The sequence below is a fragment of the Mesorhizobium sp. M1273 genome (assembly GCF_040318195.1).
Classification (GTDB): domain Bacteria; phylum Pseudomonadota; class Alphaproteobacteria; order Rhizobiales; family Rhizobiaceae; genus Mesorhizobium.
On record NZ_JAMYLV010000003.1, the window covers coordinates 221,582 to 277,550 of the forward strand.

Below are 55,969 nucleotides of genomic sequence, written 5' to 3' on the forward strand. Positions count from 1 at the left end.
CCGACCCGAACAGAAGTGATGGCCAAAGCCGAAGGCAGCGTGGTTGCCTTCATCACGAAGGATGTCGAAACGGTCGGGATCGGAGAACCGGATTTCGTCGCGGCTGGCCGAGGAGACGAGCGCGGCGACTGGCGCGCCCGCCGGGATCGTCACGCCGCCGAGCTCGACCGCGCGCGTCGTCTGGCGCGTCTGCGTGCCGATCGGCGCGACCCATCGCAGACCCTCGTCGACCGCCTTCGGCACCAAGGTTTCCAGATCGTCCAGCACCTGCCGCATCTGCTCGGGATGCGAAAGCAGGCCGGCAAGTATGGAGCCGGCGCCATGGCCGGGCTCCTGCATGCCACCGAGCAGGATGACCTTGATGCTCGGCATCACGAAGTCGATGGCGCGGGTCGCACCCTGCGGCATGCCGTCATGCAGTATGTGCGACAGGGCGGAGTCGTCAGGCGCGTGGACAAGCCTCTCCAGCGTCGGCAGGATGGCGGCGCCAACCTCGGCGCTGATCGCATCGGCGATTTCCTGGCGCTTCGGATCGTTCTCGAAATTGATGGCGCCCTGGGCAAGGCCATAGAACCAGCGCCGCAAGGTCGGCATGTCGATGTCGGCCAGCCCGAGCGAGCGCGCCAGGCTGAGCGTCGACACCGGCTCGAAATACTCGGCCATCAGTTCCGCCGCACCCTGCTCGGCGATCCGGTCGAGATAGGGTCCGGCGATCGAGCGCACGAGATCCCCGGCATAGGAAGCGACGGTGCGCGGCCGGTATTTCGGGTCGACGCCCTGGCGCAGATCCTTGTGGACGTCTCCGTCGGTGGTCAGGATGGTCGGCTTGCCGAAGGAGCGTTCGACCGGGGATGTCCCGACAACCGCGGAGAAGATGTCGGGCGACTTCGCGACCGTTTCGACATCCTTCCAGCGGATGACGAACCAGAGGTTGACCGCCGGCACGAAAGCGACCGGCGCGTTGCGCCTCAGTTCAGCATAGATCGGATACGGATCGGCTTCCAGCGCCTCAACGGTGATGCTCTCGGCAAAGCTCAACGCCGCTACTCCCCTAGGGTGAAGAAGGGGGCGGCGTCATGCGCCGCCCCTCTTGATCTCAGTCCTTCAAAGGCTGTCCAAGCTCGGCGAAGGCCACCGGATCCCGGCTCTTCAACGCGCTCGCCAGCACAAGGCCAACCACGGCCGCGATCAGCACCAGCGCCGGCAGGAACACGCCGAGGAACCCGCCAGCACCGGACAGGCCGCCGAAATTGATGACGATCAGGTAGATGATGATGACGAAGGCGATGAAGGTCAGCCCCGGCAGGATTGTGGTCTTCACCGCGTTCTCCTGACTGGACGGGTTGGCACGGAAGAACATCACGACGGCGAGCGAGGCCACCGCCATCATCACGATGACGCCGAGAGTGGCAACGTTGGTCAGCCACGAAAACAGCGCCAGCACCGGGTCAAGGCCAAGCACGGCGAAGAGCCCGACGACGACAGCGGCAAGCACGCTCTGGATGACCGAGGCGACATGCGGGCTCTGGTGCGTCGAATGGGTCACGCCGATGGTCCGCGGCAGGAGCTTCTCGCGGCCGGAAACATAGATGTAGCGGGCGACCGCATTGTGGAACGCCAGTACGCCGGCAAACAGGCTCGACACGAACAGGATGCTCATGGCGTGCGAGAGCATCGTTCCGGCGTAGCGGTCGGACAGGCCGAACAGGAACGTGGTCGGATCCTGAAGCCCCTGCAGCGCCGGCAGCAGCTTGTCAACGCCGGCACCGACCGCCATCAGCCATGCGGTGACCATGTAGAAGACGCCGATCAGGATGACGGAGAAATATGTCGCCCGCGGAATGGTGACCTTGGGGTCGCGCGCCTCCTCGGCATAGATCGTCGTTGCCTCGAAGCCGATGAACGCGGCAAAGCAGAACAGGATGGCGATCGCCGGCGCGCCGCTGGTGATCTGGCTCCAACTGAACGGCGCCGCTGACAGTCCACTATCGCCTCCGGTCTTGACGATCGCCATGTCGAGGATCAGCACCACGACGTATTCGGCAAGCACCAGAACGGTCAGGATCTTGGCCGACAGGTCGACCTGCCTGTAGCCGAGCACGGCGACGATGGCGATGGCGACGAAACTCCACGCCCACCAGGGCAAGTTGATGCCCCAGCCGGCGAACAGCCCGGCGGTCGCGGCACCGAGAAGGCCCATGACGCCGATCTGCATGGCATTGTAGGACAGGATTGCGATCAGCGCCGTGGCGCCGCCGGCGAGACCGCCGAGCCCGCGCGCCGCATACGCATAGAAGGCGCCTGCATTGCCGACATGGCGCGACATGGCGACATAGCCGACCGCGAACAACAGCAGCAGCAGCGTCACGATCAGATAGGTGCCGGCAAAGCCCGCGCCATTGCCCATCAGCATGCCGAGCGGCGTGCCGCCAGCCACAGCCGTCAGAGGCGCCGCTGCCGAGATCACCATGAAGGTGATGGCGCCAACGCCAAGGCTGTTCTTCCTCAGCCGGTTCGCTTCGCCGGCTTCAATTGTCGTCATCTTTCCCTCCAATTCCGCGCTGCGGAAGCCAAGTGTCCCTGAAATGTCGAGGCCCTGTTTCGGGCCGCCTTGTCGTTTCATTATTTGCAACGACATTTCGAATATAGACTTGCAAAGGAACCGGCTTCCTGTCAAGTTAATTCGCACGTTAAGTATCAGATGGAGGATCAGATACGCATGGGTACGGTGAGCAAGGCCATCACGCTGCTGGAAATGCTCGGTCGCGGCGAGCCCGAGACGGCGTTGGCTGACCTCGCCCGGCGCGCCGGCCATGACAAGGCAACAACGCGCCGGCTGCTGGTCTCCCTGATAGCGCATGGGCTGGTCGAGCAGGATGAAGCCACGCGTCTTTACCGGCTGGGCGCCGGTGTCGCGCGGCTGGCGCTGATGCGCGAAGCCCAGTTCCCCTTCCTGCGCATGGCGGTGCCGGTGGTCGAGGCGCTGGCGGCGGAAACCAATGAGACGGTGCACCTGTCGGAATATTCGAAGCGCGGCCTGATCACAGTCCATGTCGTCGAATCGACCAGGGCCAATCGCGTCAGCGTGCAACTCGGCGAGGTGCTGCCGATGCATGCGACGGCTTCTGGCATTGCGTTCCTGGCGTTCACGGAAGAGCGTATCCGAGACGCTGTTCTGGCCGGACCGCTGCCGGCCTTCACGCCCCACACAATAGGCGACGCGAAAACACTTGCCGAGCATGTCGCCGCCGCCCGCGCGCGCGGGCACTCGACCGGCTCGCAAGGCTTCGAGGAGGGCGTGCTCAGCGTCGCGGCGCCGACCCTCGGCGCCGACGGTTTTGCCATTGGCATCATCGCCGTCGCGGCGCCTAAGGTGCGGGTCCAGAAGGGCGAGATCGAGCGCTATGGCGCCAGTGTGGCGGCGGCTGCGCGCGTTATCAGCGAGCGGCTTTTCGGACGGCAGGGCCAGCCGGGCCTCAAGCGAGCATGACAACAAATACCCCTGCAAGGAGATTGACTGTGGAGGAGACACGCCGAATCCTGGTTATAGGCACCGGTGACACTAAGGCCGACGAATTGCTCTTCATGCGCGAGCGCATCGAGGCGGTCGGCGGTGTCGCCGTGATGATGGATGTGAGCGTGCTCGGCGATCCGCCCTACCAGCCGGCGCATGACAAGCATGCGGTGGGTCAAGCTGCCGACACGACCATCGAGGCGATCATCGCCAGCGGCGACGAGAATTCGGCGATGACGCTGATGGCGCTCGGCGCCTCGCGGCTTGCCCGCGCGCTCTGCGACAAGGGCGAAATCGACGGCTTCATCGCGCTCGGCGGCTCGATGGGCACAGACCTTGCCCTCGATGTCGCGCTGGCGCTGCCGCTCGGCGTGCCGAAATTCGTCATCTCGACCATTGCCTATTCACATCTGCTGCCACCAGAACGGATCGCCACAGACCTGATGATGATCCTGTGGGCGGGCGGTCTCTATGGCCTCAACAGTGCCTGCAAGGCGGTGCTGTCGCAGGCCTGCGGAGCGGTGGTGGGTGCCGCGCGCGCCGTCGTTAAGCCGGACGCGACGCGGCCCAGGATAGGCATGAGTTCGCTGGGAAAAAGCTGCCTGCACTATATGGTGACGCTGAAGCCGGAGCTGGAGAAGCGCGGCTATGAAGTCATCGTCTTCCACACCACCGGCATGGGCGGCCGGGCGCTTGAGGCGATCGCCGCGCAACGCGGCTTCGTCGCGGTGATGGATTTCAGCCTTCAGGAACTCGCCAACCAGCTGACCGGCTCGGTGGTGAATTCGGGCTCCGACCGGCTGGAAAATGCTGGTCGGCAAGGCATCCCTCAGATCGTGGCACCTGGCGCCGTCGACATGGTGGATTTTCCGACCTGGCAAGCAGTGCCTGCCCGTTTCTTCGAACGGCCGTACCATGCGCACAACCGCCTGCTCGCCTCGGTGACATCAGACGGCGAAACCCGCCAGGAGATCGCGCGCGCCATCGGCGAGAAGCTCGCCGCCGCAACCGGGCCGACCGCCTTCATCCTGCCGGCAGGCGGCATCCAGCAATGGGACCAGGAGGGCGAGCCGCTGCACGAACCGGAGGCGCTGTCGGCCTTTGTCAAGGAGATGCGCTCGAGCGTGCCCGGCAATGCCGAGTTGCACGAGATATCAGGGCACATCAACGACGCCGCCTTCAGCGCCAAGGCACTGGAGATCTTCGACCGCTGGGTCGCCGAAGGCATTGTGCCGCTGGGCGCGCCGGAAGGAACTCAAGCTGCATGAGCGGGCCATCGCCAAAGGCGCTGGTGCTTGATTTCGGCGGCGTCGTCACCCGCACGCTGTTCGAAACGCACGCGTTGACCGAACGCGCATTGGACTTGACGCCCGGCATGCTCGGCTGGCGCGGGCCGTTCGATCCGGCATCCGACCCGCTGTGGCGTTCCATGCAAGCCGACGAGATCAGCGAGCGCGACTACTGGAAGACGCGCACGCGTGAAGTCGGCCGTCTCGTCGGCGAGGACTGGGACGACATGTCGACTTTCGTGCAGCGGGCGCGCGGCGCCGACCCGCAAGCGGTGGTGCGGCCAGAGGCGGAACGAGCGATCCGTGCGGCGCATGAAGCTGGCATCCGGCTCGCCATCCTCTCCAACGAGCTCGACTTGTTCTACGGCAACAGCTTTCGCGAGCGCCTGCCGCTGCTGTCGCTGTTCGAGACCATCATCGACGCCACCTACACGCACATCCTGAAACCCGATCCGCGCGCTTATGCGATGGTGAGCGAAGCACTGCACTTGCCGCCCGCGGCTTGCGTCTTCGTCGACGACCAGAAGCGTAACGTCGACGGCGCGGTCGCCGCCGGCATGCTGGCCGTGCATTTCGACGTCGCCCAACCGGGGCAAGGCTATGCAGCGGCGCTCGGCCATTTCGGCGTTGCGGCCTAAGAATTCAAGAAACGGAGTTCCCACCGATGCGCGACATCAACTTCCTCACCGAGAACAACGCCAAGCCGATCTGGCATCCGATGGCGCATCCGGCCGAGATGCGCGCGACGCCGCCAAAGATCATCATGAAGGGCGAAGGCGTCTCGGTCACCGATGCCGAAGGCCGCACCGTCCTCGATGCAGTCGGGGGCCTGTGGAACGTCAACCTCGGCTACAGCTGCGATCCGATCAAGAAGGCGATCGCAGCACAACTCGACGCCTTGCCCTATTATTCCGGCTTTCGCGGCACCTCGACCGGACCGTCGATCGAGCTTGCCTATGAGCTGTGCGACTGGTTCGCTCCCGAGGGCATGGTACGGACCTTCTTCACCTCCGGCGGCTCGGACTCGGTCGAGACGGCACTGCGGCTGTCGCGGCAATACTGGAAGATCAGGGGCCAGGGCGACCGGACGAAGTTCCTGGCGCTGAAGAAGGGCTATCACGGAACGCATTTCGGCGGCGCCTCGGTCAACGGCAATGCCAATTTCCGGCGCAACTACGAGCCGCTTTTGCCCGGCGTCTTCCACACACCGGCGCCATGGACCTACCGCAATCCGTTCGACGAGACCGATCCGGCGAAGCTGGCGAAACTCTGCGCGCGGGCGATCGAAGACGAGATCGCCTTCCAGGGCGCCGACACGATCGCCGCCTTCATCATGGAGCCAGTGCTCGGCGCCGGCGGTGTGATCGTTCCGCATGAGAGCTTCATGCCGATGGTGCGGGCGATCTGCGACCGTCACGACATCCTGCTCATCGCCGACGAGGTGGTGACCGGCTTCGGTCGCACCGGCGCCTGGTCGGGCTCGCGGCTCTCCGGAGTGAAGCCGGATTTCATGACCATCGCCAAGGCGATCACCTCAGGCTACTTCCCGCTCGGCGCCACGCTGATCAGCGCCAAGGTTGCCGACGTCTTCGAGGCCGACAAGACCAGCTTCGGCTCGATCGGGCACGGCTACACCTATTCCGGCCATCCGGTCGGCTGCGCGGCGGGGCTGGCCACACTCGCCGAGACCAAGCGGCTTGCCGTCAACGAGAATGCGGCGGCGCGCGGTGTCGAGCTCGGCAAGGCGCTGGAGGCGCTGAAGGCGAAGCACGCTTTGGTTGGCGATGTGCGCTACCAAGGGCTGATGGCGGCGCTCGAACTGGTTTCCGACCGTGCCGCCAAGAAGCCGGCCGACAAGAAGACGATGAATGCCGCCGCAGAGGCCGCCTACAAGGCCGGCGTCATGCTGCGCGTCTCCGGCAACACCATCATCCTGTCGCCGCCGCTGGTGATCTCGTCCGCCGATGTGGCAAAGATCGCCGAGGCTCTCGACGCCGGACTGACGGCAGCCGCCTGAGCGACGGTGACGCTCAGTCCTGACCGAGCCGCAGGCGTCGCCACGCCGCCGGCGAGAGGCCGACGGCGGCGCGGAAGAAGCGCGAGAAATAAGCCGGGTCGTTGAACCCGGTCTCATAGGCGATGTCCTCGACCGGGCGCACGGTGAACAGCAGCAGGCGCTTGGCCTCGACCAGCCGCCGCTCACCAACCGCCTGGCGTACGCCCGCGCCGAGCACCTGCCGCGCTGCCTTGTCGAGCAGATGGCGCGTGGTGCCGAGCGCGGCGGCATAGCGCTCGACCGGCCAGTCGTCGCGAAAGTGTCGGTCGATCAGACGCCGCAGCCGGCCGCCCAGCGCCACCGTCGCCGGCACCGCGACAGCATGCGACTGCGCATCAAGGCGGGCGATGCCCGACAATGCCACGGCGATCAGCGGCGGCAGGATTTTCTCCATACCGGGCAACCTGTCGGCATATTCCGCTTGGATCATCGTAACCGTATCACCCAACCTTTCCCAGAGGGCCGTTTCACCGCGTCCGGTGACGAAGACCGGCTGGTCGAGCGGCAGCGCGGACTGCTCAGCGATCGCCGCAAGGGCAGCATCGGCGACCGAGACAACGATGGCGTCGGCGCCCGTCTCGATGCTGAATCCGTGGACCACGCCGCTCGGCATGAAGCTCACCGTCGGCGCCGAAAAACTCCAGGTCTCGTCTTCGATCCGATAAATGCCGCTGCTGCCGGTCCAGAAGGTGATCTGCGCCATTTGCGGGTGCTTGTGCGCGAGAACCTGGCCGCGATGCACGGAGGCACGCGCAAGAACAGTCTCGACATGCAGGAATCCGACGTCGAGCGCACGCGCCGGTTCGCCGTAGACGAAGAATTCGAGAATGGCAGTCTGGCTCATCACGGCGAAAAAATCCAAGTGGTTCTATACTTTCGTCCATAAACCTTTGTCACGACGATCGCTACAGTTGACGCGTTAAAGGAGGATCATGATGCGATCGGAAGATTTCCGGGCCGACACGAAACGGCCGTTTACCGGTGCCGAATATTTGCAGAGCCTGCGCGACGGGCGCGAGGTCTATATCAATGGCGAGCGGATTGCCGACGTCACCACCCATCCGGCGATGCGCAACTCGGCGCGCTCGCTGGCCCGCCTCTACAATGCCTTGCACGATCCGGCGCGGCAGGCGGTGCTGACCTCGCCGACCGACACCGGTTCTGGCGGCTACACGCACAAATATTTCCGCGTCGCCCATTCCGCCGCGGATCTCGCCGCACAGCAGACCGCCATCGCCGACTGGTCGCGCATGTCCTACGGCTGGATGGGGCGCACGCCCGATTACAAGGCAGCACTTATGAACACGCTCGGCGCCAATGCCGAGTGGTACGGCCCGTTCAGGGGAAATGCACTCGCCTGGCACAAACGCGCCCAGGAAGCGGCCCTGTTCATGAACCATGCCATCGTCAACCCGCCGATCGACCGCCACAAGCCGGCCGAGCAGGTGAAGGACGTGTTCGTGCACATCACGAAGGAGAACGACGCCGGCATCTGGGTGTCCGGCGCCAAGGTGGTGGCGACGTCGTCAGCGCTCACCCATTACAATTTCCTGGCGCAGAGCTCGGCGACGGTCACCGAGGACCCGTCATTGTCGGTGATGTTCATCGTGCCTATGAACGCGCCGGGGATAAAGATGTTCTGCCGCGTCTCTTACGAGCAGACGGCCAACACGGTCGGCCATCCCTTCGACTATCCGCTGTCGTCTCGTTTCGACGAGAACGATGCGATCCTGGTGCTGGACAATGTCTTCATCCCCTGGGAGGACGTGCTGGTGCTGCGCGATGCGCAGAAGATCCTCTCCTTCCACCCGGCGTCGGGCTTCATGCACGGCTATTGTTTTCAGGGCTGCACGCGCTTCGCCGTCAAGCTCGACTTCCTCGCAGGCCTGCTGGCGAAGGCGCTGCGCGCGACGGGCGGGGATGCCTTCCGCGGCAACCAGGCGGCCCTCGGCGAAGTAATTGCGCTGCGCCACATGTTCTGGAGCTTTTCCAACGCCATGGCGCACAACCCGATCCCATGGGCGAACGGCGCCGTGCTGCCCAATCTCGAAGCGGCGCTCGCCTATCGCACTTTCATGTCGGAGGCCTATCCGCGCGTTATCGATACGGTGCGCCGAGTCATCGCTTCGGGGCTGATCTACCTGCCGTCCTCGGCAAAGGATTTCGACAATCCGGAGATCGACAAGTACCTTGCCCAGTACGTGCGCGGCTCCAATGACATGGGCCATGTCGAACGCATCAAGATCATGAAGCTGCTGTGGGATGCGACCGGCACCGAGTTCGGCGGCCGCCACGCGCTCTATGAGCTCAACTATGCCGGTGCGCCGGAAGAGGTGCGGCTGCAGGTGCTGAAGGGCGCTGAGCGCGGCGGGCGCCTGAGGGCGATGGAGGAACTGGTCGACACCTGCATGGCCGACTACGACGAAAAGGGCTGGACTGGCGACACCTGGCTGCCGCCGCTGCCGGCTGGCGCAAGCTGAGGTCCCGGCCATGGAGCCACAAGTTGCAAGGCTGGAGTTCCGTGAGGCGATGGCGCGGGTCTGTGCGCCGGTCAACATCGTCACGACTGATGGTCCGGCCGGCCGCGGCGGCTTCACTGCGACCGCCATGTGCAGCGTTTCCGACGATCCGCCGACGCTGCTTGTGTGCATGAACGAGCGCTCGGCGCAGACCGGTCTGTTCCTCGCCAACCAGCGTTTCTGCGTCAACGTGCTGACGCAGTTACACACCCATCTGGCGGCAAAGTTCGCCGGTACGATCCGCGACATGGGCGAGCGCTACAATGCGGCAAGATGGCAGACCATGCCGTCCGGCATGCCGGCGCTGCTCGACGCCATCGTCAGCTTCGATTGCGAGATCGGCGACGTGAACAAGGTTGGCACGCACAATGTGATGTTCGGCCGCGTCGTCGACATCCGCCACGGCAGCGACGAGGCGGCGCTGCTCTATGTCGGCCGCAACTACATGCAGCCGAGCGCACTCGGCAGTTTTGGCGGGTAGAGGCTGTCAAGTCTGGTTTTCGGAAGATTCCGACTGGATCAGGCTTTCGAGCAGGTCGAGCAGGTGCTCATGCTGTTCGGCGCCGTAGCGCTGCTCGATCGCATCGTAGATGGCGATGCGCTCGGGCGACAAATCCTCGATCAGCGCCAGCCCGGCCGGGCTGATTGCGAGCAGCGCCCGGCGACCGTCATCCTTGACCTTGTTGCGGGTGATGAACTGCCGTTCCTCCATCGCCTTGATGATGCGGGTCAGGCTGGGCGGAAGGATCGAGGCGCGATGGGCAAGTTCGGTTGCCTCGAGCGGCCCGGCTTCGGCAAGCACACGCAGCACGCGCCACTGCTGCTCAGTGATGTCGTGGCGGGCAAGCATCGGCCGGAAATGCGCCATGATCACTTCGCGGGCGCGAAGCAGAGCCATGGGCAGGGAGCGGCGGGTGCTGGGCGGTAGCAAGGTCAGGTCTCCAAAAAATTCCAATTCCGGTACGACTCGCACCACACAATGAGACTCGGATCGCAGCTATATCCGCGATTTCGCCGGGGGCGGCAATCCCACCATCGAGAGCTGTATCTGCATAGAGAACGACACTTGACATTCCGCCGTCAAGATGTAATTCACATGTTAATTACAAGGTGGAGGAAACCTTGCCACATATGGCGATCGAATATTCGGCGAATCTCGACGCCAAGGTCGACATCAGCGCGCTTTGCACGCTGGTCGCTCGCACCATCCTCGAAACCGGCCTGTTCGAACATGGCGCGGTGAGGGTACGCGCTTTTCGCGCCGAGGCATACGCGATCGCCGATCGCCTCCCGGAGAACGGGTTCATCGACATGAACTTCCGCATCGGCAAGGGCCGCAGCGCCGAGGAAAAGAAACGCACCGGCGAGGCGATCTTCACTACTGTTTCGGATCATCTCGCATCTCTGTTCACGACGCCGCATTTCGCGCTGTCGCTGGAGATCCGCGAGATCGATGCCGAACTAAGCTGGAAGAAGAATGCCATCCACCCGCGCCTGCGCGGCAAGTGACAGGAACCCATATCATGGCGGCATTGGACGACAATCTGAGAAAGGCCGAGGCCTATCTCGAGCGCTTCAGAAGCGCTGGCGTGCTCAACCAGATCGGCGGCGAAACCGTGCCGGCCGCCGACGGCTCGACATACGAGACGCTGTCGCCAATCGACCTGAAGCCGATCGCCAAGGTGGCACGCGGCAAGGCCGCCGACATCGACCGCGCCGCCAAGGCGGCGAAGGCTGCCTTCCGCGACTGGGCGGCGATATCAGGCGACGCCCGCAAGAAGCAGTTGCACAAAATAGCCGACGCCATCGTCGCGCGGGCCGAGGAAATCGCTTTCGTCGAATGCATGGACACCGGCCAGTCATTGAAGTTCATGGCCAAGGCAGCGCTGCGCGGCGCGGAGAACTTCCGCTTCTACGCCGACCGCGCGCCGGAGGCCCGCGACGGCCACACGATCCGCGCACCGAACCAGGTCAACATGACGACGCGCGTGCCGGTCGGCCCGGTCGGCGTGATCACGCCGTGGAACACACCTTTCATGCTCTCGACCTGGAAGATCGCGCCGGCGCTCGCCGCCGGCTGTACGATCGTCCACAAGCCAGCCGAGTTCTCGCCGCTGACCGCGCGGCTTTTGGTCGAGATCGCCGAGGAGGCCGGCCTGCCGAAGGGCGTGTGGAACCTCGTCAACGGCTTTGGCGAGGACGCCGGCAGAGCGCTGACCGAACACCCCGACATCAAGGCGATCGGCTTCGTCGGCGAAAGCCGCACCGGCTCGATGATCATGAAGCAGGGTGCCGACACGCTGAAGCGCGTGCATTTCGAACTCGGCGGCAAGAACCCGGTCATCGTCTTTGCCGATGCCGATCTGGAGCGGGCGGCCGACGCTGCCGTCTTCATGATCTATTCGCTGAACGGCGAGCGCTGCACCTCGTCCTCACGCCTGCTGGTCGAGGAAAGCATCTACGACAAGTTCACCGCGCTGGTGGCGGAGAAGGCCAAGCGCATCAGGATAGGCCATCCGCTCGACCCCGAAACCGTGGTTGGCCCACTGATCCATCCGGTGCATGAGGAAAAGGTGCTGTCCTATATCGAGATCGGCAAGTCGGAAGGCGCTGTCGTCGCCGCCGGCGGCGGCAAGTTCGCCGGTCCGGGCGGCGGCTGCTATGTCAGCCCGACGCTGTTCGTCGGCGCCACCAACAAGATGCGCATCGCCCAGGAAGAGATATTCGGACCCGTGCTGACCGCCATCTCGTTCAAGGACGAGGCCGAGGCGCTGGCGCTGGCCAACGACACGCAATACGGCCTGACCGGCTATCTCTGGACCTCGGACGTCACCCGCGCCTTCCGCTTCACCGACGCGCTCGACGCCGGCATGATCTGGGTCAATTCGGAGAATGTGCGCCACCTGCCGACGCCGTTCGGCGGCGCCAAGAACTCAGGCATCGGCCGCGACGGCGGCGACTGGTCGTTCGATTTCTACATGGAAACCAAGAACATCGCGTTCGCCACGGCGCCGCATTCCATCCAGAAGCTCGGCGGCTGACCGGAGACCCCAACGATGCCCTTGCCCACACCCAATCTCTACCCGGCATTCAACATCGTGCGGCTCAGCCACGTCGAGCTGGCTGTTACGGACCTCGGTAAGTCGCGCGCGTTCTATGTCGACACGCTCGGCCTGCAGGTGACCGACGAGACCAAGGACGCCATCTATCTGCGCGCCATGGAAGAGCGCGGCCACCATTGCATCGTGCTCAGGAAAGGTGCCGCGCCGGAAGCCCGCGACCTCGGCTTCAAGCTGTTTTCCGACGACGATCTCGACAAGGCCGAGCACTTCTTCAAAGCCAGGGGCCTGCCTGTGAAATGGGTCGAGCGGCCCTACCAGTCGCGTACCTTCCGCACCCGCGACCCGCACGGCATTCCGCTCGAATTCTATTCCAGAATGGAGCGGCTGCCGCCGATCCATCAGAAGTATGCGCTGTATAAGGGCGTCAAGCCGCTGCGCATCGACCACTTCAACTGCTTCTCGCCCAATGTCGATGAATCGGTGGCGTTCTACAACGAGCTCGGCTTCCGCGTGACCGAGTACACGGAGGATGCCGCGACCGGAAGACTTTGGGCGGCATGGACGCACCGCAAGGGCGGTGTCCACGACATCGCCTTCACCAACGGCATTGGCCCACGCCTGCACCACGTCGCCTTCTGGGTGCCGACACCGCTCAACATCATCGATCTGCTCGACCTGATGGCCACCACCGGCTGGCTGCCGAACATCGAGCGCGGCCCCGGCCGGCACGGCATCTCCAACGCCTTCTTCCTCTATATCCGTGATCCCGACAATCACCGCATCGAGATCTATTGCTCGGACTACCAGACGGTAGATCCCGACCTAGAGCCGATCAAATGGGACCTCAAGGACCCGCAGCGCCAGACGCTGTGGGGCGCACCGGCGCCGAAGAGCTGGTTCGAGGAAGGCAGCACCTTTGCCGGCGTCGAGCCGCGCAAGTCCGATCTGGCGGCCTCGCCGATCGTCGCGCCGTGACGTCGGCTAACTGCAGGGGAAACAAATGAGCGCGGCACGTCTCGCCACCTTCACCGTTGGCGGCAAAACGCGCTACGGCGCAATCACCGACAAGGGCGGCGTCGACCTGTCGGCGCGACACGCACAGTGGCCGAGTTTGCGCGAGGTGATAGAGGCCGGCGCACTGCGACGGCTGGCGGAAGAGGCGGACGCTTTCGCCGCCGATTTCCCGCTCGATGCCATCGCCTACGAGATACCCGTCCCCTCGCCCGAAAAGATCATCTGCGTCGGCGTCAACTATCCGGACCGCAACGAGGAGTACAAGGACGGACAGGCCGCACCCTCGAACCCGTCGCTGTTCATCCGCTTCCCGCGCTCCTTCGTCGGCCATGGCACGCCCCTGGTGCGGCCGTCGGAATCGCCGCAGCTCGATTATGAGGGCGAGATCGTCATCGTCATCGGCAAGGGCGGCCGCAGGATCGCCGAGGCGGATGCGCTGGGCCATATCGCAGCACTTTCGCTCTGCAACGAAGGGACCATCCGCGACTGGGTGCGGCATGCCAAGTTCAACGTCACGCAGGGCAAGAACTTCGACCGGACCGGCTCTATCGGCCCCTGGCTTGTGCCGTTCACCGACGAGGCACAGATCGCTGACATCGCGCTGACCACGCGCGTCAATGGCGAGGTTCGCCAGCAGGACCGCACCGGCCGCATGATCTTTTCCTTCCGCAAGATCATCAACTACATCTCGACCTTCACCACGCTGGCGCCGGGCGACGTCATCGTCACCGGCACGCCGACCGGCGCTGGCGCCCGGTTCGACCCGCCAATCTGGCTGAAGCCGGGCGACGTGATCGAGGTCGAGGCCGACGGCATTGGCTTGCTCAGCAACGGCGTCGTCGACGAAGGGACCGGCCGATGATGACGCCAGAACAGGTCGAAGACGCGGCCGCGAGGCTGTTCGAGGCCGAGCGCGACCGCCGCCAGATCAGGCTGCTCAGCCTTGATTTCCCCGGGGCGACGATGGATGACGCCTATCTCGTCCAGGCGGCGCTGGTGAAACGAAAAGTGGCCTCGGGCCTGACGATCAAAGGCTGGAAGATCGGCCTGACCTCCAAGGCGATGCAGTCGGCGCTCGCCATCGACATTCCGGATTCCGGTGTGCTGTTCGACGACATGTTCTTCGATGACGGCGGCACCGTTCCAGCCGGCCGCTTCATCCAGCCGCGCATCGAGGCCGAGATCGCCTTCGTCATGAAGGCGTCGCTGGCCGGTCCGGACGTGTCGATCGACGACGTGCTCGACGCCACCGACTACATCACGCCGGCGCTGGAGATCCTCGACACCCGTATCGAGCGCGTCAACAAGGAGAGCGGCAGGATACGGACCTTCTTCGACACCATCTCCGACAATGCCGCCAATGCCGGCGTCGTCGTCGGCGGCCGTCGTGCCGGACCGCGCGAGGCCGACCTGCGCTGGATCGGCGCCATCCTGTCGCGCAATGGCGAGGTCGAAGAGACCGGGCTCGGCGCCGGGGTGCTCGATCATCCGGCGAAGGGCATCGCCTGGCTGGCCAACCGGCTGCATCAGTACGGCATGCAGATATCCGCCGGACAGGCCGTGCTGTCGGGCTCGTTCATCCGGCCCGTGGAGTGTCGCCACAGTGACACTATCGCTGCCGATTTCGGACCCTATGGAGCGATCCGCATCACCTTTGCCCGCTAGCGGCAATTCCTCCATAGCCCGCTGACCCGACTTGCCGGCGGCGTGCTGAAACAGAACCCGGAAGAGCCCGAAAGGGTGTCGGCACTCCTTGCCAGCCTTCAAAGTATCGGCGCCGAAATCCGGGTGCCGCGCGAACAACCGTTCGATGCCATCGCTTTGCTGGACGATCAGGATTAACTCGACTTCCATCGCTAGCCGCGTTCCTGAAAGGCTTTATTACGCGATAGACCACGATCCGCTGACGCGCTTTTGTGCTCCTGTTTCAATCCGAGCCGCTGTCCCGAGCCGCTGTGCAGTTTTGGGCAACATGCGTTTGATCGACAAACCCGTGGCCAGAAGCCGAGGGGTTCCTTGTCGGGACGGCCGGCGCTATCGATTCGAGCGGCCGAGCGCTGTGGACGCAATCATGGTCACCACGACGAAGGGAACGGCGAGCGAGGTATGGCCGAGGATGAGGCCGGGAAGGGTCGCGGTCAGGCCGGCCATCGAGAAGACGAAATACATGCCGACGCCGACGATGACCACCGGCGCGATCATCGGCACCAGCAGCAAGGCGGAGATCGTGCGCCGACCTGGCAGATTAGGCGCCGCGAGGCCGAGCGCGGCCATGGTGCCTAGCGGCGTCGCCAAAAGTGTCGTCGAGACAGCCAGAACCAGGCTGTTGCGCAGGGCATCCATCCAGGTCTGCATCGAGAAGAACTCGCGGTACCATTTCAGCGACCAGCCGGTGATGGGAAAGGTGAAATCGCCGCTGCTCTTGAACGAGAACAGCACGATGATGATCAGCGGCGCCATGAGGAAAGCCAGCACCATCATGGCCGTCAGCCCGAGGCCGAAGCGGCCAAGCCGGCTGGTGGTGGTTGATCGCGGGGAGGACATCCGGGCCTCGCAGACCGGCGCCGCTGCGGCTGAGCAGGGCGTTCTGGATGGCATAAAGCGAGAGCGTGACGACCAGCATTGTTCTTTCTCGGCGGCGTCGTCGGCGCTGTGGGTTTCAAGCATGTCGGCTTCGCGGCGACGTTGTTTCTGGCGGCCATTCTCCTCGTGCTGGCCTCCATGCCAGTCCTGGAGGACGTCTCCGTTCGCATGAGGCGGCTTTGGCAGTAGCGCTGCAGAGCTTTGCCGCATGCCAGATTTGGCAGCACATTCGCGAAGGCGCTGTTCCTGGATTTCGGCAGCTATCTGTTTTGGCCGATCCTGAAGCACGAACACGATGAGATCGGCCCAACGACAAGAGCAAGCGAACTCAGCCATACCCACTCATAGCGTAGAGTGAGGTCGAAGAGATAGCCGACGCGCCCGCGGCGGCTCCAATCGAGTGGCCGGCCGAGATAAGGGCCCATTGCCAGCCCCATCACGCGCAAATCCGAGATGGCTGGCGACAAGACTGGCCGTGACGGGAATGGCCGCATGGCTTTGGTTCGAGGCAGGGCGTATCGCCCGGTTTTCTACAGCCTCAAGACAGATGCGTCACGCATCACTAATTGAATGCGCCGCATTTTAATATATGCTGCAAGACGTAGAGATAATATCTCAAAGCTGATCAAAAGGGGGACGCGACCGTGATAACTGCTCCACAGTTGCGTGCCGCGAGGGCGCTCCTTGGCATCGACCAGCGCAGGCTTGCCGAATTGTCCGGTCTTTCCGTGCCGACAATTCAACGCATGGAAGCCAGCGAGTCGATTATTCGGGGTAACGTCGATTCTCTCATGAAGCTGATCGGGGCACTTGACCTCGCCGGTGTGGAATTGATCGCTGAAGGCGCCTCCAGCCAAATCGGTGGGCGCGGCGTGCGACTGAAAGCGGATTTTGACCCCGCCAAAATCCTTGGCGGAGTCGATACGGATGCCAAACTCCCCGTGAGGAGCGTGGCGTGATTTCGGGGGCCGCGGTCCTCCTGTGGGGCGTCGCTGCGCTCCTGGGGACTGCGGTGCTTGCGATTGCGGAAAGCCGCAGATCCGACTCGGGAACACGCCTGATCTACGGCTTGACGCTAGGTATATCGGCGGCCGTGCTCATGGTTCTCGCGAGCCGCATCGCCGACAATCCCGTCACCCCGTCGACTGTGGTGTTGCCTCTTGGATTGCCATGGATTGGCGCTCATTTCCGTTTGGATGCGCTGTCGACTTTCTTCCTCATCGTCGTCAACTTCGGCGGCTCCATGGCCAGTCTTTATGGCCTCGGCTACGGCAGGCATGAGTCTGCGCCGCATCGGGTGCTGCCGTTCTTCCCGGCTTTCCTAGCCGGAATGAACCTTGTCGTGGTGGCCGACGACGCCTTCACTTTCCTGCTTTCCTGGGAATTCATGTCGCTCGCCTCCTGGGCGCTCGTCATGGCGCACCATCGCAAGCAGGACAATGCGCGGGCGGGCTACATCTATCTCGTGATGGCGAGCTTCGGCACACTCGCGCTGCTGCTTGCGTTCGGCCTGCTCGCCGGATCCGATGGAACCTACACATTCGACGCGATGCGAGCCGCCGATCCCACCCCGTTCGCCGCTGCTTTCGTCCTGGTTCTCATGCTGCTGGGCGCCGGCTCCAAGGCCGGACTCGTCCCGCTGCACGTCTGGCTGCCACTCGCCCATCCGGCCGCGCCAAGCCACGTCTCGGCTCTGATGAGCGGCGTGATGACCAAGGTCGCAGTCTATGGCTTCATACGCGTTATTTTCGATCTGCTCGGTGAGCCGGCATGGTGGTCGGGCGTTGCCGTGCTTTTCCTTGGCGGGCTGACGGCGGTTCTCGGCATCCTCTACGCGCTGATGGAAAAGGACCTGAAGCGACTGCTTGCCTATAGCACCATTGAAAACATCGGCGTCATCTTCGTAAGCCTTGGTCTCGCGCTCGCTTTCAAGGCGAACGCCATGCCATCGGCTGCAGCGCTGGCGCTCACCGCCGCGCTGTTCCACGTCCTCAACCATTCCTTTTTCAAGAGCCTGCTGTTTTTCGGCGCGGGCGCCGTGCTGACGGCAACCGGAGAGCGGGATATGGAGAAGCTGGGCGGTCTCATCCACCGCATGCCCTTTACAAGTTTTGCCTTTCTCGTCGGTTGCGTCGCGATCTCGGCACTTCCACCCTTCAACGGCTTCGTCTCCGAATGGCTGGCCTTTCAGGCCATATTGCAGAGCCCCGATCTGCCACAATGGGGACTGAAGGTCATGGTGCCCGCCGTTGGCGGTCTGCTGGCGCTGTCAGCGGCACTGGCCGCGGCCTGCTTTGTAAAGGCGTTCGGGATTGCATTCCTCGGCCGGCCACGCTCGGCCGCGGTGGAACTGGCGCATGAGGTCGACCGCTACTCGCTGGCGGCAATGTTCATTCTCGCTGCCCTTTGTCTCCTGGCCGGCATTCTGCCCGGTCTTGTGATAGACGGCCTCTCATCGGTGACACTGCCACTGATCGGCAGTCGGATGCCTGTGCAGGTGGCCCAGCCCTGGCTGTCTATCGTGCCGATTGCAGCGAGCCGCAGTTCCTACAACGGCCTGTTGGTGTTCCTGTTCATCGCCTTTTCCGCATCCGCTGCGGCATATGTGATCCATCGCTTTGCATCACATGCACTCCGTCGGGGTCCCGCCTGGGGTTGTGGCTTCCCGGATGTGGTCCCGAGCTCGCAGTACACGGCCGTCAGCTTCGCGCAGCCTATCCGCCGCGTCTTCGGCACGTTCGTATTCCGTGCAAGGGAAACCGTCGAAATGCCGGCACCTGGCGAGACCGGTCCGGCTCGTCTGAATGTCGAAATGCATGATGTGATCTGGGAGACGCTGTACCTGCCTATCGGCCGGGCCCTCGACTTTGCGACCGACCACCTCAACCATCTGCAGTTCCTGACGATCAGGCGCTACCTGACCCTCGTCTTTCTCTTTCTCATTGTCCTGCTCCTGGTGCTCGCACTATGGCCGTGATTCTCGAGTTGGCCGTTCAAGGCGCGCAGATGGCGCTGGTGCTTTTGCTGGCGCCGCTCCTGACCGGATTCGTGCGCAAGGTGAAGGCACGGCTCTTGCGCCGCCAGGGTCCTTCCCTGATCCAACCTTACCGCGATCTCTTGCGGCTGATGCGCAAGGAAGTCGTTCTGGCGGACAACGCATCCTGGCTGTTTCGCGTGACGCCCTATCTGATCTTTGCCACCACCTGGGTCGGCGCGGCGCTCATCCCGACATTCGCCGCCGGCCTCACATTCAGTTGGACCGCCGATCTCATAGCCATTGTCGCACTGCTGGGAAGCGCCCGGTTCTTCCTGGCGCTGGCAGGCATGGACGTCGGCACGAGCTTCGGCGGCATCGGCTCGAGCCGCGAGGTGATGATCGCTTCGCTGGCCGAACCCGCCATGCTGCTCATCGTGTTCAGCCTGGCGCTCGTCGCGGGTGCTACGCAACTCTCAACGGTCGCCGCCTTCATGGGGTCACCGGAGGTTGGCTTGCGGGTGTCGCTCGGGATGTCGCTCATCGCCCTCGTGATGGTGGCGATCGCCGAAAACGCCCGCATACCCGTGGACAACCCATCGACCCATCTGGAACTCACCATGGTTCATGAGGCGATGGTGCTGGAATATTCCGGTCGCCATCTGGCGATGATCGAGTTTGCCGCCTTCCTCAAGCTTCTGCTCTATGTGTCGCTGATTTCCTGCGTCTTCCTACCTTGGGGACTGGCGAGCGCCGGTGCAGGACTGGAATCCCTTGCTCCGGGTGTCGTCGCCTATGTCGGCAAGCTTGCCGTCTGTGGCGTTCTCCTCGCCGTGTTTGAGACTGCCATCGCCAAGATGCGCGTCTTCCGCGTCCCGGATTTCCTCGGGGCAGCGCTGATGCTGGCCCTGCTCGGCACGCTCCTGCTGTTCGTCTCGCGGAGCCTCTGATGAACGGCCTCACCTTCGACATCGCTCACCTGCTCGCCGGCGGCCTGGTGCTGGTCAGTTTCATGATGCTGTATCAGGATCGCCTCTTTGCTCTGATCAACGTTTTTGCGCTTCATGCAATCGTGCTGGCCCTGTCCGTAGCTTGGCAGGCATACATTCAGGACGCGCATCATCTCTACGTCACGGCGGCAATCGCCCTCGTCTTCAAGGCGATCGTCATTCCTGTCGGGCTTCATCGCATCATTCAGCGGCTCGGCATCCATCGTGACGTCGAGACCGCCGTCGGCATCGGTACGACGATGCTTGCGGGGATAGGCCTGGTGACCTTGTCCATGGTCCTGATGCTGCGCGTCACTCCCGAGGCTGATCCCCTCGCCCGCGAGGACCTGGCTTTCGCGCTGTCCATCATTTTGCTGGGGCTGCTGGTGATGGTCACCCGCCGCAACGCCGTCAGCCAAGTTGTCGGATTCATGTCGCTCGAGAACGGTCTGGTCCTCGCCGCCACGGGGGCCAAGGGCATGCCTCTGGTCGTCGAGATCAGTGTCGCCTTCTCGATCCTTATCGCCTTCATCGTCATCGGAGTCTTCCTGTTCCGCATCCGCGAGAGGTTCGACTCGGTGGATGTCGGCGCGCTCGACGACTACAGGGGAGAACACCGTTGACCGCGTTTTCCCTCGATGCGGTGGCCGCCATTTTGCTGATACCGGTCTTCGCGGCCGCACTTCTGGCGGCGCTGCCGAAATACCGGATATCGGCGGGCGTCAATGTCGCGGCGAGCTTGCTGACCTTGCTCGCCGCACTGTCGCTTCTTGTCACCGACCGCCCGCAGCCTGGGCAGTATCTGCTCGTCGACGATCTCAATATCGTCTTCATCGTGCTCAACACATTCGTCGGCTTCACCACCAGCGTCTTCAGCGCTTCCTACATTGCCCACGAACTGGAGAGCGGGCGGCTGACAGTCCCGAACTTGCGGTTTTATCACGCAATGTACCAGGTCATGATGTTCGGCATGAACCTGGCGTTCGTGTCGAACAATATTGGCTTGATGTGGGTGGCGGTGGAGCTTGCCACGCTGACCACCGTGCTCATGGTCGGCATCTACCGCACGCACGAAGCGCTGGAGGCAGCCTGGAAATATTTCATTCTGGGCAGCGTCGGCATCGCGCTCGCACTGTTCGGTACCATCCTCGTCTACATGGCTGCACAGCCGGTTGTTGGCGAGGGGACGAATGCGATGGTCTGGACGGTGCTCATCGCTCACGCCGCGCGCTTCGATCCGGCTCTGCTCAATGTCGCCTTCATCTTTCTGCTGCTCGGCTACGGGACGAAGGTCGGCCTTGCGCCCTTACATGCCTGGCTGCCAGACGCGCATGCTGAGGGTCCAACGCCGATTTCCGCAGTGCTGTCGGGCTTGCTGTTAAACGTCGCACTCTATGCCGTGCTGCGCTTCAAGCTATTGCTCGCGGCAAGCCCGGAAGCGATCGCTCCTGGGCCATTGATGATCACGATGGGACTGACGTCGCTTGTCTTCGCGGCCTTCATGCTCTACCGCCGCCGCGACATCAAACGCCTGTTCGCGTACTCCTCGATCGAGCACATGGGCATCATCGTGTTCGCCTTCGGCATAGGAGGCCCGCTCGCCAATTTTGCCGGGCTGCTGCACATGGTCATGCACAGCCTGACCAAGTCGGCGATCTTTTTCACGGTCGGCCACATTGCCCAGGTCAAGGGGACACAGAACATCGCCGAAATCCGGGGACTGACGGAAACACATCCTGCCCTTGGCTGGGCGCTCGTCATCGGCGTCGTTGCCATTGCCGGCCTCCCTCCGCTCGGTATCTTCATGAGCGAATTCCTGGTCGTGAGTTCGACATTTGCAAGACACCCTCTTTTGGCGATGCCCTTGGTTTTCGGGATTCTGCTCGCTTTCGGCGCCCTGCTGCTTCGACTGACCGGCGTCGCTTTCGGCGAACCGCGCGGCAGCACTGCACCCGCCGAGGCGTCCTACATTCCAATGTATTCCCACTTGGCGTTGGTGTTTGCCGCCGGCATCTATCTGCCGCCACCGCTGGTCACATGGTTCCAGCACGTCGCAAGTATCCTGGGGTGAGCAGAGGAGAGAAAGAGCATGCCCGCGCTGATCGACCTCATCCTTGCTGGCCAACGTGTCGAAAATCATTTCCCGTGGTCACGCGCCGTGGTGACTCCGAAAAAATGGGGCTTTGCCGTCGAGCAACTGGCCGAGGGCCACTGGAGCTTGCTCGGCCTATGGGGTGAGCCAGGCGCCGTCCACATGGCACTTCTCGATGAAAGCGCCGGGGACATCGGCGTCGTCAGCCTGGAATGCCCCAGTGGCCGCTACCCATCGGTCGGCCGGCTGCATCCGCCCGCATTGCGGCTCGAACGTGCGGCTGCTGACCTGTTCGGGCTCCTGCCACAAGGCGCGCCTGATACGAGACGGTGGCTTGATCATGGCCATTGGGGTGTCAGCTATCCGTTGAGTACCCGCGTCCGGACGTCTGCCGCGACAGCCTTCCCGTACAGTTTCCTGCCTGCCGAGGGGGAGAGCCTGCATCAGATCCCGGTCGGGCCCGTGCATGCCGGCATCATCGAGCCGGGCCATTTCCGGTTCACGGCGAGCGGTGAAACGGTCGTCCGGCTGGAGCAGCGCCTCGGATACGCGCACAAGGGTATAGAAGGCCTGATGGCGGGGTCCGACATCGACCGTGCAGCCAAATTGGCGGGCAGAACCTCTGGCGACAGTACCGTGGCATACTCCCTCGCTTTTGCCCGCGCGGTCGAGGCGGCGCTGGGTGTCCAGGTTCCCCCACGCGCGGTCTGGCTGCGAGCGCTCATGGCCGAGTTGGAGCGCCTGGCCAATCATCTGGGCGACATCGGCGCTATCTGCAATGATGCCGCCTTCGCGCTCATGCATGCCCACTGTGGGGTGCTGCGTGAGCGCGTATTGCGGGCAAGCGATGCTGCCTTCGGTCATCGTTTGATGCGCGACTGCATCGTGCCCGGAGGCGTGGCAAGCTTCCTGAGCGATGAGGGCACGACAGCGCTCAGGTCCCTGATCGCAGAGATCAGGCAGCGGTTTCCCGCGCTGGTCGAGCTCTACGACAACACGGCGTCGCTGCAGGATCGGACTGTCGCAACTGGCCGGCTGAAGGTGGAACTCGCTCGTCAATATCGCGCCGGAGGCTACGTTGGCCGGGCCTCCGGTCGGGACTTCGATGCCCGACGCAATCTCGCTTATCCACCCTATGGCGAACTCGCCTTCGATGTACCTCTCCTCCAGGAAGGCGATGTGAACGCCCGTGTATGGATTCGTATCCACGAGGTCGAACAGAGCCTGTCCCTGATCGAACAAGTCCTGCGACAACTGCCAGAGGGGCCGATCCGCGTCGATTTCGCGCAGACAAACCGATCGCATGAAGGCATGGCGCTCGTCGAAGGTTTCCGCGGCGACATTCTGGCCTGGCTGCGCATTGGCAAGGGCGGCTTGGTCGAGCGCTGTCACCTCCGTGATCCGTCATGGTTTCAATGGCCGCTCCTTGAAGCGGCGATCGAAGGAAACATCGTTGCCGACTTTCCGCTGTGCAACAAATCGTTCAACTGCTCTTATTCGGGCCATGATCTCTGAAGGCACGCTGTCATGCGCAAGCTTCTTTTTGAAAGCCTGATACGCCCCCCTCTCACCGAGCGTCCGCCGTTGGCAAGCAGCACGGCAGTCGACGAACTCGCACGCGCGCTCGATGGGGCTGCTCACAAACGATTGGGGCGAAGCCTGTCGATCCGGGCGGTCGATGCCGGTTCCTGCAACGGCTGCGAACTTGAGATGCACGCGCTGAACAACGCCTTCTATGACATCGAGCGTTTTGGGATCCGGTTCGTCGCATCACCGCGCCATGCCGATGTACTGCTCGTCACCGGGCCGGTCACAAAAAACATGCGCGAGGCATTGAAGCGGACCTACGACGCAACACCCAACCCAAAATGGGTGGTCGCACTGGGAGATTGCGCAGGCAATGGCGGCTGTTTCGCCGGCAGCTATGCGGTGGTGCGCGGAGTGTCCGAGGCCTTGCCTGTCGATCTGCACATTCCAGGTTGTCCGCCGCCGCCAATCGAAATTCTGAAAGGCCTGCTCGCCTTGCTTGAGGGCGTGAATTCCAAGACTGGTGCTGCCCGAAGGTGACTATGTAGAGGCTTTGCCAAGGTTGGCCTTGTCGCTGCATAGATCCAACCAATGCGTAGCCGTGAGTTTAAGGGCATCAGCCAACCTCTGTCCCAAAATTGGAAGGCGCTCGGCGGCGAGAACGGCTAGTCTAAAACGCCTGCTTTTTCGCCGGCAGCCCAGCGCTTTCGATCGAAGGGGAACCCGTTCCCTAGTCCGAAATGGTTACTTGCGCTGCAGCTAATGTAGTTACAATCTTGTGCAGTCGGAAGCTGCATGGGCCGGCCAGGCGCGAATACCGCCTTCGCCGGCGTCTTAAGGCAGTCGACCACATTTTTGCGGTGCTCTAAGGGGGAAACAATGAGATTGACGATTGTTTGCGCGGCAATTGTGATTGCCGTATCCACCGCCGCCGTTGCGCACGAGAAAAAGAGAGTGGTCAGTACAGAAGTAACGTCGGCCGGCGCCGACCTGTCGGGCAGCACGATCAAGAAAAACAGGGAAACAAAATTGGATTGCAGTTCAACCGGAACTGTCTCCAGCGCGATTTCGAAAGACAAATCGGAGCCGCGCCTGGGCTATGAAACAGTTAATCCTGCAATCATATCGATCTATTAGCTGAGGAAATAGCAGGCAGGTCTATCGGCGCTCAGGCTTCGGGAGCAGGGCACGAACCGACTCGCGACCATTGCCTGCGGACCATATTCAAGCATCGATCAAGTCGGACGCCGCCGCGAAATCAGCCGTTAATCGCTTGGTGGCGGCGCTCGGCCTCATTGCGCATGCCTGCGCTCAATGTTTGATGCGGTCACGCATTGCGTACCAAAGCATGCCGAGCACATAGAGCGGGCCGCGCAGCGCCGTACCGCCGGGGAACGGCAGCGGGCTTAGGGTCGAAAACAGATCGAGCCGCGAAGCATCCGCGGTGATCGCCTCAGCGAGCAGCTTGCCCGACAACGTCGACAGGATCACCCCCTTGCCCGAATAGCCATGCGCAAAATAGACGTCGCCATAGCGACCGACATGCGGCAGGCGCGATGTCGTCACCGAGACCAGCCCGCCCCAGGCGTGATCGATGCGGCGGCCGCGCAATTGCGGAAAGGTCTCTTCCATGTGCGGCCGCACGAAGCCGGCAATGTCGGCGGGCGGCGACGGCGTATAGCGCTCGCCGCCGCCGAACAGCAGGCGTCCATCCGCCGACAGCCGGTAGTAATTGACGACGAAGCGCGTGTCGGAGACGGCCACATTGCTTGGGACGACGTCGGTCGTGTCGCCCAGCGGCTCGGTGGCGATGATGTAGTTGCCGACCGGCATGATGCGGCTGTTGACGCGCGGCTCAAGCCCGTGGAGCAGCGCATCGCCGGCCAGTACGACATGCCTGGCCCGGACCGAGCCTTTGGCCGTCGAAACCCGGGGGGAAGGTTCCCGCTCCAGCCGCAGCGCCACCGAATTCTCGTGGATGGTGACGCCCGCCGCAGCCGCGGCGCGAGCAAGACCGAGCGTGTAGTTCAGCGGATGCATATGGCCACCGAGCTTCTCGTACATCGCGCCGTGATAAGGTGTGTTCACCATTCCGCGCGCCTGCGCTGCCGACAGCATCTCGACATCATGAAAGTTCATCACCGTAGAAAGGCACTCGGCCTCTTCTTCGAGGTCGCGCAGGTCGGAACCGTTGACCGCACCGGCCAGATGGCCGGTGAGCCTGAGGTCGCAATCGATGGCATGGCGCTCGATCAGACCGAGCACGAGGGCCCGCGCCTCGAAGGCGAGATCGAACAGCGCCCTCCCCCGTTCCGGCCCATATAGGTTGACCAGCCCCTTGGCGCCCTTGCGCAGGCCGGGGATCATCTGGCCGCCATTGCGCCCCGACGCCCCCCAGCCGATCTTGCCGCCTTCGAGCAGCACCACCTTCAGGCCGCGTTCGGCTGCATGAAAGGCTGCGGAGAGGCCGGTACAACCGCCGCCGACCACCACCAGATCGGCGTCGACGTCGCCCTGCAGCGCCGGATGGTCCGGAGCCGGATTGGCCGTCGCGACATAGTAGGATTTGCCGATATCCAGGCCGGAGTTGAAGCCCCCAGAATTGAAGCCCATCATCACACCTTGAGCAGCAGATGGTCGCGTTCCCAAGAGGTGACGACGCTCTGGAACAGGTCGAGCTCAACGCTTTTGACGCGCAAATAGGTCTGGAAGAAATCCTCGCCGAGCACCGCCCGAACCGGATCGCACGCAGCGAAGCGGTCGAGCGCCTCTTCCATGGTTTTGGGCAGCGTGCTCCTGCTGCGATAGGCATTGCCCGGCGCTTCCGTCGAACGAGCGATCTTCTCCTCGACGCCGAGATAACCGCAAAGCAGCGAGCCGGCTATCGCCAGATAGGGGTTGGCATCGGCGCCGGGCAGCCGATTTTCCACGCGCCGCGCGGTGCGCCCGCCGGCCGGCACACGCAGACCGCAGGAGCGGTTGTCGTGCGACCACTCGATGTTGGCGGGTGCACTGTGGTTCGGCCGGATGCGGCGGAACGAATTCACGTTCGGCGCAAACAGCGGCATCACCTCGGGAATGTATTTCTGCAGGCCGCCGATGAAATGCCCGAACATCTCGGTGTCGGCGCCGTCACGCCCGGCAAACAGCGTGTTGCCGGCCTCGTCGACGACAGACATATGGAGATGCATTGAGCTGCCGGCTTGTGCGGCTATCGGTTTGGCCATGAAGGTCGCCTGCATGCCACCTTCCTGCGCGGCCTGGCGCGTCATTCGCTTGAACAGCAACACCTTGTCTGCCAGCGGCAGCGCGTCGCCATGCAGGAAATTGATCTCCAGTTGGGCCGTGCCCGATTCATGGATGAGCGTGTCGAGCGGCAGTCCGGCTGCCGCAGCATAGCCATACAGGCGCCGGATCACCGGCTCGAATTGCTCCAGTGCCGCCATGTCATAGGGATGCTGCACGCTTTCGGAGCGGCCATTGCGCCCGACCGGCGCCATCACCGGCCTGTCGGGATCGGGATTGGGCGCGGTGAGATAAAATTCAAGCTCCGGCGCCACCACCGCCCGCCAGCCGCGCTGGCGATATAGATCGAGCACGGCCCGCAACACGTGCCGCGGCGAAGCCATCCACGGCCGGTCGTCCATGTGGAACGCATCGGCGAAGACATAGGCCTTGCCTGGCCCGCCACCGGGCGCCAGACAGAGTGTTGCGACATCCGGCACCATCCGCATGTCGGGGTCCTGGTAGGCGAACCCCTCGTCGACGGAACCGGAATAGCGGCCGTCGATGCTGACCAGGAACGCGCTGCTCGGCAGATAGAGTGCTCGGTCCTCGATCGCCTTGAGGAACTTGGCCGCTGGCAGGGCCTTGCCGCGCAGCACGCCGTTCATGTCGGGCACCAGGCACTCGACCTCGCTGACAGCGTGAGCGGCCAACCAGTCTTTCGGGTCGTTGGTGCCGTTCATGGTCGAGGCATCCGTTGTTGTGGTGTCAAGCATCAGGTCGGGTCCTTGCGAGAGCGAGAATGGCTTCGGCAGCCACGTCCGTTCCGGGTGTCAGCGCCATATGCACTGCATTCTCCCGGAGGCGTGCGCGCATTGCAGCATCGGCCATCAGGCCGAGAATGCTTCGCTCCAATTCGTCTTCCGTCCAGCCATCGCGGCTGATGTGGCGCCCGACGCCGGTTTCCTCGGCACGTTGCGCATTGTCATGCCCGTCCCAGCAATAGGGCATGACCAGCGACGGCACACCGAAACGCAGTGCTTCGCAAAAGCTGTTGTTGCCACCATGATGAATGAAGAGGTCGCATTTCGCCACGACCGAAGGCTGTGGAAACCAGGCATCGAGATAGACATTGTCCGGAACGGCGCGATAGCTGTCGCGCAGACCTCCGGCGTTGACAATGAAGCGGGCCGGCAGCCTGTCGAAAACGGCGAGCATCCGCTGGATCAGGCCGACATCCATGGCGCCAAGACTACCGAAACTGACATAAACCAGCGGTCCGCCATCGCGCGGAAAAACCGGCACGTCGAACGGCCCTTCCGAGCGAACGCAGCCTTCGAGATAGACGAAGCTGGCAGGGTCGAGCGGCTCGGCGCGCTGCCTTCGCACAATCGTTGGGGTCAGCAGCAGATTGAGGGCGGGCGAAGGTTCCAGAAAAAGACCCGTCGGCAAGGGCGCAAGACCGGCGTCGGTCCGAAGCCGATTGAAGCGGTCATGGGCTGGAGCGACCGCTGCCAGGTAGCGCGCCTCGAACGCCGCGCGGCTCGGGTCGTCGGCGGCGAGACCGGACAGATAGGGTGGCACATTGGCATCTGGAAGCTCAGTTTCGGCGCAGGAGACGACGCGCACCCACGGGCAGCCGGCGGTCGCCAATGCCGGGAACATGACGACGTTGTCGAGCACCACGGCGTCCGGCTTCAGCCGCGCCAGCAATTGGCGCAGTGGCGCCTCGGCGTTGACCGCAGTGTCTACAATTGCTTGCCAGGTCGGGGCAACGTAGGTTTCGAGCTGATCGATGGGGCTCAGCCTGAAATGCGGCAGATGACGGCGCACGAAGGCCTGCCAGTAGCTCTGGCGTTCGCTGTCGGTCAACGGGTCATCAGTCGGCAACTGGTATTCCTGAAACCCATAGTCGGCGAACACGCCAGAAAAGCCGGCATGGCAGATGAACACCGGGCGGGCGCCACGAGCGCGCAGGGCCTGCGCTATGCCAACGCAATTCAGCGCAGCGCCGAAGCTCGCTTCCGGAAACAGTGCGATGGTCGGGCTGCCTTTGCGCATGATCCACGTTATTCCGGCCGGCTGATCATGCCGAACAGCGCGGGCGCCCCGCGACTAGCCGCCTGCGGTCGCTGGCTGCGTGAAAGCCGCAGATGGACCCGAAGCAGATCGGCTGCAACCTCGTACTGCTGGCTCTCCAGATGGTCGAGTATGGTCAGATGCTCGCGCAATGATTGCTTCAGCCGGAAGACATTGACGCCGGCATACGTTCCCGGCAGCCGGCGCAGCCGGAGATGATCGGCCAACGCCTCGGCGACGAAGCGGTTGGCGGAGCCACCGGCGATCATCCCGTGAAAATCGATGTCCAGCCGTTGGAACTCTCTGGAATCGAATGCCGCGTCGGGAAGAGCCAGCAGCATTTCCATGCCCTGTCGCAAGGCTGCCGCGCGCGTCCCATCCAGTCGGAACCCAGGCTCCAGAAGGGCGGCGGGTTCCAGCAACAGCCGGAATTCATAGCTCTCCCCTTGTGCGCCAAGATCGTCCGGCGCTCTCCTGAAAAGCCAGGACTGCCCCGGCGCGCGGTCCAGAAGATTTTCCTCGGCCAGTTTCTTCAGCGATTTTAGTACCGTCCTGCGCTCGGCATTATACCGTCGCATCAGCGCTCCGACGGTGACCGTCTGGTCCAGCCGGCGCGCCGAGCGGTCTCGCAGGATCATGTCGGCAAGTTCATCCTCCTCGGCGCTCGGCAGGTCGGCGGCGACGGTCGCCTGGCTCGTGAGGTCTACCGCCAAGCGATAGCCGGACTCAGCCTCCCATCGAACCACGCCTTTTTCAGTGAGCAGACGCAGCGCGGCCCGCACCGGAGTTCGGGATACGTTGCAGAGCGAAGCGATCTGCTGCTCCGGGAGATGAGCGCCGGGTTCAAAGCCGCGTTTCCGGGCCACATCGAGAATGCGCTGTGCAAGGTCGAGATGGTTGGTGCGGGGACGTCGAGCTGCAACTTGCATGGCAATTCTCGTGAAGGATTTGGCGGCTGAGGTTTGGCCGATTGCCCTTGCGGATGCGATCGGCCGGGATTCACCGTAGTTTGACAAATTATGGATTGACGTACTTTTTTCTGCAATAGTACTGTGAGATCAATCGGCAATAAAAAGACCGGGGAACAGGATCAAAGCGGCTACGGCTGCAGGCGCTGGTCCGACGACTAGTTCGATGATCAACCAGAATGGGAGTCTGTCATGACCACCACCCACCTGCGGCACCGTCCGTTAAGGAAGTCCTTGATCGCACTTGGCCTTGGCCTGGCGCTGTCAGCGCCGGCGGCTGCCTCCGACCTCGTTATCTCCAACTGGGACGGCTACATGGCGCCGGATGCCATGAAAGCTTTCAAGGCGGCGACCGGTGTCTCCGGTGAAGTCGTGGTTCACGCCACTAACGAGGAGATCATGGGCAAGCTCGTCGCGTCCGGCGGCAAGGGCTATGACGTGGTCTTCGTCTCCTCGCCCTTCGCCGAAGTGTTGAACAAGCTCGGCCTGATCGAGGCGATCGACCATGCCAAGATCCCTAACCTCGCTAATCTCTATCCCGAGGCGGCGAAGCTGCCGCACGACGCCGGCAACAATTTTTCCGTGCCCTACACTTGGGGCACCACCGGCCTTTGCTACCGTTCGGATCTGGTGAAGGCGGAGCCGGTCAGCTGGAACGACCTTCTCGCCCCGTCCGATGCGCTCAAGGGCAAGACGACGATGCTGGCGACCGACCGCTGGCTGCTTGCCGCCGGCCAACTCGCCAAGGGCTATTCGGTGAACGAGACCGATCCGGCAAAGCTCGGCGAAGTCAAGGACCTGCTGATCTCGGCCAAGAAGACCTTGCTGGCCTATGACGACACGACCTTTTATTCAAAGCTGGTCTCGGGCGAGGCGCTGATGGTTCAGGCCTGGGATGGCTGGTGCAATTACGGGATCGCCGAGAATCCACAAATTAAATACACCATACCGAAAGAAGGCTCGGATCTCTGGGTCGATACGATGGTCGTGATGAAGGCATCGGCCAACAAGGACGCCGCCTTCCAGTTCATCAACTTCATGCTGGACGCCAAGAACCACGCCTGGGCGGCCCAGAACATCGACTACAAGGTACCGAACAAGCCGGCTATGGAAAGCCTGCCGGCGGATTTTCTCGCCAAATTTCCCAATATGAGCATGCCGGTGGCAGAGTTGGTCAAGTTCGAGCAGTTGCGCGATGTCGGCGATGCCCAACGCGACTACTCGAAGATCGTCAGCGAAATCAAGGCCGCGCAATAACCGACATCAAAATCAGAGATCCCGGTCGACGGCGGGGTTTCGCCGCCGACCGTTGAATGCGGTACCGCAATCTTGTCCCAAACAAGACTTCGCTCATTCTTGCTGATGACGCCGGCGCTGGCCTGGCTCACCGCCTTGATGGTCGTGCCATGCGCGCTGGTGCTGGCGCTCGCCTTCTTCCGGCGCGGCATCTATGGCGGCATCGATTACACTTTCACGCTGGAGAATTTCGGGCTGGTGTTCGACCCGCTCTATGCCGGCATCTTCCTCAATTCGGCGCGCATTGCCGGCACGGCAACCCTGGTCGCGGTGGTGATCGGCTATGCCGCCGCCTATGCGATCGCGGCAGCACCCCGGCAACTGCAGCCGGTGTTTCTGTTCTTTGCCGTCTTGCCCTTCTGGTCCAACTACCTGATCCGTACCTATGCCTGGATCGTGCTGCTCAACCGCGAAGGGCTGATCACACAACTGCTGCGCTGGTTCGGCTACACCGGCGAGCCGCCGTCGATGCTTTATACCGAAGGCGCCGTCATCGCCGGTCTGGTCTACAACTATCTGCCCTTCGTCATCCTGGCCTGCTACGCGCCGCTGTCGCGGCTCAATCCGGAGCTCGCAGAGGCCTCGCGCGATCTCGGCGCGTCGGCCGTGACCACATTTCGCCGGGTCATCCTGCCACTGACCGTGCCGGGTATCGCCGCCGGCGCTGTTTTCGTCTTCGTGCTGTCGATCGGCAATTTCGTGACCCCTGCTCTGCTCGGCGGTGGGCGCTTCCAGATGATCGGCAATGTCGTCTACGAGCAGTTCCTGACCGCCAATGACTGGCCCTTCGGTGCGGCACTGGCAATGGTGCTGATCGCCATCATGCTGCTGGTGCTGACGGCGCAGGCCCTGGCTGCTGATCGCGCCTCGGGCCGTGCCGCCGAAGCGAGAGGAGGCGCCGATGGGTGAGCGCTCCCTCGCCACGAGGCGCGCGCTCTGGCTCGTGCTTTCACTGGTCCTGGCCTTCCTCTACATCCCGATCGCCGTGCTGGTGGCGCTGTCGTTCAACCAAGGCGGGCTGCCGACCGTCTGGTCGGGCTTTTCGCTGAAATGGTATGTCTCGCTAATCGGAAACGCCGCAATCCTTTCTGCCGCGCTCAACACATTGATCGTGGCGCTTGTCTCGACCGCCATCGCCACGCTGCTCGGCACGCTGCTGGCGATCGGCGTCGAAATACGCCGGCAATACGGCAAAGGTCTCGAGGCGCTGATCTTTGCGCCGATGATCATTCCCGACATCGTGCTGGCGATCGCGCTGCTCAGCTTCTTCTCGATGCTTGATCTCACCTTGGGCCTGCACACCATCATCCTCGCCCATGTCGTCTTCAATCTCGCCTTCGTCTGCTCCGTGGTGCGCGCGCGGCTGAAAAGCTTCGACTGGTCGATCGTCGAGGCCTCTGCCGATCTCGGTGCTTCCGCGCTCACCACATTTCGGCGGGTGATGTTGCCGGTGATCCTGCCTGCCGTCGTCGCCGGCGCGCTGCTCGCCTTCACCCTTTCGGTCGACGAATTCATCATCGCCTTCTTCACCGCCGGCGCCGGCCGCGCCTCGACCACGCTGCCGATGCAGATCTATTCGATGATTCGCTTCGGCATCACGCCGGAGATCAATGCCTTGGCGACTATCGTCATGGCGGTCTCAATCACCGCGCTGACCCTGTCGCAGCGGCTCAACCGTGGGGTGATCGGCCAATGAACGAGCCCCGCACGCTGCTGGCGATCGACAACGTGTCGAAGAAGTTCGGCCGGGTGACGGCGGTCGACGGCGTTTCGCTGGATATCCGCGAGAACGAGTTCTTCGCCTTGCTTGGACCTTCGGGCTGCGGCAAGACAACGCTGCTGCGCATGTTGGCCGGCTTTGAGACGCCCAATGACGGGCGCATCCTGCTCGACGGCCGTGACATCGCCAGGACCCCGCCCAATAAGCGGCCGGTCAATCTGATGTTCCAGTCCTATGCGCTGTTTCCGCATATGAGCGTCAGGGCGAATGTTTCCTACGGCCTCGAAATGGAACGCTTGCCTGCAAAGGAAATCCGCTCCCGTGTCGACGCCATTTTGGCGACGACCGAACTCGTTGCCTTCGCCGACCGCAAGCCGGAGCAATTGTCTGGCGGGCAGAAGCAGCGCGTCGCGCTTGCCCGAGCGCTGGTCAAGCGACCACGGCTGCTTCTGCTCGACGAACCGCTTGGTGCACTCGACAAGAAATTGCGCGGGGCCATGCAACTGGAGCTGAAGCGGCTGCAGCACGAGGTCGGCATCACCTTCGTCATCGTCACCCATGATCAGGAGGAATCGCTCGTCATGGCCGACCGTATGGCAGTGCTCAGGGACGGCAAGCTGCTGCAATGCGATACACCCCATGCGGTCTACGAGCACCCGGGGGACCGTTTCGTCGCCGACTTCATCGGCGTCATGAATTTCGTACCGGGCAAAGCCGCCGGCGACGGCGTGCTGGCAAGCAACGGCGTGCGGATCGCCGGCGATGTTCCCGCAACAATTTCGCCCGGCGCTGCGGCGCTAGCTTCAGTGCGGCCCGAACGCATCCGGCTGTTCCCATCGGCAGAAACGGCCAACCGTATCTTCGGCGCGGTCGAGGCGCTGGCCTATCAGGGACTCGATCTGCAGCTGCACGTCCGCACCGCCCTGTCGCCAAAGCCGTTCCTGGTGCGCGTCACCGCCGACGCCGCCGACCGCCGCCCGGTCTCGTCGGGCGATACAGTCGAGCTCGGCTGGGATGCGGCTGACGTCAGAATTTTCGCGGATTGATCGAAGGAGAACCTCTCATGACGCAGAAGACGATCGCGTTCTTTCCGGAGGCCGCCTATGGCCCCGCGCTCAATTCCGTCGGCATAGCCCAGGCGATCGAGGCGCGCGGCCACAGAGCGGTGTTCCTGTCGGACCCCGGTTTCGTCGACGTCTACAAGGGCTACGGCTTCGAGGCTCATCCGGTGAACCTGTCCGAGCCGATGCCGCCGGAACAGATGGCCAAGTTCTGGGAAGACTTCATCAACGGCCACATCCCGAACTTCCGCAAATCGCCCTACGACCAGGTCGACAATTACGTGAAGGATTGCTGGACGGCGATCGTCGACAGCGCCAAATGGGCTGAGAAGGATCTGCCTGGCGTGCTTGCGACGATCAAGCCTGATGTCATCTGCGTCGACAACGTCATCCTGTTCCCGGCAATCAAGCAGTATGGCAAGCCCTGGGTGCGCGTCATCTCCTGCTCGGAAAACGAGATCGAGGACGAGGACATCCCGCCACATCTGTCCGGCTGCGGCGAGAACGACCACGCCTGCCATCGGCGTTACCGCGACCATTTCAACGCCGTCATCAAGCCGATCCATGACAACTTCAATGCGTTTTTGAAAGCGAACAACGAAGCGCCGTATCCGATCGGCCAGTTTTTCGAGGCCTCGCCGTACCTCAATCTGCTGCTTTATCCCGAGGCGGCGAAGTTCATGCGCCGCTATCCGCTCGACCCGGCAAAATTCCAATATCTGGAAGGCTGCGTGCGGCAGGAGAAGCCCTACACCGTGCCGGTTTTTGCGAAGAATAATGACGGGCCGCTGCTCTATGTTTCCTTCGGCAGCCTTGGCGCCGGCGATGTCGATCTGCTGAAGCGCATCGTCGCAACGTTGGGCAAGACGCGCTACCGGGCGCTGGTCAATGTCGGCGGCTACAAGGAGCAGTACGCGCAAGTGCCCGAAAACGTCATCGTCGAGAGCTGGTTCCCGCAGCCCTCGGTCATCCCGCAGGTCGATGCGGTGATCCATCATGGCGGCAACAACTCGTTCACCGAGTGCCTGTATTTCGGCAAGCCGGCGATCATCATGCCCTACGTCTGGGACGGCCACGACAATGCGACGCGGGTCGAGGAGACCGGCCACGGCTTCGGCATGCCGCGCTACGACTGGAGCGACGCCGAGCTCATCGCCAGGATCGAAACCTGCCTGACCGACCCGGCAATCAAGGCCAAGCTGGCCAAGACGTCGGCCCAGATGCAGTCGCAGAACGGCCCGGAGAAAGCGGCTGCTTTGCTGGAGAAATTACTGTGATCTCAGCCCCACACCTCCAGCAAGCCTCGACCCGCACCGACCTCGTCGACTGGGGCACCCAGCCCGACGCGCTGGAAGGCGCTTCGCACTCCACCGGCAGGCTGGTGCACAAGGGGCCGAACAACCAGCCGGAATCCGGCATCTGGGTCTGCACACCCGGTCGCTGGCGGCTGGCGATTCCGCGCGACGAATTGTGCCATTTCGTTGCCGGCCGCGCGACCTACAGATCGGACGACGGCGAGGTGATCGAGGTATCCGCCGCCACGGTTGTCATGTTCCCGGCCGGTTGGACCGGCGAATGCACCGTCCACGAGACCATCCGCAACGTTTACATGCTGGCCTAAAGCCGGCCACTGGAGCTCCCGACATGCCGACACCGATCATGAAATCGCCGCTCGCCCTCACCGACCTGGTCGACTGGGGCGTCATCCCCACCCTGATCGAGGGCGAATCCCGCACTTCCGGCAAGCTGCTGCACAAGGGGCCGGAGGGCCGCTCCGAATGCGGACTGTGGGTCTGCACGCCGGGCAAATGGCGCTGCCACGTCACCCGCGACGAGTTCTGCCATTTCCTCGAGGGACGCTGCACCTATGTCCACGAATCCGGCGAGGTGATCGAGATCGAACCGGACACCGCAGCGTTCTTTCCGCAGGACTGGAAGGGCGTCTGCACCGTCCACGAGACCATCAAGAAAGTTTACATGATCCGCTGAACCTTCTCGATAATTCTACCCTACCGGACACCTGACGCCGTTTTCTCCGCTTCCGATGCTCACGGACTTTAATGTCCGCTCCGCTTCGGTTCTCGAAAACCACGCCGCCTGTCTCGGCAGGGTGAATTCTCAAAAAGTTTCCGTGCACACGGGAGGACAGAATGGACTTTTCACCTGACCGGCCGACCTTCTTCGTCAATCCGGATTATCGGCCAATGACCGGTGCGGCAAAACCGGTGATCGATCCGGCGACGCTCGAAACCGTCGGCGCGATCACCGCAGCCAGCAACGGCGAGATCGACGCCGTGCTCACCGCAGCGACCAAGGCGCAAACGGCCTGGAAAAAGCTCGACGCCAAGAGCCGTGCCCGGCATCTGCACGCCGTCGCGAACGCCATCGAAGCGGCCGACTTCACGCGCTGCGCCGAGCTGATGGTGCACGAGATGGGCAAACCCTATCCGGAGGCGATCGGCGAGATCGCCAATTGCGCGCCGATCTTCCGCTATTACGCCGAAATGGCGCGTGACGACGCCGGCAAGATCGCCGGCACGACGCAGGCCGGTTCGTTCCAGTATGCCCGCTACGAGCCCTACGGCACGTCGGTGCACATCATGCCTTACAATTTTCCGATCCTGTTGATGTGCTGGACCGTCGCCGCCTCGCTTGCCGCCGGCAATGCCTGCGTGATCAAGCCCGCCGAAGCGACAACATTGTCGACGCTGGATTATATAACCGTGTTTCGCTCCCTGCCGGAGGGCCTGGTTTCCTGCATGCCAGGCGGAGCAGCAACGGCGCAGGCGCTGATCGCCTCGGACCGCACGCATGCGGTTGCTTTCACCGGTTCGGTCGCCGCCGGCAAGGCTGTCGCCGTCGCATGTGCAGAGCGCATGAAGCCTTGCGTCATCGAGGCCGGCGGCAGCGATCCCCTGATCATCAGCCAACACGCCCCACTGGACGTGGCGGCTGCCGGCAGCGTCACGGCTGCCTTCCATCTCACTGGCCAGGTCTGCACTTCGGCCGAACGGTTCTTCGTGGTTGATGCCGTTCACGACCGCTTCGTCGATCTGTTTGCCGAGAAAACGCGCGCGCTGCGTATCGGCAACGGCCTCGACAAAACCGAGATCGGACCGCTGGTCAGCGAGGCCGCGCGTGCGAAGGTCATCCGGCTGGTCGACGGTGCGATCCGCAGCGGTGCCAAAGCGATCACCGGCGGACGCATTCCGCCGGCACATAATGTAGGCTGGTTCTACGAGCCGACCATCCTGACCGGCATCACCGCCGATATGGCAATCGTGCGCGAAGAGTGTTTCGGGCCGGTCGCCGCAATCTGCCGGGTCAAGGATTTCAACGAGGCGATAGAGCTTGCCAACGACAGCCCCTTCGGTCTCGGCGCCTCGGTCTTCACCACCGATCTTGCCGAAGCGCATGAGGCCGCGGAGCGGCTCGAGGCCGGCATGGTCTGGGTCAACAATCCGCTGATAGACAATGACGCGTTGCCGTTCGGGGGCTGGAAGGCTTCGGGCCTCGGCCGCGAGCTCGGCCGCCAGGGTCTGGATGCATTCCGCCGCTCGAAGATGGTCATCATCGACCACAGACCGGAGATTCAGGGCTGGTGGTATCCCTATCCTGACAGCTGGTTCCGCGAGGCAGGCGGGCGCAAGCATGTTTGACACGACTATCTTCGGGCGTGCTGCTAGCTAAGTGTTTAGGATATCCGCCTCCGCCGAATGCAGCCATATCGGGCGTGGCGCTGTAGCCGAAGGCTGGTGAGATCGGAATCAGAAAGGCCACCTGCGCTCAACGGCCATTCGCCCGGCGGACCCGCCAGATGACATTACCGACGTCGTCGGCGACGAGCAGTGCGCCAGTCTGATCGATAGCGACGCCGACCGGCCTGCCCATCGCCTCGTCATTACGCCCGATGAAGCCAGTGAGCACGTCTTCCGGAGGACCGCTCGGTTTGCCACCATGGAACGGCACGAAGATGACCTTGTAGCCGCTATGCACGCTTCTATTCCACGAGCCGTGCTGGCCGACGAAGGCGCCGTTGCCGTAGGCCGGACCGAGCCGCGCGCCTTTGGAGAAGGTCAGTCCCAGCGAGGCGGTATGAGAGCCCAGGGCGTAATCGGGCTTGATCGCTGCCGCCACGAGATCGGGGCGCTGCGGCTTGACGCGTTCGTCGACGTTCTGTCCGTAGTAGCTGTAGGGCCAACCGTAGAAAGCGCCGTCACGAACCGAGGTCATGTAATCCGGCACAAGGTCGTCGCCGATCTCGTCACGCTCGTTCACGGCGACCCAAAGCTGGCCAGTCTCAGGATTCCAGGAGAGCCCGTTCGGGTTGCGCAGGCCCGAGGCGAAGACCCGAATGCGGCGGGTAGACCGATCCACTTGAAGGACAGCGGCGCGGTTCTTCTCGGCGGCTATGCCGTTTTCTCCAACGTTGCTGTTGGAACCAACGGTGACATAGAGCTTGCGTCCATCCGGAGTTGCGATCACGTCCTTGGTCCAATGATGGTTGAGGTCCCCGGCCGGCAAGTCGATGATCTTTTCCGGCGACGTGCTGACTCGGGTCTGGCCATTGGAGTAGGGGAAAGCGACGAGCGCGTCGGTATTCGCGACAAAGAGTTTGCCTTTGGACAGCGTCATGCCGAAGGGCGAATTGAGGCCTTCCGCGAACGTCGTGCGCACATCCGCAATGCCGTCGCCATCGGTGTCGCGCAGGAGCGTGATGCGGTTGGCGCTTTTGGTCGCGGCGCCAGCCCGCTTCATAGCCAGGTCCATGAAGACCTTTCTAAGACTGAAGCCTTCATCATGCTTGGCAGGGGCATTGGTTTCAGCAACCAGCACGTCGCCGTTCGGAAGCACATGTAGCCAGCGCGGATGGTCGAGGCCGGTGGCGAAGGCGTTCACCGTCAGCCCCTTCGCCGGGGTCGGCATACCTTCTTTCTGCCAGCCTTTCGCCTCCGCGATGTTAACAGTCGGGATCAGCGTCGGTCTTGGTTTCGGTAAAGTGGGGTTGGGGCCATAGCCGGTTATTGCCCCGGTTTTTTGCGCCGGAATCCCAGCGCAGCTTGCCATGACGGTGCCCAACACCGCTACGAGTACGCTTCCTCGGAAGCCGGCATGCATCGGACGTCCTCCGCATGGATCTGTGTCGCGCTCTTTGTGCAAACGGAAGTCAGTGGCTTATTCTTCCAATTGCTTCGAAACAGCGGCGCTCGTGATCCTAGGAACCAGGAATTCGCGACAGATCTGCTCTCGGTAGAAATATGGCGCGAGAAGATTGCGGCAACCGCGCGAATATCTGTCGCGCGATATGAATCTCACATTCGTGTCGCGCGAAATCGATACGGCTTGCGCTTTTCGGTATCGAGTTGCTCATGGGCCAACATGCGTTCGAATGGAAGGAGACCGTGAACGGCGGGACCCACAATGACCCACCGATTGCGCCAGCTGGTGAAACAGCTGTTGTTGCTGCTTAGCAAGACGCTGCCAATCTGCTAAAGTCTGCGGTGGGAGGAGACGGATATCCAATCGCTGCCGATAGCACATCCAAGTGTAGCGAAGGCGACACCCGGCGCATCACTTCCGCTCGCCTATTCCCTCGCGACGCTCTGCTGGCTCCTGTCGGCCGGCGTCTATATCGCCGCCAAGTGGGTTGCCCCCGAGATGCCGCCTTGGGCGCTCTGCTTCTGGCGGCTGACGCTCGCGTGCGCGATCCTGCTGCCTATCGTCCATCGTCATCACGGGGCGATGCTCGTGCTGATCCAATCCCGGGTGATCGAGGTGCTGGTCATCGGCACTATCGGACTAACCTTGTGTCAGGGCATGATCTACACGGGCCTCAACTATACCAACGCGACGACCGCCGGCATCATCATGGCGCTGTCGCCGATCATGACCATGGTGCTTGCCCGCTTCGTGCTCGGCGAGCCCCTCGGTGTCTGGAAAGCGCTTGGAGCGCTGGTCGCTCTGGCTGGGATGGTGGTGATCGTGGCGCGCGGCGACCTTGCCGCGCTGATGCAGCTGCAGTTCAATCCCGGCGAGTTGTGGATCGTCGGCAGCGCGTTTTGTTGGGGCCTCTACACCGTGCTGCTGCGTCGCGCCAAATTCGCTATCGAGCTTCTGCCGATGGTGGTCCTGCTGCTGGGAGCCGGCGCGCTGGCCGCACTGCCCTTCTATCTCTGGGAACTGTTTTCCGGGGATCGTTCGGCGCTGCATGCGAACGGCCTTCTGGCTCTCGCCTATGTTGCCGGCCCCGGCGGCGCTCTGATGTACTATCTCTACAACCGTAGCGTCGAGACGCTTGGTGCGGGGCGCGCCAGCATGCTGCTCTATCTCCAGACCGCCTTCGTCGCCGTTCTCGCTTATCTGGTCCTTGGCGAAAGCTTGCACGACTACGATCTCGCCGGCGCCGCCTTCATCATCGCCGGCCTGCTGCTCGCCACCGCGATCAAGCCGAGGCAGCGCACGGTGCGTGTCGCGTAGGCAAACATCAGTTCCGCTGCTTCGGCGAGCAGCTCGCAAAATCAGAGCGCCACCCGAAGCAAGCCGGGTCACTGAAGTCGGCTGTTGTGACGCAGCACGAGGCCGACCGCGCCGAGCAATGCGTCGTTCTCCGTGTGCTTGCCAACGATTATCCGCGTGCGCAGCGCAGGCGCCACATCGCGGGACTTGATGAGCGTGTGGCGTTCATATGATGCGATCAGTGGCGCCAGGAGAATGTCGCCCGCCAAGGCCATGCGGCCGCCGATGATGATGAGCGGCGGATTGAGAACCGAACCGATCAGGCCAAGGCCACGGCCGGCGAACTCGGCGGTGTCCTCGATCATCCGCAGCGCCCTCACGTCGCCCTGCTCGGCCATCATGATCACGTCGTCCATCGTGACCGGCCGCCGCACGATGCGCGAAATCTGCTCGAGCGGTCGGGCAAAGCTGGCATAGAGCTCCAGGCATCCTCGATTGCCGCACCGGCAAAGGTCGCCGCCGGGATCGATGCTGATGTGCCCGAATTCGCCGGCGCCGCCGGCGATGCCGCTCACCAGCCGACCGTGCTGGACAATGGCCCCGCCGACGCCCAGATCGACCTTGAACAGCACGAAGTCGTCCTGGCCGACGGCCGCACCCCACATCAGCTCCGCAATGGCCGAGCAGTTGCTCTCATTGTCGGCGAAGATCGGCTGTTCGAGGACCGGCCCGAACACATCGCGGATGTTGACCCCGGCCCAGGTCGGAACGATACTCGCGCGCAGCACCACTCCTTCGCGGCTGACTGGGCCCGAGACGGAGACCCCAACCCCCAGGAGCCCCGCCATCGGCAGACCGTTCTCTTCATAGCATCGGGCAATTACTGACTTGGCGAGCTGGGCCGCTTGTTGCGGCTGGTAGTCCAGACCCATGGGGATGGTTTGTTCGGCAACGAAAGAATGCGAGACGTCAGCGACGACACACCGCATCTCGTCGAGGCCCAGATGGATGCCGACGCAGGTGCCCGCAGCGGGATTGAGCGTCAATGTCGTGGCAGGCCTGCCAATACCCCTCGCCGCGTCATGATGGGCCGGGGATTCGATTACCATCCCCGACTTTCTCAAGCCATTGAGCGCGGTTGAAACCGTCGACCGCGCCAAACCGGTAATGCGGGTAATTTGCGACGCAGAAAGCACGCCGCGCTCGCGCAGGCATCGGACGATCAGGCTCTCCGGCGACGCGGACGGCCTGTCGATTAGCCAATTTCTAAGCGAAGGTTTGTTCATGATGGGCACAAAGCACGTTGACTGATAGCCCAGATATGTCATCTTGGAAAGAACGGAGATTACTGCATCTCGCCGGCCACGCCCTCAAATCGCGGGCCACAAGCGGTCGATACGAACCGTGCATCATATATGGGAGTGAAACGATGAAATACCTGAGGACGGCCTTTGCGGCCGCTACCGCCTTCACCTTGATTACCGGAACAGCCCTCGCGGAGCCGAAGACCAACCTCTTGCATCAATGGGCCACCGGATCGGACGCCCAGGCTATCGCCAAGCTCGGCGAGATGTTTACCGCCAAGGGTGGCACCTGGCAGCAGACCTCCATCGCGGGCCATACGGCCAATACCCTGGCCAAACTGCGTGCCGATGTGATCGCCGGCAACGCCCCTCCCGCTGTGCAGCTAAAGGGTCCCGAGATCGCCGAATGGAACGAGACGGGCATGACAGCCAATCTCGACGACCTGGCGAAAGCGGAAAATTGGGAGAAGGTCGTCGCTCCCGAATTGCTGCCGGTGATGAAGCCGACCGGGAATTGGGTGGCCGCGCCGATGAACATCCACCGCATCAACTGGCTGTGGGCATCGCCGAAGGTCATGAAGGACGCGGGCGTCACCGAGATGCCGAAGACATGGGCGGAATTCAATGCCGCCTGCGACAAGATCGTGGCCAGCGGCAAGATCTGCATTTCGCACTCGACCGCCGACTGGACCGACTCGACCGTCTTCGAAGTGGTCGTGTACGGTCAGGACCTCGATCTCTACAAGAAAGCCTTCGTCGAGGGCGACGTCGACGCCATGCGCAGCGACGGCATGGTCAAGGCCTTCGAGCAGTTCCGCACCATGACCTCGAAGTACATGGACCCCGGCATGAACGGGCGTGACTGGGATACCATGTCGCATCTGGTCGGCCGCGGCGAGGCCGCCTTTCACATCATGGGCGACTGGACGATCGGCCTGCTGACGGCCGGCGGCTTCAAGGAGGGCACCGACTATGTCTGCGCCCAGGCGCCGACCGATTGGGGCAAGCCGGGCTTCATCCTGAATTCAGATTCGGTCGTGTTCTTCAAGCAGAAGGACCCGGACTATATCGAGGGACAGAAGCTGCTTGCCAGCATCATCCTGTCGCCCGAATTCCAGACCATTTTCAATCAGACCAAAGGGTCCATTCCGGCGCGCCTCGATGTCGATCTTTCGAACGGCTTCAATCCCTGCCAGCAACTCTCGCAAAAGGATTTGCAAGCCTCGATCGCCGCCGGCACGCTCGTGCGTTCGATGGCGCACAACATGACGGTTCCGCAAAAGGTCCGCGGCGCAATAATGGATAGCATCACGGAGTTTGTAGCAACGCCGGATATGAGTGCGCAGGACGCGGCCAATGCGATGGCGGATGCGGCCGAAGCGCAGAAGTGACGCTGCCGATGATGGCCGGGGGCGAAGCTGCCGGCCAGACCTCGCCGGAGCAGCCCGATGTCCACCCATGATCTGATTGTACCAGCCGCAGCTGCCGCGGCCCGTCCGTGGCGCGAGCGCCTGGGCACGATGGTGCCCATTCTGGTGCTGGCGCCGTCGATAGCGGCGAGTTTCATCTATGTTTTCGTCTTCACGCTCTGGACGCTCTACATCTCGCTGTCCAATTCGTCGCTGTTGCCGACCTATGGGTTCGTCGGCCTGGACAATTACGCTTCGCTCTGGGCAAACCGGCGCTGGAACATCGCCTATACCAATCTCTTCCTGTTCAGCGGCTTCTATATCGTTGGCTCGATGGCCGTTGGCCTGCTGCTCGCGATCGCGATCGACCAGCGCGTCCGCGGCGAGGCGGTTTGGCGCACCATCTTTCTCTACCCGTTGGCGGTGTCCTTCATCGTCACCGGTACGGTGTGGAGTTGGCTCTATAATCCTGTCGATGGTATCCAGGCCTTCGTTCGCGGACTTGGCTGGACCGACTTCAGCTTCGCCCTGACGGCCAACCGCAACACTGCGATCTATGCGGTGATCATAACCGGTATCTGGCAGTCGTCCGGCTTCGCAATGGCACTTTTCCTGGCCGGTCTGCGGTCGGTCGATCCGGATCTCGTCAAGGCCGCGCAAATCGACGGCGCGTCGGTTTTCCGGACCTATCGGAGGGTCATCCTGCCAACCATCGCCCCGATATTCCTGGCGGTGGCGGTCATTCAGATACAATTCGCCATCAAGACCTTCGACCTGGTGGCGGCGTTGACGCGAGGCGGCCCAGGTGTGTCCACCACCTTCCCCGCCATCTATGTCTACGACCTGATGTTCCAGCGCGGCCAAATCGGCGAAGGTGCCGCCGCGGCGATGATGATGCTCGCTGCGGTCGCGGTTGTGCTGGTGCCGTATTCCTTGTGGATCGTCTGGCGCCGGCGAGCGGAGGGCCGCAATGGCTGAAATTGCCCCTAATGCCCGTTTTGATCCGGAAGAAGCCGCTGCCACGCGCCGGCATTTCTGGAGCCGCTTCCTTGTCTATGCCGTGCTGACGCTTTTCGCGGTCGTCTATCTCGTGCCGCTGCTGGTGGTGATCTTCAACTCATTGCGCGAGCAGTCGGAGATTGCCCGCAACGGCCTCATCTCCGTACCGCGCAGCTTCCGGTTCGATGCGTGGGCGCAGGCCTGGGGATCCTACTGCGTCAGCGGTACCTGCGAGGGAATGAAGCGCAATTTCTTCAACTCCCTGGCCATGACGATCCCCGCCACCATCATCTCGACCATTCTCGGCGCCATGAACGGCTACATCCTCTCCAAATGGCGCTTCAGGGGCTCCGAACTGATCTTCAATCTGATGCTGCTCGGCGTATTCATGCCCGGCCAGATTTCGTTGATGCCGTGGGCGTTCCTGCTCGGCAAGCTCGGCCTGACCAATTCCACATACGGGCTGGTGTTGATCCACGTCGTCCAGGGCATCTCGTTCACCACCCTGTTCTGCCGCAATTTCTACGTCAGCATACCGGACGACCTGATCAAGGCGGCACGCATCGACGGCGCCGGGTTCTGGCGGATCTTCCGCAAGATCATCCTGCCCCTGTCGCCGCCCATCCTGATCGTCACCGTCATCTGGCAGTTCACCGGCATCTGGAACGAGTATCTGTTCGGCGTCGTCTTCACATCGGGCCAGCAGCAGCCGATCACAGCGGCACTGGTCGCGCTCACGGCCGGCGGCACGACCGCGCGTGCTTACGATGTGATGAGCGCAGCCGTGCTGATCGGCGCGTTGCCTCCGCTGCTGATCTATCTGTTTGGTGGAAAATACTTCGTGCGCGGCCTCACCCAGGGCGCCATAAAATGAGGCGTCGCCCATGTCCGCGTTGATGATCCGCAACCTTCACAAGAGCTATGGCTCGCTCGAGATTCTTGCCGGCATCGATCTCGAGGCTAAGACCGGAGAATTCGTCGCCCTTGTCGGCCCGTCGGGTTGCGGCAAGTCAACCTTGCTCGCCATGATCGCCGGACTGGAAACCGTCACGTCGGGCGAGATATGGATCGGCGACCGGCTGGTGAACTCGGTGCAACCCAAGGACCGCGATATTGCGATGGTGTTCCAGTCATACGCTCTCTATCCCACCATGACGGTGCGCCAGAACATCACCTTCGGCATGGAGAGCCGCGGCGTGCCAAAAGCGGCGCAGGCGGAAGCTGTCCAGCGGGTTACCGCACTCCTGCAGATCGAACAGCTGCTTAAACGCAAGCCCGGCCAGCTCTCGGGAGGCCAGCGGCAGCGCGTTGCGATGGGGCGTGCCCTCGTGCGCGACCCGAAGCTGTTTCTGTTCGACGAGCCCTTGTCCAACCTCGACGCCAAGCTGCGCGTCGACATGCGTACCGAAATCAAGAAGCTTCACCATCGCGTCGGCAAGACCACGGTGTATGTCACCCATGATCAGGTCGAGGCGATGACGCTTGCATCCCGCATTGCGGTGATGAACCAGGGCTCGGTACAGCAGTTCGACACGCCGAAACGGATCTACGACCGGCCGACCAACATGTTCGTTGCCGGTTTCATGGGATCGCCGGCGATGAATTTCATTCCCGCCCGGCTTACGGGCTCGACCAGCATCTCGGTACGCGCCGCTGACGGCAGCGACGTCAGCCTCGCCCTTGCCGCGCCGATGCCCGCCGGCGCGCCAAAGGACGTCGTGCTCGGTATCCGGCCGGAACACATCTACCGTTTCACGACCGATCTGAAGTCGCGCAAACCTGCTGTAGCGTCCATGCAGGCGCCGGTCGAATTGGTCGAGCCTACCGGGGCCGAGACGCTTGCCGTGCTCAGGCTGGGTGACCTGGAGATCACCGGCCGTTTCGAGCCGGATGACGCTCCCGTCATGGGCGAGACGATAACGCTCGGCATCGACATGTCGCGCGCCTGTCTGTTCGATCCAACAACCAAGGCGCTTCTGTAGTTTGATGTCCGTACAATTCGCGACTTATCCAAGCTTGACCGATCGGGTCGTGCTGATCTCCGGCGGCGCCTCCGGTATTGGCGCCGATATGGTCCGCGCCTTCGTGGCGAACGGCGCCCGGATAGCCTTTCTCGATGTGCAGGACGAACCAGCGGAGGCGTTGGTGCGCGAGCTCGCTGGTGCCGCCGGGCAGGCTCCGTTATATCTCCATTGCGATGTGACCGACGTCGATGCGCTAAAGGCGTCGGTAGCACGCGTACGCGCGCGGCTTGGTCCGGTCGCCGTCCTGGTGAATAACGCAGCCAATGATCAGCGCCATCCCCTCGACGCGATAACGGCCGACTATTGGGACCGCAGCTTCGATGTCAATCTGAGGCATCACTTCTTCGCCGCGCAGGCAGTGCATCCGCATATGAAGGAACTCGGCTTCGGCTCGATCATAAACTTCTCCTCCATTGCCTGGCGGTTCGGAGCGGACCAGATGGTGGCCTATGCCACCGCCAAGGGGGCCGTGGTGGCGCTGACGCGTGCGTTGGCGCGGTCGTTCGGACCGGATAACATCCGCGTCAATGCGATCGAACCCGGCGCCGTCATGACCGAGCGGCAGCGCGAGCTGTGGTTCAAGACGCAGGAGGCAGTCGACCAGACGGTGCAGCGGCAATTGATCCGCCGCGTCCTGCTGGGCGAGGAGATTGCACGCACGGTGCTCTTCCTGGCAGCCGACGACAGCCGCATGATCACCAAACAGTCCATTACCGTCGATGCCGGTCTGCGCTAGTGACGCCTCTCCGCTCTCCATTGGAACCGCCAAGCTGATGCTTCGTCTCGGCCTCAACCCCTACGGACTGACCTATCATCTCGGACTGCAGGGCCGCGGCACGCCGCGGCACAATCCGCACGGCGCGGGGCTGGAAGGCTTCATCACGCTGGGGCAGGAACTGGGCGCACGCACGCTCGAGATCTACGAACCCTGGTTGACCGACTTGACTGACGCCGAAATCGTCGCGCTGCGCAGGCGTCTTGCCGCGCTGGACATCGTCCCGGTGGTGAGCGGCGGACTGCTGGTGGCAGGTCCGCTGGACACCGCCTTCCGGGCTGCGCGCCTGCTCGAGGCGACGACGATCCGCATCGCACTGACGCCTGTCCTGTGCGGCGACCGCAATGCGTGGGGTCCGAAATGGAGCGAGTTCAACGCAACGATTCGCGCTGCCTTGACGGAATGGGGGCCGCGTGCGGCGGCCGAGGGACGCGTGCTCGGCATCGAGAACCATCAGGACTTCGGCAGCGACGAACTGGCTGCGTTCTGCGAACTTGGCGGGCCGGGTGTCGGCATCACCTACGACACCGGCAACACCTTTCCTGTCGGCGAGGCGCCGCTTGCCTTCACGCGCCGGATCGCGCCCCATGTCCGCCACGTTCACCTCAAGGACTATCGCGTCCAGTTCACGGATGAGGGCTATCGCCTGGTCCGCTGCGCGATCGGCGACGGCGCGGTGCCTTTCGCCGAACTGGCAGCCATCCTTGGCGAGCACCACGACACGCTGACGGCGGTGCTTGAGCCCGGCGCGCTGGAGGCTCGTCACGTTCGCTGTCTCACCGACGACTGGTGGAACGGATATGCGCCGAAGACCGCCCGCGAATTCGCGGCCTGCCTGAGTGCCGCGCGCCTGAACCGCCTTGCGGACGACGCCGACTACCGCACGCCATGGGAGCGCAATGATGACGGTGCGCTCGTTTCGTACGAGCTCGACATGATCCGGCGCAGCGCCGCCAACATGATGAAATTCGATTTCATTGCAATGGAGAAATCAGCATGACTGCCCGAGAACTCAGCGGCCTGACCGCCTTCGTCACCGGCTCGGGACGCGGCCTCGGCCGCGTGATGGCCGACCGCTTGGCCGAACTTGGCGCAAACGTCGCGGTCCACGACCTCGATTGGGCCCGGCCATCTCAATATGGCGAATTCGCGGACCTCGGCGACTCTGCCAGGGGCTTGGAGAAGCATGGGACGCGCATCACCGCGGTCACCGGCAACATCGGCGACAAGCAAGCTGTCGCGGAAATGAAGAGGAAGATCGAGGCGGAGCTCGGCGACGTGCACGTCTTGGTAAACTGCGCCGGCGGCGACATCGGCGCCAAGGGCGTAAAGCCCAATCCCAACAACGCACTGGACATCGACTACGAAGACATCAAGGTTCTAACCGAGAACAACCTCATCGGCACGATGCTGGTCTGCCAGGCGTTCGTTCCGCCGATGGTCAAGCGTGGCTCGGGCTCGGTGATCAACATCGCCTCGGCGGCAGCGCATATCGGCTGCTCGCCCGAGGTGGTCTACTCGACGCTCAAGGCGGCTGTCGTCCATTATACGCGCTGCCTCGCCAAGGAACTGATCGACGATGGCGTACGCGTCAATGCGGTGAGCCCCGGCGCCACCAAGACGGCACGGTTCCAAGCGAGCCGCGTGGTCGATCCACAGCGCATGGATTCGAGCAAGAAATCGCTGAACCGGTACGCGGAGCCTGAAGAGATCGCCGAAGCGGTGGCCTTCCTCGCCGGTCCGCGCGCGCGCTTCATCAACGGGCAGGTAATCCGCGTCGATGGCGGTTTCACGATCTTTCCAGGTTAGGCCGCCATCGTCCATACCGGGTACCGGAAGCAACTTCGCCATCGCGCGCTGTAGATAGCTCCGCCCGAGTTCGGCCAGAACTATGCACTGCATTACAGTCGGAGCTTGACAAAAACTGCGGTATGGCGGGTATATTAATCGAATAATATGACGCCATCCATTGTGAGGAAGGCGGGTGGCAAACCAGGGAGGAGACCAAGATGAGCCGCTACAAGTCAGTCGGATTCCTGCACGGCATGGTTTTGGGCGTGGCCCTGACGACCGCGACTGCGGCCCATGCCGAGACCTTGACGCTCTATTGGAACGCCGGCCACGCCTATCAAGCTTATGCCGATGCAATAGCAAAGTTCGAGGCCGATCATCCCGGATGGTCGGTGCAGTGGGAGAAATTCCAGTGGCCGGATATGCGCACCAAGCTGGTGGCGGATTTTGCGGCGAAGAGCGCGCCCGATCTCGTCGCCGAACCCGGCGGCTGGGTGCAGGAATTCGGCCAGCGGAATCTGCTGCGGCCGCTGAACGACTTCATCGAACAAGACGGCAAGGCGATCGGCTATCCCGACGACTGGCAAGCCTATTCCGTGGAGCGCAACAAACTCGGCGGCCAGTACTATGGCATCCAGATCCACCTCACCTGCGCCACCCTCGTCTACAACGTCGATATGCTGAAGCAGGCGGGCTTCGACGCGCCGCCTGCGACCTGGGAGGAGTTCCTGAAGGTTGCCAAGGCGACGACGACCGGCGCCCGCTTCGGCTTCGCTCCCAACCCGAGCATCGGATATTACTCGTCGTGGCTGCTGCAGAACGGCGTGACCTACTACGATCCCAAGACAAACAAGGTCAATCTCGACAGTCCAGAGGCGATCGAAGCGATCCAGTTCCTCGCCGACCTGATCCACAAGGAAAGAGCAGCGACCAAGCCGGCGGCGGGTGCTGACTATGAGGGTCCGCAAAAGCTGTTCACGGCCAACCGGGTCGCCATGATCATAACCGGTCCGTGGGACGTGAAGCCGATCCGCTCGGGCAACCCGAAGCTCAACTGGGCGGTTGCGCCATCACTCAAGCACAAGGTGCAGGCGACGTTCGCGGGCGGCGTCAGCGTGATGATCCCTAAGGACGCCAAGCACCCGAAGGAGGCCTGGGAGTTGTTGAAGCGGCTCGTCGCGCTCGACACGGAACTGGCGGCTACCAAGGAAGCGGGCATGACGATGCCGCGCAAATCCTGGGCCAACAACGCCGAGGTTCAGGCCGATCCGGTCATCGGCAGCTTCAGCAAATGCCTGCCTTACGCGCAAGACGTCACCGCCGAGCTGCGCCTCACCGGCAAGCACGCGCGAATCGAGAAGCTCCTGCAAAGCGCGCTCGAGGATATCATCTACAATCAGAAGCCAGCAGCCGAGATCATGCCGAAATTCGCGGCCGAGGCCAACGTCATCCTGGCCAACAACTAGCCGATGATCGTCAGCGGCAGCACCAATACGGCCGATACGGACATTCGCGTCGGCGCGATGCCGACCCGGCGAACTGGCCGCTTCAGCCGGCGCACCCGGCAAACGCTTCTCGCTTACCTGCTGCTGTCGCCAGCAATCCTCTATTTCTCGGTCTATTTCTTCTATCCGATCGGACTAGAGTTTTGGGCGAGCCTGTACAGCGGCCAGCCGCTGATCGGCGAGAGCCGATTCGCCGGATTGGACAACTACGTTGCTGCGCTCGGCGACGCGCGCGTTCGGCAGTCGCTCTTCGTGACGCTGGCCTTCGCGATAGGCGTCACCGCGGCCAGCATCGCCATTGGCCTCGGACTGGCGGTCGTGCTCAACCGGCCGATCCCGGGGCGCACTCTGATCCGCGCAATCATCTTCTTTCCCTACATCACCTCCTTCGTGATCGTCGCGTTGATGTGGCAGGCAATTCTCGATCCCTACACTGGCATCTTGAACAGCTTTCTTGCCGAGCTTGGGCTGCCGACCCAGAATTGGCTCGGCGACACCTCGACCGCGCTGCCGACCCTCATCGCCATCACGGTCTGGAAGGATGTCGGCTATGCCATGCTGATCTACCTCTCCGCGTTGCAGTCGATCCCGTCCGACTTCTATGATGCCGCATCCATCGACGGCGCCACGCCGACGCAGCAATTCCGCTATCTGACCTGGCCGTTGTTGACGCCGACCACGCTGTTCATCGCGGTCGTCAGCACGATCAGCCAACTGCAGGAGCTGGCGCCGGCCTACCTGATAACCAAGGGCGGACCGGCCGACGCGACGCGGTTCTTCAGCCTGCACGTGTTCGAGGCAGCCTTCTTCGAGCTCAACATCGGCTACGCCTCGGCGCTGTCTTTCCTGATGTTCCTGCTGATCCTGGCCATCACCTTCGTTCAGTTCCGCCTGCTCAACCGCGAAACCACCTATTGAGGTTGGCATGACATTGGCAAAAACGCTCCCGTCCTACCTACTGCTGCTCTTCTGCGTGGCGCTGTCGATCTTTCCGTTCCTCTACATGCTTTCGCTGTCGCTGCAGAGCGATGCCGACGTCTTCAGCGGCATTCCGATTCTGATCCCCGAGACGTGGCAATTCACGAATTACATCGACATCTGGCAGAAGGCGCCGTTCGCGCGTTTCACGCTCAACAGCTTCATCATCGCCGGCGGGATTACCTTCCTCCATCTGATCTTCGATCCGTTGATCGGCTACGTCTTCGCCAAGATGGAATTCGCCGGTAAGCGCGTCATGTTTGTCGCGGTGCTGTCTACGCTGATGATCCCATTCTTCATCCGCATGATCCCGCTCTATGTGCTCACCGCGCGGATGGGATGGCTCAACACCTATCAGGGCCTTATCCTTCCATTCGCCATGAGCGCCTACGGAATCTTCCTGATGCGGCAGTTCATCCGTCCAATTCCCGACGAGTTGCTTGACGCTGCACGGATGGACGGCTGCTCGGAACTCGGCCTTTACTGGCGCATCGTGCTGCCGCAGGTCCGTCCGGCACTGGCGACGCTGGCCCTCCTCACCTTCGTGTTCCAGTGGAACGAATTCCTCTGGCCGCTGGTCGCCGTCAACACCACCGAAATGCGGCCGATCACGACGGGACTGACGCTTTTCAACCAGGAATTCTTCACCCAGTGGAACCTGACGGCGACGGGCGGGATCATTCTCTTCATCCCGAGCCTGCTGCTGTTCCTCTTCACGCAGCGCTACTTCGTCCGCAGCGTGATGCTGGCAGGCATGAAATGACCATTCGAAGGCATTGCACCCTATGACGTCCCGCCGACCGAATGTAATCGTCTTCTTCACCGACCAGCAGCGTTGGGACACCGTTGGCGTCCATGGCAATCCGCTCGAGCTTACGCCAAATTTCGACCGCCTCGCCGGGACCGGCACGTTCGTGGCAAATTCGTTTACCTGCCAGCCCGTTTGCGGACCCGCCCGCTCCGTATTCCAGACGGGGCGGTACCCGACCATCACCGGCTGCTACCGCAACGACATCCCACTGCCGAAGAGCGAGCGCACGCTCGCGCATCATTTCACCGCGGCAGGTTATGACACCGCCTACATCGGCAAGTGGCACCTGGGGTCCGCCGAGCCGGTCACCCAGGAACAACGCGGCGGCTATCGCTACTGGCTGGCCTCCAACATCCTGGAGTTCACTTCCGGCCCCTTCGACACCGTCGTCCACGACAATGACGGCAAGGCGGTGAAGCTGCCGGGATACCGCGTCGATGCCCTAACCGACGCTGCAATCCGCTATGTCGCATCGAGGGAAGACGAGCCGTTCTTTCTATTCCTGTCCTTCCTCGAGCCGCATCACCAGAACCAGACGGACAACTACCCTGCCCCGCTCGGATACGAGGACAGGATCCGCAAGAAGCTCGCCATTCCCGGCGATCTCGCCGCACTTGGCGGCACGACAGCGGAACATTTCCCCGGCTATCTGGGCATGGTCGCACGCCTCGACGAGGCGTTTGGACGGCTGATCGAGGCGCTCTACAGCCTTGGCCGGCTTGACGACACGATCATCCTCTTCACCTCCGACCACGGATGTCACTTCAAGACCCGCAACAACGAATACAAGCGTTCCTGTCATGAGGCGTCGATCCGCGTGCCGACGCTATTCCACGGCCCCGGCTTCCAGCGCATCGGCACTTATGAAGGCCTGGTCAGCCTCGTCGATCTCGCGCCGACCCTGCTCGCCGCGGCCGGCCTGAAAGTGCCCAATTCGATGCAGGGCGTCTCGCTGCTCGACGCACTGCAGGGCGAACGGCCGCCGCGCGACGAGATATTCATTCAAATCAGCGAGCACCATGTCGGCCGCGCCTTGCGCACCAGACGGTGGAAATATGAGGTCGAGGCACCGGGAAAAGACGGCTGGCGGAATTCCGGCAGCGATTTCTATGTCGAGGCGAGACTCTACGACCTCGATGCCGATCCAAACGAACTAATCAATCTCATAGCTTCGCCCGATCACGCAGCGACGCGTGCATGGCTGCGAGGCCGCATCGTTGCCCTGATGGAGGAGGCCGGCGAGGCAAGGCCCGAGATCCTTGCCGCCGGGCATGGAAGCTGGAATGAAATCCGGCTGAGCGACAGCTGATCATGTCACGTCGCGCAGCGGATCCAACAATGCACGAGAGAAGTTCCGATCGCAGAAAGGCGCCGACCATGGCCGATGTCGCCCGGCGCGCCAATGTATCGACCGCTGCCGTGTCGTACCTGCTCAGCGGCGACAGCACGCGCCTGAAGTTCGTCGGCAAGGAGGCGCGGCAGCGCATCCTCGAGGCCGTCGCTGAGCTCAACTATGTGCAAAACCGCACCGCGCGGCAGCTGCGCCGCCAGCAGGCCGAGCGAATCTGCCTTGTACTGCCTCGTCTCGGCGTGCCGTTCAGCGACCGGATCGCGCAGGATATCCAATCTGGAGCGGCGCTGAGGGGATTTTCGACAATTATCACCGCGGGAGACACGTTCGAACGAACCGACCGGATCGTGAGGGAAATCGAGAGCGGGCTGGCAGACGGCATTATCGCCGACTGGCAGCATCTCTCCGAGCCCGAGGTGATGCTTTTGGCCGCGCGCCTGGCGGCCGCGGGCCGGCCAGCGGTGATCTTCCATCCGACCATCGAGCCGGCAGGCTTCTCGGTTGTGCGCCAGCATACCGGCAGGGCCGTTTTCGAGGCACTCGACTACCTCTACCGAGCCGGCCATCGCTGCATCGCCTATATGGTGCATGAGCAAGCGGTGGACGGGAGCCGTCTCGCCGCCTATCGCAGCTTCCTGCAAGCACGCGGCCTTCCGCTGCGAGACGACCTGGTGATCGGCGGTGCAGAGGCGCGCAAGGCTGCGTTTGCCAATGCTACGGCGCTGGCCGCCCGCGCGGATCGGCCGACCGCGCTTTTCGTCGAATCCGATCTTGCCGCCGTGACCGCCCTGCACGCATTCGAGGAGGCCGGCCTCTCCGTGCCCGGCGACATTGCAGTCATCGGCTGCGGCAATATCGACGAGGGCGAATTCAGTCATCCGGCATTGACGACAATCGGCCCCGAAACTGCCCACTACGACCATCTTGCCGATCATCTGATCTCATTGATCTCGGCAACACCGGGCGCAATACCTACCCTTTTCAGCGTTTCGTGGCAGTTGGTCCGTCGCGCGTCCGCATGAGCAGGATCGCCGCTATTTGACGCCCACGCTTTCAGGCCAGAGGACCTGGATTTCCTTTGGCAGCGCATCCCGCACCTTTGCCGACTGGCCAAGGTCGATATGCCGTGCAAGCACACGCAGCACAGAGCGTGCCGCATCCTCGGGATCGACAGGACGGGTCGATTTCAATTCATCGGCGATGTGTTGCAGGAATTTCTCGAGCGAGCGTGTCTTGTCGGGCATGTCGGCGGGCCGATAGCGATCATAGTAGGCGCCGCGCACGAGCAGCGGCAGTTCCGCTCCCAATTTGGCCGCCAGTCCGATCTGCAGCCTGTCGCGAAGGGTTCGCAGAACGGCGCCCAATGTATGCCAGGCGACGTGTCGATCCGGACCAAGATCCGCCATGATCTCGTCAAGCCAGATGTTTGTTATTTGCAGCGTTTTGTCGAAAACGTCCAAGCCGGTTGCGCTCATCGTCGCCTCCTCGAAAGGTTCTGCGGGCGAAACGGCGACCGGAGATTATTGTTTCGTGGTCCTGTGAAAATCGTCCTGGCAAAGCGGCGGAAACCGGTTCGGTCGGAGAGCCTGTCGGCGTCAGGTCTGCTCGACACTCTGCATCTGCTGGATTTCGGCGATCTGTCGGAAGCGGCCGTTTTCCACCCCGTTGAGTTCAGTCACAGCGGCCAGATTGTCACCCTTTTCATCCCACCGCACCGGCTCGCGATAGGCGATTCCCCTGAAACGGATATCGCGCACCGCCGCCAGAACGTCGCGCCGGCTCGGATGTCCCTTGGATACAGTGCTGGCGTCTTTGATCGCGGCAAGGAGAAGGCAGGCCGAATCGTAGGCATTCACGGCATAATTGCGCTTCGGCTTCGCCGTCCGACGATCTCGCCAGCTTCGGCGAGCGTCGCTTCCAAGCAATCCCTTCGCGCGTCAACGACGCCCGTTCAACCTTCCCACAGTTGTATTCGGCGCCTGCGTTCCGATCATTAAAGTCGGCCTTGCTGATCCGAAAGGTGGTTGTCCTCCGCCTAACTGAGCTTGTGCTCATCGGTTCCGAACGCCGTCTCAGCAATGAGACCAGTCCTCACGTTGCCCGAGCCCGGGTATCTCTTGACTGACTGAGCGGCCCGCGCCGACAATGGCATTGGGAAGATGGCGGGATGGCGCCCACGGTGTTCGGCACCACTTGGCGATCAAGCTGCGAAAGGGCTGTCATGGATTGGAAGCTGGAGCTGGTCCCGGTCCCCGTATCGGACGTCGATAGAGCAATTGCCTTTTATGTTGGGAAGGTCGGCTTTCATCTCGATCACGACCACACCGTAAGCGACGAGATACGTTTCGTGCAATTGACGCCGCCCGGTTCGGCCTGTTCGATTGCCATGGGCAAGGGCCTCGTCGACAGCCCCCCGGGATCCATAAGGGGCCTGCAACTCGTCGTGCCCGATATCGATGAGGCTCACCGGTACCTGGCCGCTCAAGGTATCGAGGTCAGCGATATCAAGGATTTTCCCTGGGGCAGATTTGTCTTCTTTGAGGATCCCGACGGCAACACCTGGTCTGTCCAGCAACTTCCACCTCGCAGCTGAGGCGG

Annotated in this window: 55 protein-coding genes (1 of these 55 only partly in view); 42 read left to right on the forward strand and 13 right to left on the reverse strand. The window is 62.6% G+C overall.

All coding sequences use genetic code 11. The features are described from left to right. On the reverse strand, positions 1-1,038 hold the 5' portion of the coding sequence (locus NKH30_RS05430; protein ID WP_352539277.1) for a cytochrome P450. It extends 156 nt beyond the left edge of the window; only the first 1,038 of its 1,194 coding nucleotides appear in the window; the start codon lies at positions 1,036-1,038; its stop codon lies off the left edge, out of view. A 58-nt stretch (positions 1,039-1,096) separates the two neighbouring features. Then, entirely contained in the window at positions 1,097-2,542 is a 1,446-nt protein-coding gene (locus NKH30_RS05435) for an APC family permease (RefSeq protein ID WP_352469646.1), read from the reverse strand. 177 nt (positions 2,543-2,719) lie between these two features. Between NKH30_RS05435 and NKH30_RS05440 the strand changes: the two genes are divergently transcribed. Genes NKH30_RS05440 through NKH30_RS05455 form a run of 4 tightly spaced genes read left to right on the forward strand, consistent with a single transcriptional unit; the run spans position 2,720 to position 6,820 of the window. Then, positions 2,720-3,490, forward strand: a complete 771-nt coding sequence (locus NKH30_RS05440; RefSeq protein WP_352994487.1) for an IclR family transcriptional regulator — start codon at positions 2,720-2,722, stop codon at positions 3,488-3,490. Further along, positions 3,487-4,782 carry a Tm-1-like ATP-binding domain-containing protein gene (locus tag NKH30_RS05445; protein WP_352539279.1) on the forward strand — a complete coding sequence of 432 codons (1,296 nt, stop codon included), beginning with the start codon at positions 3,487-3,489 and terminating at the stop codon, positions 4,780-4,782. Before NKH30_RS05440 ends, NKH30_RS05445 begins: the two co-directional genes overlap by 4 nt. After that, positions 4,779-5,441 carry an HAD family hydrolase gene (locus tag NKH30_RS05450; protein ID WP_352469643.1) on the forward strand — a complete coding sequence of 221 codons (663 nt, stop codon included), beginning with the start codon at positions 4,779-4,781 and terminating at the stop codon, positions 5,439-5,441. Before NKH30_RS05445 ends, NKH30_RS05450 begins: the two co-directional genes overlap by 4 nt. Before the next feature lie 26 nt (positions 5,442-5,467). After that, entirely contained in the window at positions 5,468-6,820 is a 1,353-nt protein-coding gene (locus NKH30_RS05455; protein ID WP_352503133.1) for an aspartate aminotransferase family protein, read from the forward strand. 13 nt (positions 6,821-6,833) lie between these two features. On the opposite strand, the gene NKH30_RS05460 is transcribed toward NKH30_RS05455, so the two are convergent. Continuing rightward, positions 6,834-7,703, reverse strand: coding sequence for a helix-turn-helix domain-containing protein (locus NKH30_RS05460; protein ID WP_352994489.1), 870 nt, complete (start codon positions 7,701-7,703; stop codon positions 6,834-6,836). A gap of 91 nt (positions 7,704-7,794) precedes the next feature. On the opposite strand from NKH30_RS05460, the gene NKH30_RS05465 reads away from it, so the two are divergent. Beyond that, on the forward strand, positions 7,795-9,339 hold the full coding sequence (locus NKH30_RS05465; RefSeq protein ID WP_352539478.1) for a 4-hydroxyphenylacetate 3-hydroxylase N-terminal domain-containing protein: 1,545 nt from the start codon (positions 7,795-7,797) through the stop codon (positions 9,337-9,339). Between the two features lie 10 nt (positions 9,340-9,349). After that, a complete protein-coding gene (locus NKH30_RS05470) occupies positions 9,350-9,859 on the forward strand; it encodes a flavin reductase (protein ID WP_027027471.1) in 510 nt (169 codons plus the stop codon). Positions 9,860-9,865: 6 nt separating this feature from the next. On the opposite strand, the gene hpaR is transcribed toward NKH30_RS05470, so the two are convergent. Continuing rightward, the gene (gene hpaR / locus NKH30_RS05475; protein ID WP_352539479.1) at positions 9,866-10,276 is read right to left on the reverse strand and encodes a homoprotocatechuate degradation operon regulator HpaR; all 411 of its coding nucleotides are present in this window, start codon (positions 10,274-10,276) and stop codon (positions 9,866-9,868) included. A 224-nt stretch (positions 10,277-10,500) separates the two neighbouring features. On the opposite strand from hpaR, the gene NKH30_RS05480 reads away from it, so the two are divergent. The 5 genes from NKH30_RS05480 to hpaH are packed head-to-tail and all read left to right on the forward strand — an operon-like array spanning position 10,501 to position 15,119. After that, entirely contained in the window at positions 10,501-10,887 is a 387-nt protein-coding gene (locus NKH30_RS05480) for a 5-carboxymethyl-2-hydroxymuconate Delta-isomerase (RefSeq protein WP_352503132.1), read from the forward strand. A 14-nt stretch (positions 10,888-10,901) separates the two neighbouring features. Next, positions 10,902-12,419: a 5-carboxymethyl-2-hydroxymuconate semialdehyde dehydrogenase gene (gene hpaE, locus NKH30_RS05485; RefSeq protein ID WP_352539281.1), complete on the forward strand. Its 1,518-nt coding sequence runs from the start codon at positions 10,902-10,904 to the stop codon at positions 12,417-12,419. A 15-nt stretch (positions 12,420-12,434) separates the two neighbouring features. Then, a complete protein-coding gene (gene hpaD / locus NKH30_RS05490) occupies positions 12,435-13,415 on the forward strand; it encodes a 3,4-dihydroxyphenylacetate 2,3-dioxygenase (RefSeq protein WP_352469637.1) in 981 nt (326 codons plus the stop codon). A 25-nt stretch (positions 13,416-13,440) separates the two neighbouring features. Beyond that, the gene (locus NKH30_RS05495) at positions 13,441-14,316 is read left to right on the forward strand and encodes a fumarylacetoacetate hydrolase family protein (RefSeq protein ID WP_352469636.1); all 876 of its coding nucleotides are present in this window, start codon (positions 13,441-13,443) and stop codon (positions 14,314-14,316) included. Beyond that, positions 14,313-15,119, forward strand: coding sequence for a 2-oxo-hept-4-ene-1,7-dioate hydratase (gene hpaH, locus NKH30_RS05500; RefSeq protein ID WP_352539282.1), 807 nt, complete (start codon positions 14,313-14,315; stop codon positions 15,117-15,119). The genes NKH30_RS05495 and hpaH overlap by 4 nt, the downstream gene beginning before the upstream one ends. A 369-nt stretch (positions 15,120-15,488) precedes the next feature. Here the strand turns inward: hpaH and NKH30_RS05505 are convergent, their stop codons facing one another. Then, positions 15,489-15,998 (reverse strand): ABC transporter permease, encoded by a 510-nt coding sequence (locus NKH30_RS05505; RefSeq protein ID WP_352539283.1) that lies wholly within the window; start codon positions 15,996-15,998, stop codon positions 15,489-15,491. Between the two features lie 78 nt (positions 15,999-16,076). On the opposite strand from NKH30_RS05505, the gene NKH30_RS05510 reads away from it, so the two are divergent. From NKH30_RS05510 to NKH30_RS05550, 9 genes are all read left to right on the forward strand, one after another. After that, positions 16,077-16,226, forward strand: coding sequence for a hypothetical protein (locus tag NKH30_RS05510; RefSeq protein ID WP_352469632.1), 150 nt, complete (start codon positions 16,077-16,079; stop codon positions 16,224-16,226). 455 nt (positions 16,227-16,681) lie between these two features. After that, the gene (locus NKH30_RS05515; RefSeq protein ID WP_023675522.1) at positions 16,682-16,996 is read left to right on the forward strand and encodes a helix-turn-helix domain-containing protein; all 315 of its coding nucleotides are present in this window, start codon (positions 16,682-16,684) and stop codon (positions 16,994-16,996) included. Beyond that, the gene (gene hyfB / locus NKH30_RS05520) at positions 16,993-19,014 is read left to right on the forward strand and encodes a hydrogenase 4 subunit B (RefSeq protein ID WP_502904263.1); all 2,022 of its coding nucleotides are present in this window, start codon (positions 16,993-16,995) and stop codon (positions 19,012-19,014) included. Before NKH30_RS05515 ends, hyfB begins: the two co-directional genes overlap by 4 nt. Next, on the forward strand, positions 19,005-19,961 hold the full coding sequence (locus NKH30_RS05525; protein ID WP_023675520.1) for a respiratory chain complex I subunit 1 family protein: 957 nt from the start codon (positions 19,005-19,007) through the stop codon (positions 19,959-19,961). The genes hyfB and NKH30_RS05525 overlap by 10 nt, the downstream gene beginning before the upstream one ends. Beyond that, complete coding sequence (locus tag NKH30_RS05530) at positions 19,961-20,623, forward strand: hydrogenase-4 component E (RefSeq protein ID WP_023675519.1); 663 nt, start codon at positions 19,961-19,963, stop codon at positions 20,621-20,623. Before NKH30_RS05525 ends, NKH30_RS05530 begins: the two co-directional genes overlap by 1 nt. After that, positions 20,620-22,071: a hydrogenase 4 subunit F gene (locus tag NKH30_RS05535; RefSeq protein ID WP_023675518.1), complete on the forward strand. Its 1,452-nt coding sequence runs from the start codon at positions 20,620-20,622 to the stop codon at positions 22,069-22,071. The genes NKH30_RS05530 and NKH30_RS05535 overlap by 4 nt, the downstream gene beginning before the upstream one ends. Positions 22,072-22,089: 18 nt before the next feature. Then, the gene (locus NKH30_RS05540) at positions 22,090-23,607 is read left to right on the forward strand and encodes a hydrogenase large subunit (RefSeq protein ID WP_352539284.1); all 1,518 of its coding nucleotides are present in this window, start codon (positions 22,090-22,092) and stop codon (positions 23,605-23,607) included. A 12-nt stretch (positions 23,608-23,619) separates the two neighbouring features. Beyond that, positions 23,620-24,159 carry an NADH-quinone oxidoreductase subunit B family protein gene (locus NKH30_RS05545; RefSeq protein WP_352452927.1) on the forward strand — a complete coding sequence of 180 codons (540 nt, stop codon included), beginning with the start codon at positions 23,620-23,622 and terminating at the stop codon, positions 24,157-24,159. A gap of 339 nt (positions 24,160-24,498) precedes the next feature. After that, complete coding sequence (locus NKH30_RS05550; RefSeq protein WP_352539285.1) at positions 24,499-24,756, forward strand: hypothetical protein; 258 nt, start codon at positions 24,499-24,501, stop codon at positions 24,754-24,756. 174 nt (positions 24,757-24,930) lie between these two features. Here NKH30_RS05550 and NKH30_RS05555 read toward each other — a convergent pair whose 3' ends face one another. The 4 genes from NKH30_RS05555 to NKH30_RS05570 are packed head-to-tail and all read right to left on the reverse strand — an operon-like array spanning position 24,931 to position 29,852. Then, entirely contained in the window at positions 24,931-26,235 is a 1,305-nt protein-coding gene (locus NKH30_RS05555; protein ID WP_352539286.1) for an NAD(P)/FAD-dependent oxidoreductase, read from the reverse strand. After that, positions 26,235-27,620 (reverse strand): glutamine synthetase family protein, encoded by a 1,386-nt coding sequence (locus NKH30_RS05560; protein WP_352539287.1) that lies wholly within the window; start codon positions 27,618-27,620, stop codon positions 26,235-26,237. Before NKH30_RS05560 ends, NKH30_RS05555 begins: the two co-directional genes overlap by 1 nt. Next, positions 27,613-28,908: a nucleotide disphospho-sugar-binding domain-containing protein gene (locus NKH30_RS05565; protein ID WP_352767900.1), complete on the reverse strand. Its 1,296-nt coding sequence runs from the start codon at positions 28,906-28,908 to the stop codon at positions 27,613-27,615. The genes NKH30_RS05560 and NKH30_RS05565 overlap by 8 nt, the downstream gene beginning before the upstream one ends. 5 nt (positions 28,909-28,913) lie before the next feature. Then, entirely contained in the window at positions 28,914-29,852 is a 939-nt protein-coding gene (locus NKH30_RS05570; RefSeq protein ID WP_352539288.1) for a GntR family transcriptional regulator, read from the reverse strand. A 231-nt stretch (positions 29,853-30,083) separates the two neighbouring features. On the opposite strand from NKH30_RS05570, the gene NKH30_RS05575 reads away from it, so the two are divergent. From NKH30_RS05575 to NKH30_RS05610, 8 genes are all read left to right on the forward strand, one after another. Continuing rightward, positions 30,084-31,148 (forward strand): polyamine ABC transporter substrate-binding protein, encoded by a 1,065-nt coding sequence (locus NKH30_RS05575; RefSeq protein ID WP_352539289.1) that lies wholly within the window; start codon positions 30,084-30,086, stop codon positions 31,146-31,148. Between the two features lie 105 nt (positions 31,149-31,253). After that, positions 31,254-32,096 carry an ABC transporter permease gene (locus NKH30_RS05580; RefSeq protein WP_352539482.1) on the forward strand — a complete coding sequence of 281 codons (843 nt, stop codon included), beginning with the start codon at positions 31,254-31,256 and terminating at the stop codon, positions 32,094-32,096. After that, positions 32,089-32,883 carry an ABC transporter permease gene (locus NKH30_RS05585; RefSeq protein ID WP_352539290.1) on the forward strand — a complete coding sequence of 265 codons (795 nt, stop codon included), beginning with the start codon at positions 32,089-32,091 and terminating at the stop codon, positions 32,881-32,883. Before NKH30_RS05580 ends, NKH30_RS05585 begins: the two co-directional genes overlap by 8 nt. After that, positions 32,880-33,953, forward strand: coding sequence for an ABC transporter ATP-binding protein (locus NKH30_RS05590; RefSeq protein WP_352539291.1), 1,074 nt, complete (start codon positions 32,880-32,882; stop codon positions 33,951-33,953). The genes NKH30_RS05585 and NKH30_RS05590 overlap by 4 nt, the downstream gene beginning before the upstream one ends. A gap of 17 nt (positions 33,954-33,970) precedes the next feature. Next, complete coding sequence (locus NKH30_RS05595) at positions 33,971-35,245, forward strand: glycosyltransferase (protein ID WP_352539292.1); 1,275 nt, start codon at positions 33,971-33,973, stop codon at positions 35,243-35,245. Then, on the forward strand, positions 35,242-35,589 hold the full coding sequence (locus tag NKH30_RS05600; protein WP_352539293.1) for a cupin domain-containing protein: 348 nt from the start codon (positions 35,242-35,244) through the stop codon (positions 35,587-35,589). Before NKH30_RS05595 ends, NKH30_RS05600 begins: the two co-directional genes overlap by 4 nt. 23 nt (positions 35,590-35,612) lie before the next feature. Beyond that, on the forward strand, positions 35,613-35,957 hold the full coding sequence (locus tag NKH30_RS05605; RefSeq protein ID WP_352452935.1) for a cupin domain-containing protein: 345 nt from the start codon (positions 35,613-35,615) through the stop codon (positions 35,955-35,957). A gap of 161 nt (positions 35,958-36,118) precedes the next feature. Further along, positions 36,119-37,627, forward strand: a complete 1,509-nt coding sequence (locus tag NKH30_RS05610; protein ID WP_352539294.1) for an aldehyde dehydrogenase family protein — start codon at positions 36,119-36,121, stop codon at positions 37,625-37,627. Between the two features lie 127 nt (positions 37,628-37,754). Here NKH30_RS05610 and NKH30_RS05615 read toward each other — a convergent pair whose 3' ends face one another. Continuing rightward, positions 37,755-39,086 (reverse strand): PQQ-dependent sugar dehydrogenase, encoded by a 1,332-nt coding sequence (locus tag NKH30_RS05615; protein ID WP_352539295.1) that lies wholly within the window; start codon positions 39,084-39,086, stop codon positions 37,755-37,757. A 399-nt stretch (positions 39,087-39,485) separates the two neighbouring features. On the opposite strand from NKH30_RS05615, the gene NKH30_RS05620 reads away from it, so the two are divergent. Next, positions 39,486-40,445 carry a DMT family transporter gene (locus tag NKH30_RS05620; RefSeq protein ID WP_352469816.1) on the forward strand — a complete coding sequence of 320 codons (960 nt, stop codon included), beginning with the start codon at positions 39,486-39,488 and terminating at the stop codon, positions 40,443-40,445. A 68-nt stretch (positions 40,446-40,513) separates the two neighbouring features. On the opposite strand, the gene NKH30_RS05625 is transcribed toward NKH30_RS05620, so the two are convergent. After that, a complete protein-coding gene (locus NKH30_RS05625; protein WP_352469619.1) occupies positions 40,514-41,752 on the reverse strand; it encodes an ROK family transcriptional regulator in 1,239 nt (412 codons plus the stop codon). A 101-nt stretch (positions 41,753-41,853) separates the two neighbouring features. Between NKH30_RS05625 and NKH30_RS05630 the strand changes: the two genes are divergently transcribed. From NKH30_RS05630 to NKH30_RS05685, 12 genes are all read left to right on the forward strand, one after another. Beyond that, on the forward strand, positions 41,854-43,119 hold the full coding sequence (locus NKH30_RS05630) for an ABC transporter substrate-binding protein (RefSeq protein ID WP_023675509.1): 1,266 nt from the start codon (positions 41,854-41,856) through the stop codon (positions 43,117-43,119). A 57-nt stretch (positions 43,120-43,176) separates the two neighbouring features. Beyond that, positions 43,177-44,115: a carbohydrate ABC transporter permease gene (locus NKH30_RS05635; protein WP_352466746.1), complete on the forward strand. Its 939-nt coding sequence runs from the start codon at positions 43,177-43,179 to the stop codon at positions 44,113-44,115. Beyond that, positions 44,108-45,010: a carbohydrate ABC transporter permease gene (locus tag NKH30_RS05640; RefSeq protein ID WP_292660005.1), complete on the forward strand. Its 903-nt coding sequence runs from the start codon at positions 44,108-44,110 to the stop codon at positions 45,008-45,010. The genes NKH30_RS05635 and NKH30_RS05640 overlap by 8 nt, the downstream gene beginning before the upstream one ends. A 10-nt stretch (positions 45,011-45,020) precedes the next feature. Beyond that, positions 45,021-46,118 (forward strand): ABC transporter ATP-binding protein, encoded by a 1,098-nt coding sequence (locus NKH30_RS05645; protein ID WP_352448125.1) that lies wholly within the window; start codon positions 45,021-45,023, stop codon positions 46,116-46,118. 4 nt (positions 46,119-46,122) lie between these two features. After that, positions 46,123-46,896, forward strand: a complete 774-nt coding sequence (locus NKH30_RS05650) for an SDR family NAD(P)-dependent oxidoreductase (RefSeq protein ID WP_352994495.1) — start codon at positions 46,123-46,125, stop codon at positions 46,894-46,896. Positions 46,897-46,933: 37 nt separating this feature from the next. Next, a complete protein-coding gene (locus NKH30_RS05655; protein ID WP_352994498.1) occupies positions 46,934-47,935 on the forward strand; it encodes a sugar phosphate isomerase/epimerase family protein in 1,002 nt (333 codons plus the stop codon). Then, a complete protein-coding gene (locus NKH30_RS05660; RefSeq protein WP_352448128.1) occupies positions 47,932-48,744 on the forward strand; it encodes an SDR family NAD(P)-dependent oxidoreductase in 813 nt (270 codons plus the stop codon). Before NKH30_RS05655 ends, NKH30_RS05660 begins: the two co-directional genes overlap by 4 nt. A gap of 200 nt (positions 48,745-48,944) precedes the next feature. Next, positions 48,945-50,192: an ABC transporter substrate-binding protein gene (locus NKH30_RS05665; RefSeq protein ID WP_352980498.1), complete on the forward strand. Its 1,248-nt coding sequence runs from the start codon at positions 48,945-48,947 to the stop codon at positions 50,190-50,192. A 3-nt stretch (positions 50,193-50,195) separates the two neighbouring features. Then, positions 50,196-51,149, forward strand: coding sequence for a carbohydrate ABC transporter permease (locus tag NKH30_RS05670; RefSeq protein WP_352469612.1), 954 nt, complete (start codon positions 50,196-50,198; stop codon positions 51,147-51,149). A 7-nt stretch (positions 51,150-51,156) separates the two neighbouring features. Continuing rightward, on the forward strand, positions 51,157-51,972 hold the full coding sequence (locus NKH30_RS05675) for a carbohydrate ABC transporter permease (protein WP_352539303.1): 816 nt from the start codon (positions 51,157-51,159) through the stop codon (positions 51,970-51,972). A 22-nt stretch (positions 51,973-51,994) separates the two neighbouring features. Next, positions 51,995-53,329, forward strand: coding sequence for a sulfatase family protein (locus NKH30_RS05680; protein WP_352767567.1), 1,335 nt, complete (start codon positions 51,995-51,997; stop codon positions 53,327-53,329). Positions 53,330-53,397: 68 nt separating this feature from the next. Further along, entirely contained in the window at positions 53,398-54,393 is a 996-nt protein-coding gene (locus NKH30_RS05685; protein ID WP_352539305.1) for a LacI family DNA-binding transcriptional regulator, read from the forward strand. A 12-nt stretch (positions 54,394-54,405) separates the two neighbouring features. Here NKH30_RS05685 and NKH30_RS05690 read toward each other — a convergent pair whose 3' ends face one another. Both NKH30_RS05690 and NKH30_RS05695 read right to left on the reverse strand, forming a co-directional pair. Then, on the reverse strand, positions 54,406-54,846 hold the full coding sequence (locus NKH30_RS05690) for a DUF2267 domain-containing protein (protein ID WP_352448133.1): 441 nt from the start codon (positions 54,844-54,846) through the stop codon (positions 54,406-54,408). A 120-nt stretch (positions 54,847-54,966) separates the two neighbouring features. Further along, positions 54,967-55,227: a hypothetical protein gene (locus NKH30_RS05695; protein WP_352980497.1), complete on the reverse strand. Its 261-nt coding sequence runs from the start codon at positions 55,225-55,227 to the stop codon at positions 54,967-54,969. Between the two features lie 311 nt (positions 55,228-55,538). Between NKH30_RS05695 and NKH30_RS05700 the strand changes: the two genes are divergently transcribed. Further along, positions 55,539-55,964 (forward strand): VOC family protein, encoded by a 426-nt coding sequence (locus NKH30_RS05700; protein ID WP_352469607.1) that lies wholly within the window; start codon positions 55,539-55,541, stop codon positions 55,962-55,964. The last annotated feature ends 5 nt before the right edge of the window (positions 55,965-55,969 follow it).

Excerpts from the sequence above, each read along its gene's own strand:
- NKH30_RS05435 (WP_352469646.1), bottom strand. The coding sequence starts at position 2,542 with ATGACGACAATTGAAGCCGGCGAAGCGAACCGGCTGAGGAAGAACAGC.
- NKH30_RS05440 (WP_352994487.1), top strand. The coding sequence starts at position 2,720 with ATGGGTACGGTGAGCAAGGCCATCACGCTGCTGGAAATGCTCGGTCGC.
- NKH30_RS05445 (WP_352539279.1), top strand. The coding sequence starts at position 3,487 with ATGACAACAAATACCCCTGCAAGGAGATTGACTGTGGAGGAGACACGC.
- NKH30_RS05450 (WP_352469643.1), top strand. The coding sequence starts at position 4,779 with ATGAGCGGGCCATCGCCAAAGGCGCTGGTGCTTGATTTCGGCGGCGTC.
- NKH30_RS05455 (WP_352503133.1), top strand. The coding sequence starts at position 5,468 with ATGCGCGACATCAACTTCCTCACCGAGAACAACGCCAAGCCGATCTGG.
- NKH30_RS05460 (WP_352994489.1), bottom strand. The coding sequence starts at position 7,703 with ATGAGCCAGACTGCCATTCTCGAATTCTTCGTCTACGGCGAACCGGCG.
- NKH30_RS05465 (WP_352539478.1), top strand. The coding sequence starts at position 7,795 with ATGCGATCGGAAGATTTCCGGGCCGACACGAAACGGCCGTTTACCGGT.
- NKH30_RS05470 (WP_027027471.1), top strand. The coding sequence starts at position 9,350 with ATGGAGCCACAAGTTGCAAGGCTGGAGTTCCGTGAGGCGATGGCGCGG.
- hpaR (WP_352539479.1), bottom strand. The coding sequence starts at position 10,276 with ATGGCTCTGCTTCGCGCCCGCGAAGTGATCATGGCGCATTTCCGGCCG.
- hpaE (WP_352539281.1), top strand. The coding sequence starts at position 10,902 with ATGGCGGCATTGGACGACAATCTGAGAAAGGCCGAGGCCTATCTCGAG.
- hpaD (WP_352469637.1), top strand. The coding sequence starts at position 12,435 with ATGCCCTTGCCCACACCCAATCTCTACCCGGCATTCAACATCGTGCGG.
- NKH30_RS05495 (WP_352469636.1), top strand. The coding sequence starts at position 13,441 with ATGAGCGCGGCACGTCTCGCCACCTTCACCGTTGGCGGCAAAACGCGC.
- hpaH (WP_352539282.1), top strand. The coding sequence starts at position 14,313 with ATGATGACGCCAGAACAGGTCGAAGACGCGGCCGCGAGGCTGTTCGAG.
- NKH30_RS05505 (WP_352539283.1), bottom strand. The coding sequence starts at position 15,998 with ATGTCCTCCCCGCGATCAACCACCACCAGCCGGCTTGGCCGCTTCGGC.
- NKH30_RS05525 (WP_023675520.1), top strand. The coding sequence starts at position 19,005 with ATGGCCGTGATTCTCGAGTTGGCCGTTCAAGGCGCGCAGATGGCGCTG.
- NKH30_RS05530 (WP_023675519.1), top strand. The coding sequence starts at position 19,961 with ATGAACGGCCTCACCTTCGACATCGCTCACCTGCTCGCCGGCGGCCTG.
- NKH30_RS05540 (WP_352539284.1), top strand. The coding sequence starts at position 22,090 with ATGCCCGCGCTGATCGACCTCATCCTTGCTGGCCAACGTGTCGAAAAT.
- NKH30_RS05545 (WP_352452927.1), top strand. The coding sequence starts at position 23,620 with ATGCGCAAGCTTCTTTTTGAAAGCCTGATACGCCCCCCTCTCACCGAG.
- NKH30_RS05550 (WP_352539285.1), top strand. The coding sequence starts at position 24,499 with ATGAGATTGACGATTGTTTGCGCGGCAATTGTGATTGCCGTATCCACC.
- NKH30_RS05555 (WP_352539286.1), bottom strand. The coding sequence starts at position 26,235 with ATGATGGGCTTCAATTCTGGGGGCTTCAACTCCGGCCTGGATATCGGC.
- NKH30_RS05560 (WP_352539287.1), bottom strand. The coding sequence starts at position 27,620 with ATGCTTGACACCACAACAACGGATGCCTCGACCATGAACGGCACCAAC.
- NKH30_RS05570 (WP_352539288.1), bottom strand. The coding sequence starts at position 29,852 with ATGCAAGTTGCAGCTCGACGTCCCCGCACCAACCATCTCGACCTTGCA.
- NKH30_RS05575 (WP_352539289.1), top strand. The coding sequence starts at position 30,084 with ATGACCACCACCCACCTGCGGCACCGTCCGTTAAGGAAGTCCTTGATC.
- NKH30_RS05580 (WP_352539482.1), top strand. The coding sequence starts at position 31,254 with ATGACGCCGGCGCTGGCCTGGCTCACCGCCTTGATGGTCGTGCCATGC.
- NKH30_RS05585 (WP_352539290.1), top strand. The coding sequence starts at position 32,089 with ATGGGTGAGCGCTCCCTCGCCACGAGGCGCGCGCTCTGGCTCGTGCTT.
- NKH30_RS05590 (WP_352539291.1), top strand. The coding sequence starts at position 32,880 with ATGAACGAGCCCCGCACGCTGCTGGCGATCGACAACGTGTCGAAGAAG.
- NKH30_RS05595 (WP_352539292.1), top strand. The coding sequence starts at position 33,971 with ATGACGCAGAAGACGATCGCGTTCTTTCCGGAGGCCGCCTATGGCCCC.
- NKH30_RS05605 (WP_352452935.1), top strand. The coding sequence starts at position 35,613 with ATGCCGACACCGATCATGAAATCGCCGCTCGCCCTCACCGACCTGGTC.
- NKH30_RS05610 (WP_352539294.1), top strand. The coding sequence starts at position 36,119 with ATGGACTTTTCACCTGACCGGCCGACCTTCTTCGTCAATCCGGATTAT.
- NKH30_RS05615 (WP_352539295.1), bottom strand. The coding sequence starts at position 39,086 with ATGCATGCCGGCTTCCGAGGAAGCGTACTCGTAGCGGTGTTGGGCACC.
- NKH30_RS05625 (WP_352469619.1), bottom strand. The coding sequence starts at position 41,752 with ATGACATATCTGGGCTATCAGTCAACGTGCTTTGTGCCCATCATGAAC.
- NKH30_RS05630 (WP_023675509.1), top strand. The coding sequence starts at position 41,854 with ATGAAATACCTGAGGACGGCCTTTGCGGCCGCTACCGCCTTCACCTTG.
- NKH30_RS05635 (WP_352466746.1), top strand. The coding sequence starts at position 43,177 with ATGTCCACCCATGATCTGATTGTACCAGCCGCAGCTGCCGCGGCCCGT.
- NKH30_RS05640 (WP_292660005.1), top strand. The coding sequence starts at position 44,108 with ATGGCTGAAATTGCCCCTAATGCCCGTTTTGATCCGGAAGAAGCCGCT.
- NKH30_RS05645 (WP_352448125.1), top strand. The coding sequence starts at position 45,021 with ATGTCCGCGTTGATGATCCGCAACCTTCACAAGAGCTATGGCTCGCTC.
- NKH30_RS05650 (WP_352994495.1), top strand. The coding sequence starts at position 46,123 with ATGTCCGTACAATTCGCGACTTATCCAAGCTTGACCGATCGGGTCGTG.
- NKH30_RS05655 (WP_352994498.1), top strand. The coding sequence starts at position 46,934 with ATGCTTCGTCTCGGCCTCAACCCCTACGGACTGACCTATCATCTCGGA.
- NKH30_RS05660 (WP_352448128.1), top strand. The coding sequence starts at position 47,932 with ATGACTGCCCGAGAACTCAGCGGCCTGACCGCCTTCGTCACCGGCTCG.
- NKH30_RS05665 (WP_352980498.1), top strand. The coding sequence starts at position 48,945 with ATGAGCCGCTACAAGTCAGTCGGATTCCTGCACGGCATGGTTTTGGGC.
- NKH30_RS05670 (WP_352469612.1), top strand. The coding sequence starts at position 50,196 with ATGATCGTCAGCGGCAGCACCAATACGGCCGATACGGACATTCGCGTC.
- NKH30_RS05675 (WP_352539303.1), top strand. The coding sequence starts at position 51,157 with ATGACATTGGCAAAAACGCTCCCGTCCTACCTACTGCTGCTCTTCTGC.
- NKH30_RS05680 (WP_352767567.1), top strand. The coding sequence starts at position 51,995 with ATGACGTCCCGCCGACCGAATGTAATCGTCTTCTTCACCGACCAGCAG.
- NKH30_RS05685 (WP_352539305.1), top strand. The coding sequence starts at position 53,398 with ATGGCCGATGTCGCCCGGCGCGCCAATGTATCGACCGCTGCCGTGTCG.
- NKH30_RS05690 (WP_352448133.1), bottom strand. The coding sequence starts at position 54,846 with ATGAGCGCAACCGGCTTGGACGTTTTCGACAAAACGCTGCAAATAACA.
- NKH30_RS05700 (WP_352469607.1), top strand. The coding sequence starts at position 55,539 with ATGGCGCCCACGGTGTTCGGCACCACTTGGCGATCAAGCTGCGAAAGG.